This window comes from Pseudomonas sp. TAE6080, assembly GCF_018732265.1.
GTDB classification, from domain to species: Bacteria; Pseudomonadota; Gammaproteobacteria; order Pseudomonadales; family Pseudomonadaceae; genus Aquipseudomonas; species Aquipseudomonas brenneri.
On the sequence record NZ_JAHIDY010000012.1, the window covers coordinates 109,196 to 158,040 of the forward strand.

At 60.4% G+C, this 48,845-nt stretch carries 40 protein-coding genes, 1 tRNA gene and 1 pseudogene (1 of these 42 cut by a window edge); 21 read left to right on the forward strand and 21 right to left on the reverse strand.

The features are described 5' to 3' along the window. Both KL786_RS11675 and KL786_RS11680 read right to left on the reverse strand, forming a co-directional pair. Positions 1-667 carry the 5' portion of an ABC transporter substrate-binding protein gene (locus KL786_RS11675; RefSeq protein WP_032862321.1) on the reverse strand. 86 nt of this gene lie to the left of the window's left edge, so 667 of the gene's 753 nt are visible here — the first part of the coding sequence; the start codon lies at positions 665-667; the stop codon falls past the left edge of the window. A 13-nt stretch (positions 668-680) separates the two neighbouring features. Then, on the reverse strand, positions 681-1,454 hold the full coding sequence (locus KL786_RS11680; RefSeq protein WP_032862319.1) for an ABC transporter ATP-binding protein: 774 nt from the start codon (positions 1,452-1,454) through the stop codon (positions 681-683). A gap of 552 nt (positions 1,455-2,006) precedes the next feature. Between KL786_RS11680 and gabP the strand changes: the two genes are divergently transcribed. After that, positions 2,007-3,386 carry a GABA permease gene (gene gabP, locus KL786_RS11685; RefSeq protein WP_215517686.1) on the forward strand — a complete coding sequence of 460 codons (1,380 nt, stop codon included), beginning with the start codon at positions 2,007-2,009 and terminating at the stop codon, positions 3,384-3,386. Between the two features lie 146 nt (positions 3,387-3,532). On the opposite strand, the gene KL786_RS11690 is transcribed toward gabP, so the two are convergent. Both KL786_RS11690 and KL786_RS11695 read right to left on the reverse strand, forming a co-directional pair. Then, entirely contained in the window at positions 3,533-3,946 is a 414-nt protein-coding gene (locus tag KL786_RS11690; RefSeq protein WP_215517687.1) for a hypothetical protein, read from the reverse strand. 70 nt (positions 3,947-4,016) lie between these two features. Beyond that, complete coding sequence (locus KL786_RS11695) at positions 4,017-4,925, reverse strand: alpha/beta hydrolase family protein (protein WP_215517688.1); 909 nt, start codon at positions 4,923-4,925, stop codon at positions 4,017-4,019. Between the two features lie 206 nt (positions 4,926-5,131). Between KL786_RS11695 and KL786_RS11700 the strand changes: the two genes are divergently transcribed. Continuing rightward, entirely contained in the window at positions 5,132-6,772 is a 1,641-nt protein-coding gene (locus KL786_RS11700; protein WP_215517689.1) for an ArnT family glycosyltransferase, read from the forward strand. Positions 6,773-6,797: 25 nt separating this feature from the next. Here the strand turns inward: KL786_RS11700 and KL786_RS11705 are convergent, their stop codons facing one another. The 3 genes from KL786_RS11705 to KL786_RS11715 all read right to left on the reverse strand — a co-directional run bounded on the left by KL786_RS11705 (position 6,798) and on the right by KL786_RS11715 (position 11,007). Beyond that, a complete protein-coding gene (locus tag KL786_RS11705; protein WP_215517690.1) occupies positions 6,798-8,873 on the reverse strand; it encodes a TonB-dependent siderophore receptor in 2,076 nt (691 codons plus the stop codon). A 240-nt stretch (positions 8,874-9,113) separates the two neighbouring features. Next, entirely contained in the window at positions 9,114-9,785 is a 672-nt protein-coding gene (locus tag KL786_RS11710; RefSeq protein WP_215517691.1) for a YajG family lipoprotein, read from the reverse strand. A gap of 283 nt (positions 9,786-10,068) precedes the next feature. Beyond that, positions 10,069-11,007 carry a LysR family transcriptional regulator gene (locus KL786_RS11715; RefSeq protein WP_215517692.1) on the reverse strand — a complete coding sequence of 313 codons (939 nt, stop codon included), beginning with the start codon at positions 11,005-11,007 and terminating at the stop codon, positions 10,069-10,071. Between the two features lie 167 nt (positions 11,008-11,174). On the opposite strand from KL786_RS11715, the gene KL786_RS11720 reads away from it, so the two are divergent. Next, on the forward strand, positions 11,175-12,020 hold the full coding sequence (locus KL786_RS11720; RefSeq protein ID WP_215517693.1) for an SDR family NAD(P)-dependent oxidoreductase: 846 nt from the start codon (positions 11,175-11,177) through the stop codon (positions 12,018-12,020). Between the two features lie 2 nt (positions 12,021-12,022). After that, the gene (locus tag KL786_RS11725) at positions 12,023-12,907 is read left to right on the forward strand and encodes an SMP-30/gluconolactonase/LRE family protein (protein ID WP_215517694.1); all 885 of its coding nucleotides are present in this window, start codon (positions 12,023-12,025) and stop codon (positions 12,905-12,907) included. 369 nt (positions 12,908-13,276) lie between these two features. Here the strand turns inward: KL786_RS11725 and KL786_RS11730 are convergent. The 4 genes from KL786_RS11730 to KL786_RS11745 form a co-directional block, all read right to left on the reverse strand. Beyond that, positions 13,277-13,352 (reverse strand) — tRNA-Phe (locus KL786_RS11730). 103 nt (positions 13,353-13,455) lie between these two features. Beyond that, on the reverse strand, positions 13,456-13,728 hold the full coding sequence (locus KL786_RS11735; protein ID WP_032862296.1) for an oxidative damage protection protein: 273 nt from the start codon (positions 13,726-13,728) through the stop codon (positions 13,456-13,458). Further along, entirely contained in the window at positions 13,725-14,792 is a 1,068-nt protein-coding gene (gene mutY / locus KL786_RS11740; protein ID WP_215517695.1) for an A/G-specific adenine glycosylase, read from the reverse strand. The genes KL786_RS11735 and mutY overlap by 4 nt, the downstream gene beginning before the upstream one ends. Further along, positions 14,789-17,008, reverse strand: coding sequence for an AsmA family protein (locus KL786_RS11745; RefSeq protein ID WP_215517696.1), 2,220 nt, complete (start codon positions 17,006-17,008; stop codon positions 14,789-14,791). The genes mutY and KL786_RS11745 overlap by 4 nt, the downstream gene beginning before the upstream one ends. A 296-nt stretch (positions 17,009-17,304) precedes the next feature. Here KL786_RS11745 and KL786_RS11750 point away from each other — a divergent pair. The 7 genes and pseudogenes from KL786_RS11750 to KL786_RS11780 all read left to right on the forward strand — a co-directional run bounded on the left by KL786_RS11750 (position 17,305) and on the right by KL786_RS11780 (position 23,073). Continuing rightward, positions 17,305-18,967, forward strand: a pseudogene (locus KL786_RS11750) (OFA family MFS transporter). A gap of 238 nt (positions 18,968-19,205) precedes the next feature. Further along, a complete protein-coding gene (hisB, locus tag KL786_RS11755) occupies positions 19,206-19,799 on the forward strand; it encodes an imidazoleglycerol-phosphate dehydratase HisB (protein WP_003218037.1) in 594 nt (197 codons plus the stop codon). Then, positions 19,799-20,437 (forward strand): imidazole glycerol phosphate synthase subunit HisH, encoded by a 639-nt coding sequence (gene hisH / locus KL786_RS11760; RefSeq protein WP_215517697.1) that lies wholly within the window; start codon positions 19,799-19,801, stop codon positions 20,435-20,437. The genes hisB and hisH overlap by 1 nt, the downstream gene beginning before the upstream one ends. Then, positions 20,437-20,694 carry a DUF2164 domain-containing protein gene (locus KL786_RS11765; protein WP_029295898.1) on the forward strand — a complete coding sequence of 86 codons (258 nt, stop codon included), beginning with the start codon at positions 20,437-20,439 and terminating at the stop codon, positions 20,692-20,694. Before hisH ends, KL786_RS11765 begins: the two co-directional genes overlap by 1 nt. 39 nt (positions 20,695-20,733) lie before the next feature. After that, positions 20,734-21,471 (forward strand): 1-(5-phosphoribosyl)-5-[(5-phosphoribosylamino)methylideneamino]imidazole-4-carboxamide isomerase, encoded by a 738-nt coding sequence (hisA, locus tag KL786_RS11770; protein ID WP_003187784.1) that lies wholly within the window; start codon positions 20,734-20,736, stop codon positions 21,469-21,471. A 9-nt stretch (positions 21,472-21,480) separates the two neighbouring features. Continuing rightward, a complete protein-coding gene (gene hisF, locus KL786_RS11775; protein WP_003171107.1) occupies positions 21,481-22,251 on the forward strand; it encodes an imidazole glycerol phosphate synthase subunit HisF in 771 nt (256 codons plus the stop codon). Between the two features lie 66 nt (positions 22,252-22,317). Continuing rightward, positions 22,318-23,073: a substrate-binding periplasmic protein gene (locus KL786_RS11780; protein ID WP_154843450.1), complete on the forward strand. Its 756-nt coding sequence runs from the start codon at positions 22,318-22,320 to the stop codon at positions 23,071-23,073. Between the two features lie 27 nt (positions 23,074-23,100). Here the strand turns inward: KL786_RS11780 and KL786_RS11785 are convergent, their stop codons facing one another. The 4 genes from KL786_RS11785 to gpmI all read right to left on the reverse strand — a co-directional run bounded on the left by KL786_RS11785 (position 23,101) and on the right by gpmI (position 28,285). Further along, entirely contained in the window at positions 23,101-23,874 is a 774-nt protein-coding gene (locus tag KL786_RS11785; protein WP_032862288.1) for a divergent polysaccharide deacetylase family protein, read from the reverse strand. 1 nt (position 23,875) lies between these two features. Further along, on the reverse strand, positions 23,876-25,183 hold the full coding sequence (locus tag KL786_RS11790) for a S41 family peptidase (protein WP_215517698.1): 1,308 nt from the start codon (positions 25,181-25,183) through the stop codon (positions 23,876-23,878). Between the two features lie 30 nt (positions 25,184-25,213). Continuing rightward, positions 25,214-26,500, reverse strand: a complete 1,287-nt coding sequence (locus tag KL786_RS11795; RefSeq protein ID WP_215517699.1) for a murein hydrolase activator EnvC family protein — start codon at positions 26,498-26,500, stop codon at positions 25,214-25,216. A 258-nt stretch (positions 26,501-26,758) separates the two neighbouring features. Then, a complete protein-coding gene (gene gpmI / locus KL786_RS11800) occupies positions 26,759-28,285 on the reverse strand; it encodes a 2,3-bisphosphoglycerate-independent phosphoglycerate mutase (protein ID WP_215517700.1) in 1,527 nt (508 codons plus the stop codon). A 151-nt stretch (positions 28,286-28,436) separates the two neighbouring features. Here gpmI and KL786_RS11805 point away from each other — a divergent pair, with 151 nt between their 5' ends. From KL786_RS11805 to secB, 3 genes are all read left to right on the forward strand, one after another. Then, positions 28,437-28,850, forward strand: coding sequence for a rhodanese-like domain-containing protein (locus KL786_RS11805; RefSeq protein ID WP_032862282.1), 414 nt, complete (start codon positions 28,437-28,439; stop codon positions 28,848-28,850). A gap of 1 nt (position 28,851) precedes the next feature. Beyond that, positions 28,852-29,106 carry a glutaredoxin 3 gene (grxC, locus tag KL786_RS11810; protein WP_215517701.1) on the forward strand — a complete coding sequence of 85 codons (255 nt, stop codon included), beginning with the start codon at positions 28,852-28,854 and terminating at the stop codon, positions 29,104-29,106. Between the two features lie 63 nt (positions 29,107-29,169). After that, a complete protein-coding gene (gene secB, locus KL786_RS11815) occupies positions 29,170-29,658 on the forward strand; it encodes a protein-export chaperone SecB (RefSeq protein WP_215517702.1) in 489 nt (162 codons plus the stop codon). A 172-nt stretch (positions 29,659-29,830) separates the two neighbouring features. Here the strand turns inward: secB and KL786_RS11820 are convergent, their stop codons facing one another. Further along, a complete protein-coding gene (locus KL786_RS11820; RefSeq protein ID WP_032862277.1) occupies positions 29,831-30,286 on the reverse strand; it encodes a tRNA (cytidine(34)-2'-O)-methyltransferase in 456 nt (151 codons plus the stop codon). Here KL786_RS11820 and KL786_RS11825 point away from each other — a divergent pair. Continuing rightward, positions 30,285-30,725 carry a hypothetical protein gene (locus KL786_RS11825; RefSeq protein WP_032862276.1) on the forward strand — a complete coding sequence of 147 codons (441 nt, stop codon included), beginning with the start codon at positions 30,285-30,287 and terminating at the stop codon, positions 30,723-30,725. The genes KL786_RS11820 and KL786_RS11825 overlap by 2 nt on opposite strands. A 432-nt stretch (positions 30,726-31,157) precedes the next feature. On the opposite strand, the gene ntrC is transcribed toward KL786_RS11825, so the two are convergent. The 3 genes from ntrC to glnA form a co-directional block, all read right to left on the reverse strand. Next, complete coding sequence (ntrC, locus tag KL786_RS11830; RefSeq protein WP_215517703.1) at positions 31,158-32,594, reverse strand: nitrogen regulation protein NR(I); 1,437 nt, start codon at positions 32,592-32,594, stop codon at positions 31,158-31,160. Continuing rightward, positions 32,591-33,676 carry a nitrogen regulation protein NR(II) gene (glnL, locus tag KL786_RS11835; RefSeq protein ID WP_215517704.1) on the reverse strand — a complete coding sequence of 362 codons (1,086 nt, stop codon included), beginning with the start codon at positions 33,674-33,676 and terminating at the stop codon, positions 32,591-32,593. Before glnL ends, ntrC begins: the two co-directional genes overlap by 4 nt. Before the next feature lie 460 nt (positions 33,677-34,136). Next, positions 34,137-35,543, reverse strand: a complete 1,407-nt coding sequence (glnA, locus tag KL786_RS11840) for a glutamate--ammonia ligase (protein WP_215517705.1) — start codon at positions 35,541-35,543, stop codon at positions 34,137-34,139. Between the two features lie 333 nt (positions 35,544-35,876). Between glnA and thiI the strand changes: the two genes are divergently transcribed. Further along, complete coding sequence (gene thiI, locus KL786_RS11845) at positions 35,877-37,331, forward strand: tRNA uracil 4-sulfurtransferase ThiI (protein WP_215517706.1); 1,455 nt, start codon at positions 35,877-35,879, stop codon at positions 37,329-37,331. Between the two features lie 139 nt (positions 37,332-37,470). Beyond that, positions 37,471-39,291 carry a translational GTPase TypA gene (typA, locus tag KL786_RS11850; protein WP_024072901.1) on the forward strand — a complete coding sequence of 607 codons (1,821 nt, stop codon included), beginning with the start codon at positions 37,471-37,473 and terminating at the stop codon, positions 39,289-39,291. A 199-nt stretch (positions 39,292-39,490) separates the two neighbouring features. Here the strand turns inward: typA and KL786_RS11855 are convergent, their stop codons facing one another. Next, a complete protein-coding gene (locus KL786_RS11855) occupies positions 39,491-39,925 on the reverse strand; it encodes a YkgJ family cysteine cluster protein (protein ID WP_032862271.1) in 435 nt (144 codons plus the stop codon). A 241-nt stretch (positions 39,926-40,166) separates the two neighbouring features. Here KL786_RS11855 and KL786_RS11860 point away from each other — a divergent pair, with 241 nt between their 5' ends. From KL786_RS11860 to KL786_RS11875, 4 genes are all read left to right on the forward strand, one after another. Then, a complete protein-coding gene (locus KL786_RS11860) occupies positions 40,167-42,617 on the forward strand; it encodes a glycogen/starch/alpha-glucan phosphorylase (RefSeq protein ID WP_215517707.1) in 2,451 nt (816 codons plus the stop codon). Positions 42,618-42,796: 179 nt separating this feature from the next. Continuing rightward, positions 42,797-45,871, forward strand: coding sequence for a DUF2339 domain-containing protein (locus tag KL786_RS11865; protein WP_215517708.1), 3,075 nt, complete (start codon positions 42,797-42,799; stop codon positions 45,869-45,871). Continuing rightward, entirely contained in the window at positions 45,871-47,208 is a 1,338-nt protein-coding gene (locus KL786_RS11870) for a DUF3999 domain-containing protein (protein WP_215517713.1), read from the forward strand. The genes KL786_RS11865 and KL786_RS11870 overlap by 1 nt, the downstream gene beginning before the upstream one ends. A 112-nt stretch (positions 47,209-47,320) precedes the next feature. Then, positions 47,321-48,334, forward strand: coding sequence for a class 1 fructose-bisphosphatase (locus tag KL786_RS11875; protein ID WP_032862268.1), 1,014 nt, complete (start codon positions 47,321-47,323; stop codon positions 48,332-48,334). Between the two features lie 146 nt (positions 48,335-48,480). Here the strand turns inward: KL786_RS11875 and KL786_RS11880 are convergent, their stop codons facing one another. Next, positions 48,481-48,810, reverse strand: coding sequence for a type II toxin-antitoxin system RelE/ParE family toxin (locus tag KL786_RS11880; protein WP_215517714.1), 330 nt, complete (start codon positions 48,808-48,810; stop codon positions 48,481-48,483). Between the last annotated feature and the right edge of the window lie 35 nt (positions 48,811-48,845).

A 48,845-nucleotide genomic window follows, 5' to 3' on the forward strand; every position in this document is an offset into this window, starting at 1 on the left:
GCTCGCGCAGCGGGTCGCCCTTGCGCACGGCGATGCCGATCTTGTCGCTTTCTACAACTGGATCGCCTTTGAACTCATAGGCCGAACCGTCTTTGCTCTTGAGCCACTCGTATTGCACGTACTTGTCAGCGAGCATCCCGTCCAGGCGGCCGGAAGTCAGGTCGAGGTAGGCGTTTTCCTGGGTGTCGTAGAGTTTGGCGGTGGTGTCTGGCAGTTTGTCTTCCAGGTAGGTACCGGCCAATGTCGCGCGCTGTGCACCGATGATCTTGCCTTTGAGGTAACCAGCGTCGGTCTTGAAGTCCTTGATGGATTTTGCCGCGATGAATTGCAGCTTGTTGGAGTAGTACGGGTCGGTGAAGTCAACGGCTTGCTTGCGCTCGTCGGTGATCGACAGCGACGACACCAGGAAGTCGAACTTCTTGGCGTTCAGGGCCGGGATGATGCCGTCCCAGTCCGATACATACACTTCACACTTCTCGACTTTCATCTTGGCGCACAGGGCGTCGCCGATGTCTTTGTCGAAGCCGACAACGTTGCCGCTGGCGTCTTTATTGTTGAAGGGCGGGTAGGCCGCTTCGATCCCCATTTTCAACGTCTCGGCCATGGCCGTGGCGCTGAATGCCATGGAAACGGCGGCGGCCAGGAGGAATTTTTTATAGTTCTGCATGCATGTTGCTCCGTTAGCGGTTGCTGGACATGAATTGTTTGCAGCGCGCCGAAAGCGGGTTCTCAAACACCTGCTGTGGCGATCCTTGCTCTTCGACCAGCCCCTGGTGGAGGAACACCACTTCGCTGGACACTTGGCGGGCAAAGCCCATTTCGTGGGTGACCAGCAGCATGGTGCGGCCTTCTTCGGCCAGCGCGCGGATCACATTAAGTACTTCCTGAACCATTTCCGGGTCAAGTGCCGAAGTGGGCTCATCGAACAGAATGACTTTAGGTTGCATCGCCAGGGTACGGGCAATCGCGGCGCGTTGTTGCTGGCCGCCGGACAATTGCGCCGGGTAGGCGTGGCGCTTGTCGCTGATGCCGACCTTGGCCAGCAGCGCCTCGGCCACTTCGATGGCTTCTGCCTTGCTTTGGCCGAGCACGCGGCGTGGGGCCTCGATGATGTTGTCGAGGATGCTCATATGTGGCCAGAGGTTGAAGTTCTGGAAGACAAAACCGATTTCGCTGCGCAGGCGATTGATCTGCTTGCCGTCGGCGGCCATCAGTTCGCCGTTTTTCGCGGCCTTGAGCTTGAGCTCTTCGCCGGCCACCAGGATCTGGCCCTGGTGCGGGTTTTCCAAGAGGTTGATGCAGCGCAGGAACGTGGACTTGCCGGAACCGGAGGAGCCCAGGATCGAGATCACATCGCCGTCGCGAGCGGTCAGCGAGATGCCTTTAAGCACCTCCAGCTCACCATAGCGTTTATGCAAGTTGCGGATTTCAAGCGCGGGCGCGGCCAAAGCCATGAGCGGTCCTCATTGTGTTCATTGCGTTCCTGCTGTTGGGTCGCCTTCCTGGCGTGGCGCCAAGCTAGCATAGCGTCCGGATGACAGCCAACAGCGCTACGGGCGTTAAACAGACGGTGTGTGACAGGTTGTCGCATCGGCACAGCAGCGTGTCGCGCCATCAACAACCGAACAGCCGTTTTAACCGATAAACCCGTGGCAGTCGCGTAAAAAAGGGCGCGATGGTGCCAGCTTTGGCCGGGTGTTGGAAGGGTTAAACGGGTAAACGGTGCCTATCAGCCCTTTAATTGGGCGTCACTTACTTTTTGTGTGTGTTTTTGGTGCGCTGATTCGTTCTTGAAGTGAGTCGGCGGGTAACGCTGTGGCGGATTGCCAGCAATCTCAATGACTTGCGATCAGTTAGGAATTTCCCTACAGCCCGCATCAACCTTGAGTTTGTTACATTTTGGCGCAAATCTTGCGTAAGAAATAAAGAACGCCCCGTTTGTTTATTTTCACGAAACACGGCAGGCCGGGCGGACCGTATTCGCAATTCCTCGCAAAGGTGTGTCAATGAGTCGTACGCAAAGCTCCAATGACCTCGAACAGGGGCTCAAACCGCGACATGTCACCATGTTGTCGATTGCCGGCGTGATCGACGCCGGTCTGTTTGTCGGCTCCGGCCACGCGATTGCGGCAGCCGGGCCCGCCGTGCTGCTGGCCTATGCGGCGGCTGGTACGCTGGTGGTGCTGGTGATGCGCATGCTGGCCGAAATGGCCGTCGCGTCTCCCGACACCGGTTCTTTTTCCACCTACGCCGACCGGGCGATCGGGCATTGGGCCGGCTTCACCATCGGCTGGCTGTACTGGTGGTTCTGGGTGCTGGTGATTCCCCTGGAAGCCAACGCCGCCGCGACCATCCTGCATGCCTGGTTCCCCGACGTGGCGATCTGGGCTTTTACCCTGGTCATTACCTTGCTGCTGACCGCTACCAACCTGTTCAGCGTGAAGAACTACGGCGAGTTCGAGTTCTGGTTTGCGCTGATTAAAGTGGTGGCGATCATCGGCTTTGTGATTCTTGGCGTGCTGGCAATCTTCGGCTTCTTGCCGGGCAGCCAGGTCAGCGGCGTCTCGCACCTGTTCGACACCCAGGGCTTTTTGCCCAACGGCATGGGCGCGGTGTTGGCGGCAATCCTGACCACCATGTTCTCGTTCATGGGGACCGAGATCGTGACCATTGCGGCCGCAGAATCGAAAAACCCGGGCCAGCAGATCACCAAGGCCACCAACTCGGTGATCTGGCGGATCGGCTTGTTCTACCTGGTGTCGATCTTCATCGTCGTGGCCTTGGTGCCATGGAACGATCCTACGCTCGCGGCCGTCGGTTCCTATCAGACCGTGCTGGAGCGCATGGGTATCCCGAATGCCAAGCTGATCGTCGACCTGGTGGTCTTGGTCGCTGTGACCAGTTGCCTGAACTCGGCGCTGTACACCGCGTCGCGCATGCTGTTCTCCCTGGGGCGTCGTGGTGATGCTCCGGCGGTGGCCAAGCGCACCAACAAGAGCGGCACGCCTTACTGGGCGGTGATGTTGTCCACAGGCGCGGCATTCCTCGCGGTGTTTGCCAACTACGTGGCACCGGCAGCGGTGTTTGAGTTCTTGCTGGCCAGCTCCGGCGCCATCGCGTTGCTGGTGTACTTGGTGATTGCCGTGTCGCAACTGCGCATGCGTCAGAAACGTACGGCAGCGGGCGAGAAAATTGCCTTCAAGATGTGGCTGTTCCCGGGCCTGACCTACGCGGTGATCGTGTTTATCGTCGGTGCGTTGACCATCATGCTGTTCCAGGAAGCGCACCGGGTGGAGATCATCGCGACCGGTGTCTTGAGTTTGCTGGTGGTGGTGGCGGGGTTGCTGGTGGCGAGCCGGCGCCTCGGGGCTGCGGTGCTTAACTGATCAGTTGAAGCCTTGCTGCTAACGCCACGAAACACTGTAGGAGCGAGCTTGCTCGCGAAAAACGTCAACGATAACGCGTGCAGCCTGAATAAACGCGTTGTTCTTGAGTTCTTCGCGAGCAAGCTCGCTCCTACATGGGTTTTGTATCAATCTTGCGAATTGGTCAGCGCTTGCGACGCCGCCACGTAGTCGGCCTGGAACGCTGGCGATTCAATCCACGCCAACGCTGCTGCTTCATCATCGCTATGGGTGGACCACTGCCGATACTCGATCAGCGCCGCCAGGATAAAGTCAGTGGCGTTTTCTTCGCCTTCTTGCTCCAGCACCAGCGCCAGCAACGGGTGCGCCAGGAAGGCCGCACACAGCGCCTGCTGGCTGGTCTCGCCGGCCTCGCGCATCTCCACGAACAGTTCGGTCAAGTCCACCGATTCAAGGTCAATACGCTCGTCGTCGTCGGCAAACGCATCCTGCTTGGGTGCATTGGCGCGCTGGGTGCGGTTCTGCTTGGCCTTGGCTTTTGCCCGTTGGGCACGTTTTTGCTGCTTGTCTGGCGAAGCCATGGGCTCACGTCCTTGGTTCAGGATCTGGGTGGCGTATTGAAGCGCAGGTCTGGCGAAATCCCAAGGGTTTCTACAGCCGCGCACCCGGTGTGTCGGCCGCGAGCTGGCCGTGCTGCAGCCAGGACAGTGCAATCGGCCATAAGCGATCCTGATATTCACTGCGGAAAAATGCGAAATGCCCGACGGCTTCTTCGCCAATATCCGTCGGCGCAATCCGCAAGTGCAGGCGCTCGCTGGCGTGGAAGTAGCCCAGCAGACGCTCAATGGCTGGCACCGTGCCAAACGGGTCGTCGGTAATGCTGATCGCCAGGATCTGTGCCTTCACCCGGGCAAAGGGCAGTTCGCCCAAGGCGCGCCCGCTGGGCCGTGTCTGGTAGGTGGGCGTGGAGCTGCTCCAGTCACGCACCACCCCGGCTGGCGTGTCTTCCAGCCAACCCAGGCGCTTGCCTGGGAAATACCCGCAGACGGCAGTTACCAGCGGCATCACCAAGTGCCACTTGGCCAACATCCGCCAGCGGCCATTCGCCTGGTAGTCACGCCAGTACGCAAACTGCGCGCCCACCGTGACCAGCCGCCTGATGGCTGCACCCGATGCGCCAAGCCCGGCCGCGCAACCGCCAAAGCTGTGGCCGACCACATCAATGGGCTGCCCGACAAACTCCCGCTGCGCGCGCTGCATGATCGCCTCGAAATCCAGCCGGCCCCAGTCTGACCACGAGGCCTTGAACCCGCGCAATGAGCCGCTGCGTGATTCGCCGATGCCGCGATAGTCGTAGGTGATCACGTCCAGGCCGTTGGCAAACAGGTAGTCGGCGAAGCGCGAATAGTGACGACAGCGCACGGACGTGGCGGCGTTGATGATCACCACCGGGCGCTTGATATCGGTGCGTATATGCCGCCAGGTAAAGCCTCCGATGGGGTAGTTGTCGGCGGCGGGCTCGCGGAATGCCTCGGGGTGAAGGCGGGTGGGCAGGTTCATGACTGGCCTCGGTCCATGCGCTTTCGATGGGGTTTGGTGACCCGTGCGCAGTTTTTATTGGAAGTTGACGCTAACAAAATCGACGGGCAAAGGCTCGTGATCTTTAAATGCAACCGGGTGCGGGGAATGTTGCATTTGGTTCAGGCGTGATTCAGGCGTGCTGTCGGCAATATACGCCAGCATTCCCCGGCCTGGCAGGTTGAACCATGGAACACCGCACGCGTTTTCGTCTGGAGGCCCTGGGTGTTTTCCTGGTGGCCCTACTGCTGTTTACAGCAGGTATTTGGGACCAGCAACCGCAAGGGTTTGACGGGCGTTGGGCGGTGTTCCTGCAGGAAATGTTTCGCCACGGCGCCAGCCTCTTCCCCACCACCTACGGTGAGCCTTACCCGGATTACCCAGGCACCGCGACCTATTTCAGCCTGCTCTTCGCTCGGCTGTTCGGCGCGCCTAACGACCTGGCTAACGTCATGCCCACCGCCCTGGCTTCGGCTGGGGTGATGGCGCTGGTCTACCGTTTGCTGGTGCCTTGCGGGCGAGCATGGGCGTTGCTGACAGTGTTACTGACGGCATTGACTGCCCAGTTGCTGGAGAAATCGCGCTCGGTCTGCCTGGATCAAATGGTCTCTTTGCTGTGCCTGGGCTGTTTCTACCTGCTGCATACCGGTGAGCGCCTGGGGTCGCGGCTGCGCCAATACGCAATCTTTCCCCTGTTCGTGGCGGCGTTTGCCATTCGTGGCCCTTTGGGGCTGATCGAGGTCTGTGGGGTTGCTTGTGTGTACTGGGCGCTGGGGCCTGCACGCTCGCGAAAAGAGAAGATTGGCCTGCTGAAAAAGGTGATTGCCCACGGGGTGATCGGACTGATCCTGCTGGCTGCCTGTTGGTGGGTGCTCTTGAAGCTGGCGCGGATCAGCGGGGGCGATGGGTTTGCCGATGAGGTGCAGAAGATGCAGGTGGCCGGTCGTCTTGATGAAAGTGGCGAGCCGTTTTACTTCTACTTCAAGCTGAGCCTGTATCGCTATTTCCCGGTGATACCGTTGGCGCTGGCGACGTTGATTGCCCTGCGTCATTCATGGTCGGCGCGTCATGATGAGGCGGATGTGCGGTTGATGCTGCGCCTGGGCGGTTGTGGCTTGATGATCCTGTTGGGGCTGTCGGTGCCGAACTTCAAGCGCGCGTACTACATCGTGCCCATGGTCCCGATGTTTGCCGCTGTGGCGGCCTATGGGCTGCTTCAGGCCCGAGGCTGGTTGCTTGGCGTGCGGCGGGGTTATGAGTGGCTGGTGGCGATCCTGCCGCTGCTGGGAGTTGTCGTGGTATTGGTCTGCCGGCAACTGTGGAACAAACACGGCTACTGGCCCGATGTCTCGGTGCCGGGATTGATTGCCCTGCTGATCGCCCTGCAACTGGCGGCGGTCGTTGCCTGGCGTCGTCTGCGTGGTTGTGTCGCGCAGCGATTGGTGGTGCTCAGCCTGATCGCGCTGGCCACCCAATGGCTGGTGCTGGTGAGGGTCGTGGAGCCGGCCAAGGACCTGCAATTTGACACGAAAAACTTCGTGGGCGCCGTGGAAACCCTGCGGGCCGAGAACCCCGGGCCGTTGGTGTTTCTCAACCTCGGCAAGGACACCTGGGCCATTCGCTACATCATGAACCTGGACCACGACGAACAGCCGCTGTTTATCGGGCGCGACGACCTTGCGCAACTGAACGCGCTGCCGCGCTCGTCCTGGGTCATCGTCGCGCGCAAGGAAACCCAACTGCTACACGGCACGCCGCTGGAGCACCTGGCTCCAGCGTTCAATGGGCGGCTCAATGACAACCCGCTGCTGGTGTTCCGTGTGCCGTGACCCGTTGTTCTGGCTTACCGCGTAATCAAAAGTTGTAGGCCAACGTACCAACGATCGTACGACGGTTGCCGATGAAGCAATCGCCTCGCGCCAGGCATGTCGTGTAGTAGGTCTTGTCTTCAAGGTTGGTTGCGTTGAGGGTCATGTTCCAGTTCTGGTAGCGGTACCCCAGCATCGCATCCAGCAAGGTTGAAGACGGCGTCTTCACGCGGTCAGCGCCATCCCAACTGGTCCCCACATAGCGAACACCCGCACCGACACTAAACCCGGGAATGTCACCGATGCTGAATCGATGCTGGCTCCATACCGAGGCCATGTTTTCGGGGACACTGGCCAGGCGTTTGCCTTGTTCTGCCGGGGAGCCGCTGAGGACGGTGGTGTCGGTGTAGCTGTAGGTGCCAATCAGGTCCCAGTCGGGTGTGACGGCTACCAGTGCTTCAAGCTCCAGGCCACGGGCGCGGGTTTCACCACTTTGCAGGGTGTTCATCGGATCCACGGGGTCGGGCATGCGGCGGTTCTGCTCGCGGATGTCGTACACCGCTGCCGTGTAGAGGCTGCTGCTGCCAACCGGCTGATATTTCACTCCCAGTTCCCACTGTTTGCCCTTGAGCGGTACGTAGGGTTCAAGCGTGCGCTGGTTGAGGCCGATTTGCGGCTGGAATGATTCGCTGTAGCTCAAGTAGGGCGCAATGCCGTTGTCGAACAGGTAGGTCAGGCCCGCGCGGCCGGTCACCTTGTCGTCCTTTTGCCGGGTTTTGCCTTGGGTCTGGCTGGCGGCCCAATCCTTGCGCAGGCCCAGGGTCAGCAACCACTGTTCGTATTTGATCTGGTCCTGGGCATAGAGCCCTTGTTGCATGACCCGTTGTTCCGGGTCTGCGGTGAGGCGAATGATGGATGGATCAAAGGTGCCATACACCGGGTCGTACACGTTCAGTGGGGTTGCCGCGCCGCTGGCGCCGTCCCGGTTGGTGACCGCATGCTGGTAGTCGCCCCCCAGCAGCAGGGTGTGTTGCAGTGGGCCGGTGTCAAACCGGGCCTCGACGTTCTGGTCGGCGACCCAGACTTTGACCTCTGGCTTGGACACGTAATAGACGCGGTCGAGGGTCTGGTTATCGGGTTTAAAGAGTGGTTTTGCTGCAAATTTTGCGTAGATCGACTGGTAGCTGACTTTGCTCTTCTGCCAGCGCAGGTTTTGGCGCAGGGTCCACGTGTCGTTCAGGTGCCACGAGAATTGCGAGGTCAGGGCTGTCTGGTCACTGTCGTACTCGTCAAACCCCGGCTCGCTGGCGAAGCGGTTGCTGTGGAACCGACCGTACGGCGCGTTCCAGAGGGTGCCCTTGTGTGGGAAAAACTGTGTGGTGGAGCCGCTGTCATCGCGCTGGATGTTAGCCATCACGGTCCAGTCGATATCCTCGTTGGGGCGCCAGGTCAGCGATGGCATCAGGACCTGACGGTTATCTTTGACGTGGTCAACCTGAGTGTCGCTGTCGCGTTGAATAGCCACCAGCCGATACAGCAAGGTACCTTCTGAGTTGAGGGCGCCCGTGGTGTCCACCGCGACTTGCTTGCGGTTGTAATTGCCGTATTGCAGTTGCAACTCGGTGTGTTGCTCGGCTTTGGGGCGTTTGCTGACCTGGTTGATCAGGCCGCCCACCGGGCTCTGCCCATACAGCATCGACGCGGGGCCCTTGAGGACTTCAAGGCGTTCGAGGGTGAAGGGGTCGGTGCGGATGTTGGTGTAACTGCCGAAGCTCTGCTGTAAACCATCAAGGAACAGGGCAGGCGCGCTGCCTCGCACTTTCGACCAGTCTCCCCGGCTATCGAGCCCAAAGGGCTCGGCCCGCACCCCGGAAACATAACGCAGCGCGTCCTGCACGGTCAGTGCGCCCTGGTCGCGCATGCGGTCGGCGCTGATCACGGAAATCGACTGGGGGATTTCGGTGATCGGGGTGTCGGTCTTGGCGCCTGTTGTACTGCGCTTGGCGACATAGCCTTGGACCGGGCCGTTTGCCGTTTCTTCGGAAGCCGTCGCCGTAATACTTTGGCTGGGCAGTTCGAGTTGACCTTTCTCCTCGGCCGCGACGGCGACGGGGACAAGCATCGAAACGAATCCGAAGGGGGCAAGGCTGAGTGCCTTCAACCATGAACCTGGCTCGCGTGCAAAGGGCATCGCAACTCCTTGATTATTTTTAGTGGTGCGGGAGGGAGGACATTTTGCGCGCAGCTTAAATGATAATAATTGCTATTAGCAATATTGGTGTGCAGTCGATCCTGGCCTGGGGCCGCAACGGTTGACTGCGAAGTGACCTTCACCCTGAGCTGCCTGTAGCTCATCGACGAACTATTTGCAGCGGTACCCTTCAGGCATCGTAACGGTGTAATTGCGTTGCACACGGTCCTGGAAGTTCAGGTTCTGCAAGCCTTGCTGCACCACAAAGGCCTCGACCTTGGCGGCCTGGCAGTCGTCGTTGTAGGACGTCACGCGCAGCAGGTACACCGCACGCTTGCTCGCTTCATCCCGCGCCGTGGCGGTGAAGGTGGTGAGGGTGGTGTAGCCGGTTCGTTCCGAACTGCCTACCGGGCCATAGGTGGTGTTCGGCGTGCTGGTGCAGACCATTCGGTCGTCTTTTTTCTTGCTGTTCTTGCACACGGTGGACGTGCTGGTCGGCACTTGCCCGTAGTCGGTGGCGACATAGCGGTAAGTCTTCTCGCGGCTGCCAATGTCCAGGGTGACGGTCATTTTGATCGGCGCGTGATTCTTGGGTTTGTTGGTGTCGGTAAACACCTCGCGAAAACCCTGGTCCTTCAACGCGCTGACCATGTCGCGCAGGTAGTAGCGGGCATTGAGTGCGTTTTCGTCGCTGCCGTTTGCCGATGTCACCAGCACGGGGGCTTGCCGGTCAAAGTGATAGTCCGGGTCCGGGGTTGCGTTGATCGCGACGTCCATCGTCGTGGCGCATCCACTGAGCAGCGCTGTCAGCATTAACAGCGTGCAGAACAAGTACCGGGTCATGAAATAACTACCTTGCTGGAGATTGGGTAAAGGCTAGACGGTTGAGCTGCGCGATAAATAACCCTCAGGTGTTTACCGGGCCTGGCGCAGCATGCATGAAAGTATCCAGTTTTGGCTGCGGCGGCGTAAAGCCTGCGGGTATTAAATCGCAGGTAAAAAAACGCACTAGCTGTTAGGCGGTGTTTCGCGACCCGATGAGTCATTTCAACTCTCAACTCAAGCGCAAGAATCTGGAAACGGCCCAGTCCCTTGCGGCGTGGCTGAAGGATTACAAGCTGGCGCTTTAACTGGGCTGGGTGGCCAGTGTCTTTTCAACCTGGGGGGCGGCGCCGAAATCGAGCATGGATATGAAACTGTCCATCAAGGGTGATTCGTTGTGGGTGTTCCACGTCATGTAAAGGCCGATTGCCGGGTTGGGGGACGCGGTGACTGGGTAGATCCGGCGAAACAACACTTTGTCGCGCATGATCGAGTTGGCAATCGACTCGGGCACCAGGGCCACGCCGAAGCCACAGGCCACGAGGCCGATCAAGGTATGGATCTGCGCGGCCTCCTGGACCACCTTGGGATAAAAGCCGGCGGCTTCACACAAGGCAATGAGCTGGCTGTGATAGCCGGTGCCCAGGGCTTGCGGAGTGAACACGAAGTCTTCCCCGGCGAAATCCCTCAGGTCGATCTGGCCATCTCGCGCCTTGGGATGATGAGTGGGCATTGCCATCACGATCTCTTCATCCAGCAGCAGGCGCGACTCGACGTTTTCCGCCGAGATTGGCAACTTGCGCATGAACGCGATATCCGCTTCCCCCGAAAGGATTGCCTTGGCCTGGCTGGAGGACGGCATCTCCTTGATGATCAGTTGGACCTTGGGAAAGGTTTCTCGGAACTGGCGCAGGGTACTGAGCAGTGGCTCGTAGTAGGCGATCGATACGGCGGTCACGGTCAGTTTGCCCGCGATGCCTTCGGACACCTGGCGCGCGTGTTCGATACCCAGCTCCAGCTCCTTGAGGGTGCTGTAGGCCGCATTCAGGAAAGCACCACCGGCTGGGGTCAGTTTTACCCCGCGTTTGTTGCGGGTGAACAGGCTAAACCCCAGTTTGTCTTCCAGGCGATTGATGGCCTGGCTCAAGGGCGGCTGGGCCATGTGCAGGCGAATAGCGGCCTTGTGAAAATGCAGCTCTTCAGCCACGGCGATGAATTGGCGCAGCAGGCGGGTTTCGATCATTTCTTCTGTTCCTTCATTTGAATTGATCAGGGGGGGCAAGTGAATATCCTTTAATAGTTCACAAGCGTTAACTTGATATATGGCAAGTATCAATTTGCGCCGTCGTTAGTATTAAACAACCCGGATATTCATTGTTAAGGTGAGGTGGCAATCAAGAGGAAGAACTAATGAACTTTACAGGTAAAACAGCGATTGTAACGGGCGCAGGTCGAGGGTTGGGTTTCATTTATGCCCAAGCGTTGGCGAAACTGGGCGCCAATGTGGTGATCAGTGATGTTGGCTCGGATAACCTGGGTGCGGGGACCGATGCCTCCATTGTCATGGACACCGCGCGAACGCTTCAGTCCAAGGGGTTTAGCGTGGTCGGCCATCATGGCGACCTTTCCACGGAACAGGGTTGCCAGCAGTTGGTAGAGACGGCCATCAAGGCATTTGGGCAACTCGATATCCTGATTCACAACGCCGGTTGGGTGGGTTATCAATCTATTGAAGAGGCGGATGCAACTTTCATCGGGCGAGCGGTGGATATCAATATCTATACGCCTGTGTGGTTATGCAAGCATGCCTGGAAATACCTCAAGGAATCTGCTGCTGCGCGGGTGGTGCTGACTTCATCGGACCGGGCGATGTACCAGCAATATGCACAAGCCGGCCTGACGGCGTATGCCGCAGGCAAGATGGCGCAACTGGGTATTATGAATGCGCTGAGTATGGAAGGTGCGGAGGCGGGCATCCTGGTCAATGCGGTGTCGCCGGTGGCCAAGACCCGTATGTGGGGCGTGAAGGGCGAGCCGGAAAACCTCAAGCCCGAATGGGTAGCCCCTGGCGTGATCTTCTTGGCGTCGCAGCAATGCCAGGACACCGGCTATATCCTGCGCGCCAGCAATGGCCAATTCACGGCCACACGGTTTGCCGAGAACCCGGGTGTCGACTATCCCGTCGATCTCGCCCGGATCAGCGCAGCCAGCGCCGAGCAAGTTGCTCAACAGTGGGACCACATCAAGGAGTGCTGAAAATGTCTGCTCAGGAAGAGCTACGTCTTTTTGCATCGTGCCAGGCCGACCTGGGCGAAAGCCCGGTCTGGGACGAAGCCCAAAACAGTTTGTTATTCGTGGATATCAGTGGCGGGCAGATCAATGCCCTGGATCAACAGGCCAACCTCACGCGACTGTATGAGTCACCTTCGCGGATCGGTGCGTTGGCGTTGACCCAGAAGGGCAATCTGATTTTTGCCCAGAATGCCGGGGTTGCTATCCTCGACCGCACCAGCCTGCGGGTTATCCATAACTCCAAACTGGCCATCACCCTCTCGTCCTATCGTTTCAACGATGGTGCTTGCGACCCCCAAGGGCGTTTTGTCACCGGCTTGATGGATGAAGGGCACAGTCAAAGCACCGGCAAGCTCTATCGCTACGATGCCGGCTTGAATGCCTCGGTGATGCTGGATCACATCAGTCTGCCCAACGGCCTGGCCTGGTCGATCGACGGCACCGAGCTTTTTTTTGTCGACTCAGTGGCCTGTACCATTTACCGCGCCCGTTACCCGGCCAGCGGCAGTTACCTGGAACAAGTGGCAGTGTTTGCCCAGACGCCTGCCGAACTGGGCCGCCCAGACGGCCTTGCGCTGGACACGGAAGGCGGCCTTTGGGTCTGCCAGTTCAACGGCGGCTGCCTGCTCAGGTACGACCGTAACGGCGTCTTGACCCAGACCTTGCCAGTGCCAGTACCGCGCCCCACAAGTTGCTGCTTTGGCGGGCCGGACATGCGCACTTTGTTCATTACCACCGCCAAGTTCGGCATGTCGGCCGCCGAGCAGGCGGACTTCCCGGAAGCGGGAAATATTTACAGTATCCGGTTGCCTGTCCCCGGTGTTCCTCGCCACCGTTTCAAAGAGCTGTGAGCCCAGTGGCATCAAGGGCGTGGCAGGCCTGTAGGAATCAGTGAGTAATCGGTCAGTGTCATGACCTTCTCTTGAATCTCCCCCACCATCGCGCCGTGCTCTGCGGCGCTTTTTGCCTTGATGGCCGACCTTGGTGGTCTCGAAAATTTCGTAGATACGCAATTGATAGGCGGCGTCTTGTTTCTTGGCCGACACGTTTGTTTCCACCGTGCTGGCGTGGTGTGAGTAGGCTTCTGGGCCGAACTGGATCTACTCACCTATGTTCGGGCTTACAAGGAAACGGTTGGGAGCCGTAGAAAGCAAAAAACCCGCACTAGGCGGGTTTCTTGTGTGTTTCAGATGACGTTTGCACCACCTGAAACTAATTAGTGGTGCCCAGAGACGGAATCGAACCGCCGACACGGGGATTTTCAATCCCCTGCTCTACCGACTGAGCTATCTGGGCAACGGGGCGCATTAAACGGGTTTTTCAGGGGGTCGTCAAGCAAGTTTTCAAAAAATATTTAATTATTACCGTCGCTTACGTGCCAACCCCGGTTTTTGATCAATTATTGAGCAGGCGGCACGTAGCCGTCAGCCTTGGCGTAATCCTCGCCGGAAAAGTACTTGTCCATCTCGCCTTGAAGATATTTGCGGTCTTCGGCGTTCATCATGTTCAGGCGTTTTTCGTTGATCAGCAGGGTCTGGTGTTTCTGCCAGTCGGCCCAGGCCTGGGCGGATACATGGTCGAAAATGTCCTGGCCCTTGGCACCCGGGAACGGGGCGCGCTCCAGGGCAGGCAGTTCTTTGTGGTATTTGCGGCACATGATGGTGCGGGTCATGACGAAACTCCTGCGTTCAATACATCGGCCGCGCGCTTCAGCAGTTTTTTTACCGGGGCGGCAAGGCCCAGGCGCGGCGGGGTGGCGAGGTTATACCAGAGCCAGTCGGCCTCGGCCACGTGATGGGCCGATTCCTCGACCCGGACCAGCCAGGGTTCGATAGCCAACTGGAAGTGGCTGAAGGTGTGGACCAGCCCAGGCAGCGCCTGCTGCTTGCCCAGCGCCAGTGAGTGCTGGTTGGCCAGGTGTTCCAGGTCGTCCAGGTCGTCCAGTTCCGGCAAGCTCCACAACCCGCCCCACAAGCCGGTGGAAGGGCGGCGGTAAAGCAGGATTGCGCCCTCATGGTTGGCCAGCAGTGGCATCAGCGTGCGTTTTTGCGGGATGGTCTTGCGTGGCTTGGGGATCGGGTAGCGGGTCTCCAGGCCCAGCATGTGCGCTTCGCAGCCCTTTTCCAGGGGGCACAGCAGGCAGCTGGGCTTGCTGCGGGTGCAGAGGGTGGCGCCCATGTCCATCATCGCCTGGGTGTAGGCGTTGACGCGATCGTGCGGGGTAAAGCGCTCTGCGGTGGCCCACAGCTGCTTGGCGACCTTGGGCTCGCCCGGATAGCCCTCCTGGGCGGTAAAGCGCGCCAGCACGCGCTTGACGTTGCCGTCGAGGATCGGCGCGCGCAGGCCCATGCTCAGGCTGGCAATGGCGCCAGCGGTGGACAGGCCGATACCGGGCAGTTCGGTGAGCTTCTCGACATCCCGGGGAAACTCGCCGCCGTGCTCGGCGACGACGATCTTCGCGGTCTTCTGCAGGTTGCGTGCGCGGGTGTAATAACCCAGCCCGGTCCACAGGTGCAGCACTTCATCTTCCGGTGCGGCCGCGAGGGCTTCGACCGTTGGCAGCGAGGCCATGAAACGGTCGAAGTAGTTGAGCACGGTGCTGACCTGGGTCTGTTGCAGCATGATTTCCGAGACCCACACCCGATAGGGGGTGATGCCCTGCTGCCAGGGCAGGTCATGGCGACCGTGCTGGTCGTACCAGTCCAGTACGGCCGCTGAAAATTGCTCGTTCCTCATCGGTTGAACAAACCTTTGAGGGCGTCTTTGAGCTTGGGGTTGACCTTGTCGAGCTTCTCTTCAATCTTCTCGCTGAGCTTGTTGCCCGCCATCTTGGCCGCAACCTGGCCCAGGCCGTCCTTGTCCAGGCGGCAGGCCTTGGCGCCCAGCTCCAGCGGGCCACGGCAGCGCAGCGGGACTTCGATGCCACGGAAGTTCGAGCCTACCTGGCAGGCCGGGTCCGGCATGTCACGCTTGTCGCCCTCGACGATGATGCCTACGCGGTAGTCCATGCCCAGCACGCGCAGGTCAATGTCGCCATTGCCGTTGACGGTCAGGCCGGGGATGCGCACTTTCAGGTCCGGGTTGCTGGCGACGCCGTTGCGCAGGGTCAGGTTGCCCTTGAGCTCCTGGAACGGTGTGTCCTTGCCACGTGGTTCGCTGGCCAGGGTCTTGCGATTGAGCAGGGCGATGCCGGTACACAGCTGTTGTTCAATGTTGGCGTTGAGCAGCACGCCATTGTTGATCACAAAGCTGGCGCTGCCGTTGAGGCTGTCGATCAGCGCCTTCTGGCTGTTGCCGCGCCCCGTCAGGTTGCTGTCGAGGGTAATCTGGCCCTTGACCGGCGGGGTTTTGCCCTGGGCTTGCAGGATACGTTCGACCGGCACTTGCTTGATTTTGGTCTGCAACGCCAGCACGGGCACATCTTCGCGGGCGTCGAGGTTGCCGTTGGCCTGGAACGTGCCGTTGTAGAGGCCACCGCTCAAGGTGTCGAGCTTGAGCTGACCACCCTGGCCAGAGGCTTTGAGGGTGGCGTTCTCGATGGGTAACTGGCCGAGGGTCAGTTGGCCGAAGGACAGGTCGGCAATCACATCCAGCGTGCGCAGGCGTGCCAGTGGCAGCAACTTGTCGGTGCTCCAGGCGCCTTTGGTCGGTGCGTCCGGCAGCGGTGTGGTACCACCGGCGGCCATGGCCCCGGCTTCGCTGCTCTGCACTTCGGCCTGGCGTGCGACGGCGGCGCTGTTGGCTGCCTCGGACTTGGCCGGCAGGTAGTTATCGGCGTTGAACGTGTCGGCCTTGAGCTGGACGCGCAGGGATTGCTTGGCAAAGTCTTCAACGGCCAGGCGCCCGGTGAAGGTACTGCCGTCGAGTTTCAGGTTCAGGTCTTCCAGCGCCATGCTCGAAGGCGTGCCTTGCAGGCGGCTGACCAGTTCGACCTTGCTCAGGCTGCCTGGGGCCATGGCCGGCAGTGGCTGGCCGACGCTGTCGAGGAACTTGGCCAGGTCAAACTGGGCAATCGACAGGGCACCGCTGACCTGCGGGGTTTTATCCAGGTCGTTGACCTTCAGTTCGCCCAGTGCCCGCAGTTGGTTGAGCGAGAGCTTGAGGCTGGTCCACTCGGCAATGTTCGCCGACAGGTCCACCAGCAACTGGCCCTGGGTGGCAAACGTCACGGTCTTGCCTTGCAGCGGCTCTCCCGTGGCTTCACCGGCGATTTTCATGTCTTCGAACTGATAGCGCTTGAGGGCACGGTCAAAACGCAGCTCGCCGTTGAGTTCGCTCTTGACCCGCATGACTGGCTGGTTGCTGCCAAAGAATGCGGTGAGCTTGACCGGAATGCTCGCGCCTTCATGCACGGCGCCGGTGCTCAGTTGGATGCTTTCGGCGCTGAACTGCTTGCCGGTCTGCTCGTCGTTGTACTCGATACGCGCGTTGTTGACCGTCAGGCTGTCGATATCCAGGCGGATCGGCTGGGCCGTTTTCTCCGGCGCTGGCGCCGTGGCTGGTGCTGGCGTCGCGGGCACCTCGGCGGTGCCTGTGGCCGCAACGGCCGGCGCCTTGCCGATATCTTCCCAGTTGCCATGGCCTTGCTTGTCACGGGTCAGGCGCAGGTTCAGGCCCTCGACGCGCACATCGCTCATCTGCACTTCGCGGCGCAGCAATGGCAGCACGCGTACCGACAGGCCAAGCATCTGCAGGTCGGCGAACGGTTGGGCAGGATTGCTCAGGGTGGCCACGCTGGCTTCATGCAGCTCCAGGCCCAGCCACGGGAACAGGCTCCAGCCGATATCGCCATTGAGCGTCAGCTCGATGTGGGCCTTGTCGCGGGCAATCTGGCGAATCTCGTCTTTGTAGTCGTTGGGATCGAAGAGGTGGGTCAGGGCAAAGCCCAGAGCCACAATGATCAGCAACAGCCCGAGAAGTACCAGACCCAGGATTTTGCCGAACGCTTTCATGGGCGAGTCCTTGTATGTCGATTTTAAAATTTAGCCGCTGAGTATAACGCCGCGAGGCCGGCGGCTGTTTACGCATCGTTACATCGTGTCAAACAAAACAGATGAGCCGAAAAAGGTAGTGTCAGTTTGGTTTTTCTGTCACCGGCAAATGCTAATCTCTGCGCGTTCGCCCGCCTTCTGCGACTAAACGTCGCGCTTACAGGGAGCTTTACTCAACAGAACGGCCACGCCTCGCGTGCAAAGGCCGAGGAGGAGAGCGCCTGGCGAACACAGACTAATAACTGGGGGAAACACCAATGAGCACTAGCACTGCGGCCGGATCTACCGCCGCGCAGCCTGCGTTCCTGTCCAAGGAGCGCATCATCGCCAAGCCCGGGTTCAACCGCTGGCTGGTTCCGCCGGCCGCCCTGGCCATCCACTTGTGCATCGGCATGGCCTACGGTTTCTCGGTGTTCTGGCTGCCGCTGTCCAAGGCGCTGGGCGTCACCGCGCCGGTCGCTTGCGCACCGGACATGAGCTTTATCGCGCAGATTTTCTCGTCGTCCTGCGACTGGCCGATCTCCATGCTGGGCTGGATCTACACCCTGTTCTTCATCTTCCTGGGCTGCTCGGCGGCAATCTGGGGCGGCTGGCTGGAGCATGCCGGGCCGCGCAAGGCGGGCGTTGTGTCGGCCTTGTGCTGGTGTGGTGGCCTGCTGATCTCGGCGCTGGGGATTTATACCCACCAGATCTGGCTGATGTGGCTCGGCTCAGGGGTGATTGGCGGTATCGGCCTGGGCCTGGGCTATATCTCGCCGGTCTCGACCCTGATCAAGTGGTTCCCGGACAAGCGCGGCATGGCCACGGGCATGGCGATCATGGGCTTTGGTGGTGGTGCGATGGTCGGTGCCCCCCCTTGCAGCGGCATTGATGGGGCATTTCGCTTCGCCGACTGGCGTGGGCGTATGGCAGAGCTTTTTGGTCATGGCTGCGATCTATTTCGTGTTCATGATCGGTGGCGCCTTGTCCTACCGCGTGCCGCCGACCGGCTGGAAGCCTGAGGGCTGGACCGCGCCGGCGAAAAAAGCCAGCAACGCGATGATCACCCACCGTCACGTCCACGTGAACGTGGCGTGGAAAACCCCGCAATTTCGCCTGGTGTGGCTGGTGTTGTGCCTGAACGTGTCGGCCGGTATCGGCATCCTCGGCATGGCGTCGCCGCTGTTGCAGGAAGTGTTTGGCGGCAAGTTGCTGGGTGTCGATGTGCCATTTGGCCAACTGGATGCTGGGCAACTGGCCTCTATCGCGGCCATCGCGGCGGGTTTCACTGGCCTGCTGAGCCTGTTCAACATTGGCGGACGGTTCTTCTGGGCGTCGTTTTCCGACTACCTGGGCCGTAAAAATACCTACTTCGTGTTCTTCGCCCTGGGCTTTGCCCTGTATGCGCTGATCCCGAACCTCGGCCACCTGGGCAACGTCTCGCTGTTCGTGGCGGCGTTCTGCATCATCCTGTCGATGTACGGCGGCGGTTTCGCGACCGTACCGGCCTACCTGGCGGACCTGTTCGGTACGCAAATGGTTGGCGCGATCCATGGTCGCCTGCTCACCGCCTGGGCTGCGGCTGGCGTGCTGGGCCCGGTGTTGGTGAACTACCTGCGTGAATATCAGTTGAGCATCGGCGTCGAACGCGCCGCAGCCTATGACATCACCTTGTACATCCTCGCCGGCCTGCTGGTGCTGGGCTTTATCTGCAACCTGCTGGTGCGCCCGGTGGCCGACAAGTACTTCATGACCGACGCTGAACTGGCGGCCGAACAGGCGCTGGGCCATGACAAGGGCGCTGATGCCAGCACTTCCCTGGAGTGGAAAGCCGCTTCCGGCACCGTGCCATTGGCCATTGCCGCGTGGCTGGTGGTGGGTATTCCGCTGGCGTGGGGCGTGTGGGTGACCTTGCAGAAGACGGCAGTGCTGTTCCACTAACACCGCTGTAGGCATGTGGGCCCGGTTCCTGTGGGAGCCGGGCTTGCCCGCGATAGAACCAGCTCGGTGTATCTGTAGTACTCAGGCGTCTGCATCGCAGGCAAGCCCGCTCCCACACTTGTACTGACATGTCTATCCCCGACACGCCGTCAGTCTTATCCCCTCCAATGTTTCTGTTTAGCGCCCGCAGCCCCTATAATGGCCACCTTTTTCGCCCAATGATTTTGCGGAGCTGGTGATGGCCGAACGTAAGGCGTCCGTCGAGCGCGACACTCTGGAAACCCAGATCAAAGCCTCGATCAACCTGGATGGCACCGGAAAGGCCCGATTTGATATCGGTGTCCCTTTTCTTGAGCACATGCTGGATCAAATCGCCCGTCATGGGCTGATCGACCTGGATATCGTCAGCAAGGGCGACCTGCATATCGACGACCACCACACCGTGGAGGATGTCGGTATCACCCTCGGCCAGGCGTTTGCCAAGGCCATCGGCGACAAAAAAGGCATCCGCCGTTATGGCCACGCCTATGTCCCGCTGGACGAGGCGCTGTCGCGGGTGGTCATCGACTTCTCCGGCCGCCCAGGCTTGCAGATGCACGTGCCGTACACCCGCGCCACCGTGGGCGGCTTCGACGTGGACCTGTTCCAGGAATTTTTCCAGGGCTTCGTCAACCATGCGCTGGTCAGCCTGCATATCGACAACCTGCGTGGCACCAACACCCACCACCAGATCGAAACCGTGTTCAAGGCTTTCGGCCGCGCCCTGCGCATGGCTGTGGAGCTCGATGACCGCATGGCCGGGCAAATGCCTTCGACCAAGGGCGTCCTGTAATGCAGACGGTCGCGGTTATCGACTATGGCATGGGCAACCTGCATTCGGTGGCCAAGGCCCTCGAACACGTAGGTGCCGGCAAAGTGCTGATCACCAGCGATGCCAAGGTGATTCGCGAAGCCGACCGGGTGGTGTTTCCCGGCGTGGGCGCGATTCGTGACTGCATGGCTGAAATCCGCCGCCTGGGCTTTGACAGCCTGGTGCGTGAAGTCAGCCAGGACCGGCCGTTCCTCGGGATCTGCGTGGGCATGCAAGCCTTGCTCGATCGCAGTGAAGAAAACGGCGGCGTCGACTGCATCGGGCTGTTCCCGGGGGACGTGAAGTTCTTCGGCAAGGACCTGCATGAAGATGGCGAGCACCTGAAAGTCCCGCACATGGGCTGGAACGAAGTGCGCCGCACCGTCGACCACCCGTTGTGGCATGACATCCCGGACATGGCGCGTTTCTACTTCGTGCACAGCTACTACATCGCCGCCGGTAACCCGCGCCAGGTGGTGGGTGGCGGGCACTATGGCGTCGACTTCGCCGCCGCGCTGGCCGAAGGCTCGCGCTTTGCCGTGCAGTTCCATCCGGAGAAGAGCCATACCCATGGCCTGCAATTGCTGCAGAACTTCGCCAGCTGGGACGGGCGTTGGTAATGGCCAAGAAGATCAAGCCGCCGATCCTCAATCTCACTCCCCAGCAGGAGAGTGAGGCGACCGACAAGATCAAGCGTTTCATGGAAGACCGCTTCGAGCTCAGGCTCGGGTCGTTCGAGGTGGCGGAGATCCTCGAACTGTTTACCACTGAAATTGCTCCGCACTATTACAACAGGGCGATTTTCGATGTGCAGACGCACCTTAAAGAAAGGTTCGAAAGCATCGAAAGCGACTTGTGGGCGCTCGAAAAACCCTGATTCTTCGAGCAATGCTGAATATCGAATAAGGTTTGCCAGATGCTGATTATCCCCGCTATCGATCTCAAGGACGGCGCTTGCGTACGCCTGCGCCAGGGCCGCATGGAAGATTCCACGGTGTTCTCCGATGACCCGGTCAGCATGGCTGCCAAGTGGGTGGAGGGTGGCTGCCGCCGTCTGCATTTGGTGGATTTGAACGGCGCCTTCGAAGGCCAGCCGGTCAATGGCGAAGTGGTTACGGCCATCGCCAAGCGCTACCCGAACCTGCCGATCCAGATCGGCGGTGGCATCCGTTCCCTGGAAACCATCGAGCACTACGTCAAGGCGGGCGTGAGCTACGTGATCATCGGCACCAAGGCCGTGAAAGACCCGGCCTTCGTCGCCGAGGCCTGCCGCGCGTTCCCGGGCAAGGTGATCGTGGGCCTGGACGCCAAGGATGGTTTTGTCGCCACCGACGGCTGGGCTGAAATCAGCACCGTGCAGGTGATCGACCTGGCCAAGCAGTTCGAAGCCGACGGCGTGTCCGCCATCGTTTATACCGATATCGCCAAAGACGGCATGATGCAGGGCTGCAACGTACCCTTCACCGCTGCGCTGGCGGCCGCCACCAAGATCCCGGTAATCGCCTCCGGTGGTATCCACAACCTGGGCGACATCAAGTCGCTGCTGGACGCCAAGGCTCCTGGGATCATCGGCGCGATCACCGGCCGTGCGATCTATGAAGGCACCCTGGACGTCGCCGAGGCCCAGGCCTACTGCGATGCCTACAACGGCTGAGGACTGACCATGGCGCTGGCCAAACGCATCATCCCTTGCCTGGACGTCGACAACGGTCGGGTGGTCAAGGGCGTCAAGTTCGAGAACATCCGTGACGCCGGCGACCCGGTGGAAATTGCCCGTCGCTACGATGAGCAGGGTGCCGACGAGATTACCTTTCTCGACATCACTGCCAGCGTCGACGGCCGCGACACCACGCTGCATACCGTCGAGCGCATGGCCAGCCAGGTGTTTATCCCGCTGACCGTGGGTGGTGGCGTGCGCACCGTGCAAGACATCCGCAACCTGCTCAATGCCGGTGCGGACAAGGTCTCGATCAACACCGCCGCGGTGTTCAACCCCGAGTTTGTCGGCGAAGCCGCGCAGCACTTTGGCTCGCAATGCATCGTCGTCGCCATCGACGCCAAGAAGGTTTCCGGGCCGGGCGAAACCCCGCGCTGGGAGATCTTCACCCACGGCGGTCGCAAACCTACCGGGCTGGACGCAGTGGAGTGGGCGATGAAGATGGAAGGCCTGGGCGCTGGTGAAATCCTGCTGACCAGCATGGACCAGGACGGCATGAAAAACGGCTTCGACCTGGGCGTGACCCGCGCCATCAGCGATGCGCTGGGCATCCCGGTGATCGCTTCCGGTGGTGTCGGTAACCTGCAGCACCTGGCCGACGGCGTTATCGAAGGCCACGCCAGCGCGGTGCTGGCGGCGAGCATTTTCCACTTTGGCGAGTACACCGTGCCCGAGGCAAAGGCCTACATGGCGGCGCGCGGAATCGTCGTACGCTAAACGTCACTGGACACCATGACAGGCTCGCGGCACTCTGGGGCCTGCCATGGATTCCGGTAACCCTTGATGCTCAAAGACCTGCTTCTTGCCCTCGCCAGTTCCTCCATTTTATTGGCGGGTTCGGCCCATGCTGCCGAGCCGTCTGGTGATTCCCTGGTGTTGTTGACGGAAAACTTTCCGCCTTACAACATGGCGAAAAACGGCAAGAACTTCGCCAAAGATGAAAACATCGAAGGCATCGCCGCAGACATCGTGCGCGAAACCTGCAAGCTTGCCGGTATTTCCTACAACCTCACCCTGCGCTTCCCCTGGGAGCGAATCTACAAACTCGCCCTGGAAAAGCCCGGCTATGGGGTCTTCGTCATGGCCCGCCTGCCGGACCGTGAAGCGTTGTTCAAATGGGTCGGCCCGATTGGCCCGGATGACTGGGTATTGCTGGCCAAGGCCGACAGCCCCATTCAGTTGACCGACCTTGAGCACGCCCGTAGCTACAAGATCGGTGCCTATAAAGGCGACGCCATTGCCCAGACCCTGGAAAAACGCGGGCTCAAGCCGATTATCGTGCTGCGCGACCAGGACAATGCGCAAAAGCTCATGGAGGGGCAGATTGACCTCTGGGCCACCGGCGACCCTGCCGGGCGCTATCTGGCGCGCCAGGTCGGTGTTTCCGGGCTCAAGACGGTGCTGCGCTTCAACAGCGCCGAGCTTTATCTGGCGCTGAACAAGGAAGTGCCGGATGAGGTAGTGGCCAAGCTGCAGGCGGCGCTGGACCAGTTGCGTAAAGAGGGTGTCGTTGACGAGATCATGACGCGCTACCTGTAGGAGCGAGCAAGCTCGCTCCTACAGGTTTCAGCGGTAAATTCCGTCCTTGCCGTGCCCAGCCATGGCCCGGTTGCTGCGCACACTGATCATCAGCTTGATATCAATCCACTCGATGCCCTGTGCCTTGAGCTTGGGCAGTTCGCGCTCCAATACCGCGAGGGTCTGCGGATAAGGATGGCCGATCATCACGGCCGAGCCCTGTTTGTGGGCCAGCTTGATAGCGGTCTGCAACTGCGTGGTGATGGCCGCTTCGGTGCGTTCGTCATCGAGAAATACATCCCGCGAGACATGCGCCAGGTCAATCTTCTGCGCTTCAGCAGCGGCCACAGTCTTGGCGCTGGTGCGGCTGTCGACAAAGAACTTGTGGCGGCGTTGCAGTTCACCCATCAACCAGGCCATGGCCCCAGGCTCGGCGGTCATGCGGCTGCCCATATGATTGTTGATGCCTGCGGTGTAGGGCACAGCCTTGAACGCCGCGTCCAGGCGCTTGCCCAGTTCTTCGATGGGCAGCTCCGGGTGCCAGGCGAACGGGCCGGTAGCCGGGTCCATGGGCATGTGCAGGATCACGATCTTGCCGGCCTTGTGCGCCTCGCGGGCAAATTCGGCGGCGTGGGGGGTGTCAGGCATGATCGCTGTGGTCACCGGCCCGGGCAGGGCCAGCACGCGGCGGTCGCGGGGCAGGTTCTGCCCGAGGTCGTCGATGATCAGCGTCAGGTAAGCCTTGTGGGGCTGGTTGGCAGGGTTCGCCTGGGCGACCCCTGCCATGCAGCACAGCAAGGCGATGATCAGGGCAAAACGCATATCAACGGTTGCGCGTAATGCTCAGGCCCTTGAGCAGGCTCAGCGCCTGGGCCAGCTGGTAGTCATCGTCCTGGGGCATCGGCTTGGCTTTCGGGCCGCTGCCGGTCGGTTGGTCGGCACCGCCGTTGCCGTTGCCCAGGTGACCTTGCAGGTCGGCTTCCTTGAAGTACTCGTTGTCGGTCTCGTTGGTGATCTTGGCCCGACGAACTTCGATATCCGGGACGATGCCCTGGGCCTGGATCGAGCGACCGTTAGGCGTGTAGTACAACGCCGTGGTGATTTTCAGTGCGCGTTCGTTGTTCAGCGGCAGCACGGTCTGCACCGAGCCTTTGCCGAAGCTGGTGGTGCCCATCAGCACGCCGCGTTTCTGGTCTTGCAGGGCGCCGGCGACGATTTCCGAGGCCGAGGCGCTGCCACCGTTGATCAGCACCGCCAGTGGCACGTTTTCGCTCAGGTCCTTGCCGGTGGCCGAGAAGCGCAGTTCGGAGTTGGCGATACGACCCTTGGTGTAGACGATCAGACCCTTGGTGATGAAATGGTCGACCACTTCCACCGCCGATTGCAGTACGCCGCCCGGGTTGTTGCGCAGGTCCAGGACGATGCCGTTGAGCTTCTTGCCGTTGTCCTTGCGCAACTTGGCCAGGGCCTTGGCCACTTCGTCGCCGGTCTTGACCTGGAACTGGGTGATGCGGATGTAGCCGTAGCCGGATTCCAGCAACTGGCTCTTCACGCTCTTGACCGTGATGGTGGCGCGGGTCAGGGTCACGTCAAACGGGCTGCCGCCGTCGCGTACCAGGGTCAGGGTGATTTTCTGGCCGACCTTGCCGCGCATTTTGTCGACGGCTTCGGTCATGGTCTGGCCCCGGGTCGGCTGGCCGTTGATCTTCACGATCAAGTCGCCAGCCTGGATGCCGGCCTTGGACGCCGGGGTGTCGTCGATCGGCGACACCACCTTGATGATGCCGTCCTCGGCGCCGACTTCAATGCCCAGGCCGCCAAATTCGCCGCTGGTGCTTTCCTGCAGCTCGGCGAAATCTTCCGGGCCCAGGTAGGCAGAGTGCGGGTCAAGGTTGCTGAGCATGCCTTTGATGGCATTTTCCAGCAGAGTCTTGTCGTCGACGGGTTCGACATAGGCTGCCTTGATCCGGTCCATGACCTCGGCAAAGGTGCGCAATTCGTCCAGCGGCAGCGGCGCCTTGGTGGTCGCGGCCATGGCTGACGGAGCGGTCTGGTCGGCGAATGCCATAGGCGCGCCGATTATCAGGGCGATCGTCAGGGCCAGCGATGTGAGGCGGGACAAATGCAGCATGTCGAACGAACTCCTAATGTAGATGCGGCCCTATCCTTGGGCGCGACACCATTGTGCAGGGTCGCTTGGGCGGCCCTGCTGACGAATAGCGAAGTACAGCGCCGGGGTGTCCTGGCCGCCACTGTTACCGACAGTGGAGATGGATTCACCGGCTTTTACAACATCACCTGCGGCCTTGAGCAATGTCTGATTGTGGCCGTACAAGCTCAAATAGCCATTGCCGTGGTCAAGAATCACCAGCAAACCGGCGCCGCGCAGCCAATCGGCGAACACCACGCGCCCGCCGTGGACGGCATGTACCTGGCTGCCCGCGGAGGCGCTGATCATCACGCCGTCCCACTTGGTGCGGGTGTCATCGCCACGGGTTTCACCGAAGCGTGCCAGTAGTCGACCATCAACTGGCCATGGAAGTTTGCCTCGGGCAGTAGCAAAAGGCCCGCCAAACGATTCGCCGGCACTGGAAACCAGTGGGCCAGGTGCTGCGCGCGCGGGTTTGCGCGGGGCGTCGGTGGCGACCGCCTCGGCTTCACGCTGGCGCTTTTTTTCTGCTTCCTGCTGGGCGATCAGCGCTTTTTGCCGCGCTTGCTCGGCCTCGCGGGCCTGGCGGGCCAGGGTTTCCTCGATGGTTTTCAGCACTTTGGCCAGGTCGGCCTGGTCCTGCTGGCGCGCCTGCAGCTTGGCATCCCGGGCTTTTACGTCGCTGTTGAGCTTGGCGAGTGCCTGCTGGCGCTCCTTGCGCACCTTGTCCAGTTCGTCGCGCTGGGTGTCGAGGCTGCTTTTGTGGGCCAGCAGTTGGCTTTGCTGGTCAGCGATTTCCTGCTCGACGTTGGCCAACTGGCGCAAGGTCTCGTTGAAGTTCTTGAGTTGCTCCAGGCGCGCAGTGCTCAGGTAGTCGTAGTAGGTCAGGGTGCGGGCGAATTTTTCCGGGTTCTGCTGGTTGAGCAGCAGCTTGAGGTATTCCTGGCGGCCGTTCTGGTAGGCGGCACGGGCCTGGATCGCGATCAGGCGTTGCTGTTCAACGCGCGCGCTCTGGAGTTTTTTTTTCTCAGCGTCGAGTCGCTCCAGTTCCGACTCGCTTTTCTTTAGTTCTTTTTGCAGCTCCTGGACCTGCTTCTCCAGCTTGCCCATTTCGGTTTCCGTGCCGCGCAGGTCTTTCTGCACCCCGGATTTTTCTTCCTGGAGTTTGCCGAGGAGTTTTTTCAACTCGGTAATGTCCTGACGCGTAGCGTCCAACTGTTGTTGGGTTTGCGCGCGCTCGTCGGCAAAGGCCGGTTGGAGCAGGCAGACAAGAGCAAGGGTAATCAAGGCGCGAAGCATAGAGGCGGGCGACACCAGGGAAAGGGACGGCCTAGTATGCCCGGCCCACGCGGCAAAAAAAACGTCCAATTCGGGCTGGCGGGCAAGTTAGGCGCCCAGTGGCGCGGGTGTGGCTAAAAGCCATCTTCAAAAACACCACCTACCCATGTGGGAGCGGGCTTGCCCGCGATTGCGTTGTGTCAGCCATACAAATGTCGACTGATCCGCCGCTATCGCGGGCAAGCCCGCTCCCACATTGTTTGGTGGTGGGTTTGAAAATTAGACCAGGATCGACGTACCGGTCATTTCGACAGGCTTCTCGAGCCCCATCAGCATGAGCATGGTAGGCGCCACGTCTGCCAGCACGCCGCCTTCGCGTACCTTGAAGTCGCGCTTGCCGACATAAATGAATGGCACCGGCTCGGTGGTGTGGGCGGTATGGGCCTGGCCGGTGGATTCGTCGGACATCTGTTCGCAGTTGCCATGGTCGGCGGTGATAAGCGCTTCGCCGCCAACCTTCTCCAGGGCCTCGACGATACGGCCTACGCACAGGTCCAGGCATTCCACGGCCTTGATCGCCGCTTGCAGGTTGCCGCTGTGGCCGACCATGTCGCCGTTGGCGTAGTTGACCACGATTACGTCATAACGCTGGTTCTCAATGGCGTCGACGATCTTGTCGGTGACTTCCGGCGCGCTCATCTCTGGCTGCAGGTCGTAGGTGGCGACTTTCGGCGATGGGATCAGGATGCGCTCTTCGCCCGGGAACGGTTCTTCGCGCCCGCCGGAGAAGAAGAAGGTGACGTGGGCGTATTTCTCGGTTTCGGCAATGCGCAGTTGGGTCTTGCCGTTTTTCGCGAGGTAATCGCCCAGCACGTTTTCCAGGCTGCCCGGCGCGAAGGCCGACGGGGCCGGGATGCTGGCGGCGTATTGGGTCAGCATCACGAACTCGACTTTCGGCTGGCGCGCCCGTTCGAAGTCTTTGAAACCGTCATCGACGAACACATGGCTCAGCTCGCGGGCACGGTCGGCGCGAAAGTTCATGAACACCACGGCGTCGCCATCTTCGACTTTCACCGGCTCGCCGATGGTGGTGGCCTTGACGAACTCATCGCTCTCGCCACGGGCGTAGGCCGCTTCCAGGCCTTGCTGGGCGGTGGCGGCGTTGAATTCGGCGTTGCCGTCGACGATCAGGTTGTAGGCCTGGGCCACGCGGTCCCAGCGGTTGTCGCGGTCCATGGCGAAGTAGCGGCCGACCAGGCTGGCGATACGGCCCTTGCCGAGGGCGGCGAATGCGGCGTCCAGCAACTCGATGGACGATTGCGCGCTTTTGGGCGGAGTGTCGCGGCCATCGAGGAAGGCGTGCAGGTAGATTTTCTCGGCGCCGCGCTTGAAGGCCAGTTCGGCCATGGCTACCAGGTGGTCCTGGTGGCTGTGTACGCCACCGTCAGACAGCAGGCCCATGAAGTGCACGGCTTTGCCGGCGGCAACGGCTTTATCCACCGCAGCGCAGATGGTCGGGTTCTCGAAGAACTCGCCGTCGCGGATGGCTTTGGTCACGCGGGTGAAGTCCTGATACACCACTCGTCCGGCGCCCAGGTTCATATGGCCGACTTCGGAGTTGCCCATCTGCCCGTCCGGCAAGCCGACATCCATGCCGGAACCGGAGATCAATCCATTGGGCACCGTGGCGCACAGGCGGTCTAGAACGGGCTTGTTCGCCGCGAATACCGCGTTGTCGTGGGGGTTTTCACTGTGACCGAAGCCATCGAGAATCATCAGGACCAAAGGTTTAGGCGTGGTAGTCATAGATCCTCTCGCGGCGGTATTAAAGGAAGGCGATTGAAAAGTGAGTGGCAGTTTAAAGCGAAGTTCCGATGCCGTCACCGCTTTACGGGGGTTGGCCCCCCATGACGGCTGTGTATACTTACCGCCATTTTAACGCCCTGGAACCTCCTTGATGGTTGATCACCTGATTGCATTTGCTACCTCTCACTATCTGCTGGTCGGTGCCTTCGTCGTACTGCTGGCACTGCTGATTGCTCATGAAGTGAGCCGTGGCGGCCGTAGCCTCAGCACGGGCGAGCTGACCGCACTGGTCAACAAGGACCAGGCCGTAGTGGTTGACCTTCGCCCGGTTAAGGATTTTGCCGCCGGTCATATCGTTGGCGCGCTGAATATTCCCCAGGACAAGCTGATCGCCCGCATCGCCGAGCTGGAAAAGCACAAGGCCAAGACCATTATCCTGGTCGACGCCCAGGGCCAGCACTCCGGTGGGCATGCCCGCGAACTGATGAAAAGCGGTTTCACTGCCGCCAAGCTGTCCGGTGGTATCTCCAGCTGGCGTGCCGATAACCTGCCGTTGGTGAAGTGATATGAGCCAGGTTGTCGTTTATTCCAGCGATTATTGCCCCTATTGCATGCGAGCCAAGCAGTTGCTCCAGAGCAAACAGGTTGCCTTCGACGAGATCAAGGTCGATGGCAAGCCCCAGGTGCGTGCCGAGATGGCCCAGAAGGCGGGGCGCACTTCCGTGCCGCAGATCTGGATCGGCAGCAGGCATATCGGTGGATGCGACGACCTGTTCGCCCTGGAGCGCGCCGGTAAACTGGATGCGCTGCTTCACGTCTGACTCCAAAAACCTAGTCTGACTCCAAAAACCTAAAAGACCCCAAGATCAAGAAGGATCTGCGAGATGACTGACCAACCGAACACCGAAGCGGCAGCAGCAGAAGAGGCTCAAGGCCCACAGTTTTCCCTGCAGCGTATCTACGTGCGTGACTTGTCGTTCGAGGCCCCTAAAAGCCCGGCGATCTTCCGCCAGGAGTGGACTCCAAGCGTTGGCCTGGACCTGAACACCCGTCAAAAGCAACTGGAAGGCGACTTCCACGAAGTCGTGCTGACCCTGTCGGTCACCGTGAAGAACGGTGAAGAAGTGGCGTTCATCGCTGAAGTGCAACAGGCCGGTATCTTCCTGATCCAGGGCCTGGACGATGCGTCCATGAGCCACACCCTGGGCGCGTTCTGCCCGAACATCCTGTTCCCGTATGCCCGCGAGACCCTGGACAGCCTGGTCACCCGTGGTTCGTTCCCGGCGCTGATGCTGGCCCCGGTGAACTTCGATGCCCTGTACGCGCAAGAGCTGCAGCGCATGCAACAGGAAGGCGCGCCGACGGTTCAGTAAGCCTTCGATGCATAAAAAAGCGCCATCACAGGCGCTTTTTTTATGCACTGCTAACGCCTGTAGGCGCGAGCTTGCTCGCGAAAAGCGTCAACGATGACGCAGCGCTATCAGGTAGCCCGCGTCGCCTGTTGGTTTTTCGCGAGCAAGCTCGCTCCTACAGGGAGAAGGGGTGTTACTTGAAACCGAGCTGGCGCCAGCCTTCGTAGACGGCAACGGCCACGGTGTTGGACAGGTTCAGGCTGCGGCAGCCCTCGCGCATCGGCAAACGCAGGCGCTGGCCGTCGGGCAGGGCGTCGAGTACCTCTGCCGGCAAGCCACGGCTTTCCGGGCCGAACAGGAAGGCGTCCCCCTCGGCAAAGCTGGCATCATGAAACGGCCGCGAACCTTTGGTGGTGAACGCAAACAGCCGTGGATGGCCCAGGCTTTCCAGGCAACTGGCAAGGTCGGCGTGGCGTTGCAGGGTGGCGTATTCGTGATAGTCCAGGCCCGCGCGACGCAGGCGCTTGTCGTCCATCTCGAAGCCCAGCGGCTCGATCAAATGCAGGTGGCAGCCACTGTTGGCGCACAGCCTGATAACGTTGCCGGTATTCGGCGGAATTTCTGGTTGAAAAAGGATGACGTGAAACATGCACGGCTCCGAAGGTAAAGATGCAGCGCATTCTACCCCTGAAGATGATCCCAGGCCGCAGCTATTGCCCAGAGTCTTGGGCTCACTGGCGATTGTCGGCCTGATGGTGGGCCTGATGATCGGTCGCCTGACCACCCCGGACCCGGTTGAGCTGCTCCAGGTGGAGCCTGCAACCGATGGCCTGGTGGTGTGGTTCAACAGCGAGCCCAAGCTGCACGGCGAACATATCGACGGCACCGTAGCGCTGCTGTTCGACGCGCTGGGTACGGCCCAGGCGGGACAATTGAAGGTCAATGACAAGGATGTGAACTGGCGGGTGCGCAAGGCTGACAAAGGGTTGCTGCTGAACCTGGTGGCGGCGCGGCCGTTGCGCGGGGAATGGTCGGGCAAGGCGGTCGATGACCGCTGGCGGCTGGAGATCCATCTCCTGGAGCAATAAAAGAGGGAGTTCCCGGCCTGCCTGTACCAGGGCTCCCAAAACGGTGTGACGCTCGAATTAAAGAGGGGATTCTCGGCCTGCCTGTACCAAGGTCCCCGAAACTGGGTAGTACAAGGGTTATTGCAGGGTGCGTGCCAGAGTTGGCTGAGGGTGCAAAAAATCTTATCCAGAAAGCGAAAAGCCCCGGTTTACGGGGCTTTTGTGTTTTCGGCGATCAGGATTTTTTTGAAAACGACCCTGGGTTTGTGCGCGATGCCGGTTCGCGGTGCGTTGAAGCGGTGCACGATCCCGCGACAGGATGAAGATCAAAATGTGGGAGCGGGCTTGCTCGCGAATGCGGTGGATCAGTTGGAAATGTATCAACTGACACTCCGCATTCGCGAGCAAGCCCGCTCCCACAGGGGGGATCTTCAGTGGCCTGGAGGGCTGTGCTCAGCCCTCTTCACCCTCGTCATCATCCCCGCCATCAACCTTCATCCCCAACTCCTTGATCTTGCGGGTCAAGGTGTTGCGGCCCCAGCCCAGCAGCACGGCGGCGTCACGCCGGCGGCCAGCAGTGTGCTTGAGGGCGGTCTCGATCATGATCCGCTCAAAGGTCGGCACGGCGCTGTCCAGCAGGCTCGACTGGCCGCGAGCCAAAGCCTGGTCGGCCCATTGGCGCAGGGCTTGCTCCCAGTTGGTCACGGGCGCCGAATCCTGTGGCAGGCTCAACAACTCGGGTGGCAGGTCGCTGATATGCACTTCGCGCCCGGACGCCATCACCGTGATCCAGCGGCAGGTGTTTTCCAGCTGGCGCACGTTGCCTGGCCACGGCAGGTTTTTCAGGTATTCCTCGGTTTCCGCCTTCAACAGCTTGGGTTCCACCGCCAGCTCCTGGGCGGCGCGGCTGAGGAAGTGGCGGGCCAGGGTCGGGATGTCTTCGCGGCGGTCCGACATCCGTGGAATATGGATGCGGATCACGTTGAGGCGGTGGAACAAGTCTTCCCGGAACTTCCCGGCGTGTACCAGGGTTTCCAGGTTCTGGTGGGTCGCGGCGATGATCCGCACATCGACCTTGACCGGCGTGTGGCCGCCCACGCGGTAGAACTCACCGTCGGCCAGCACCCGCAGCAGCCGGGTCTGGGTATCGGCCGGCATATCGCCGATTTCATCCAGAAACAGTGTGCCGCCATCTGCCTGTTCAAAACGGCCGCGACGCAGGTTGGCCGCGCCGGTAAACGCGCCTTTTTCATGGCCGAACAGCTCGGACTCCATCAGGTCCTTGGGAATTGCCGCCATGTTCAGCGCGATGAACGGCGAGGCGGCCCGTGGGCTGTGACGGTGCAGGGCATGGGCGACCAGCTCTTTACCGGTGCCGGACTCACCGTTGATCAGCACGGTGATGTTGGAGTGGCTCAAGCGCCCGATGGCGCGAAACACTTCCTGCATTGCCGGCGCTTCGCCGATGATCTCCGGGGTGCGGGTCAGTGTGGGCACTACGGCCTGGCCCTGCTGTTCCTGGGCGTGCTGGTTGGCGCGCTTGACCAGCGCCACCGCTTCATCGACATCGAATGGCTTGGGCAGGTATTCGAAGGCGCCCCCCTGATAGGACGCGACAGCGCTATCGAGGTCCGAGTGCGCGGTCATGATAATCACCGGCAAGCGCGGATGCTGCTCGCGGATCCGCGCCAGCAAGTCCAGGCCACTGGCGCCGGGCATGCGGATATCGGAGATGATCACATCGGGCTGCTGGCGTGCCAGGCGGCTCATCACCCCGTCAGCGCTGTCGAAGCTCTGGGTGGTCATGCCTTCCTGTTGCAAGGCTTTCTCCAGGACCCAGCGGATGGAACGGTCGTCATCGACGATCCAGACAGTTTCACTACGGCTCATGTCGATGGGGCTCCTTGTTCCAGTGGCAGAAAGATCGAAAAGGTCGTGTGGCCGGGATGGCTGTCACATTCGATCAAGCCCTGGTGCTGGCTGATGATGTTCTGGGTAATGGCCAGGCCTAGCCCGGTACCGTCCGGGCGGCCGCTGACCATCGGGAAGAAAATGGTTTCCTGCAGTTCGGCCGGGATGCCCGGGCCGTTGTCGATGATCTCGACCTTGGTCACCAGGCGATGGCGCACGTGGCCGATGGTGAACTGGCGCAGGGCGCGGGTGCGCAGGCTGATGCGGCCCAGGCGCAGCTCGTTCTGGCTGCTGATGGCCTGCATGGCGTTGCGCACGATATTGAGTACCGCCTGGATCATCTGCTCGCGGTCGATCAACACGTCGGGAATGCTCGGGTCATAGTCGCGCACCAGGGTGATGCAGCCCTGGCTTTCGGCCTCCACCAACTGGCAGACGCGCTCCAGCACTTCATGCACATTGGTCATCGCCAGCGACGGCAGCTTGTTGGAGCCGAGCATGCGGTCCACCAGGTTACGCAGGCGGTCGGCTTCCTCGATGATGACGTTGGTGTAGTCCTTGAGGTTCTCGTCCGGCAGCTCGCGGGCCAGCAACTGTGCGGCTCCACGAATCCCGCCCAGCGGGTTCTTGATCTCGTGGGCCAGGCCGCGTACCAGCATCTTGCTGGTTTCTTGCTTGGACAGTTGCGCCTCTTCCTTGGTGATCCGCAGCAGGCGATCACGGGGGTGGACTTCCAACAGCAGCAGGGTCGCACCTTTGCTCAGGATCGGCGTGACCGCGTAATCAACGGTCAGGGTCTGGCCGGTGAGGGCGGTGAGCATCGCTTCGCGCTTGGTGAACGGGTGGGCTTGCTCCACGGCCTGGCGCAGCGAACTCAAGGCCTCGGCGGACTCGGTGAACAGCTCGCTGATAAATTGTCCATGGCTGCGCTGACCGCTGATGGCCAGCAGCATCTCTGCCGCGGGGTTCATGTACTCAAGGCGCAATTGGTCATTGAGCAGGATGGTCGCGGTGGTCAGGTTGTCGAGTAGCAAGCGGTGCAGTGCGTCGCTGATGGTCATTAGGACCTCTTTTGGAGCAAGGCGCGGGCTTGAGGCTCACGCTGATACCAGGAAAATGCAAAAACCAAACCAAGGCTCCGAAAAGAAGCGTAAATCCCCTGAAATAAGGGCTTGGGGCGCGAAACTATGGCGCTTTGCCAGCCTGATCGGGAGATTTCGACCCAAAATGGGTTGACCAGTGGGCGTGGGTGCAACCTATCGCACCAATATAGTGCGAATCACTGCATTCTGTTCATCGATCAAATATTTCCTGAAAGCACCCAATCAAACTGTAGGCGCTGGCTTGCCTGCGATAGCGGTGTATCTGTCACATCACGACTGACTGAACCACCGCTATCGCAGGTAGCCAGCTCCCACAGTTTTGATGGGGTGTGCAAAGGTGGATCGTCATTATTCCAGGCAAAAAAAGACCTCCCGAAGGAGGCCTTTTTTTCACGCCACGTTGAGCAGCGCTACCGGATCAGCAGCTGTAGTACAGCTCGTATTCCAGTGGGTGTACGAAGGTGCGGACCTTGATTTCTTCTTCGCTTTTCAGGGCGATGTAGGCATCGATAAAGTCGTCGCTGAACACGCCGCCTTTGGTCAGGAACGCACGGCCCTTGTCCAGCTCTTCCAGGGCTTCTTTCAGGCTGCCGCACACTTGTGGGATTTCCTTGGCCTCTTCAGGCGGCAGGTCGTACAAGTTCTTGTCGGCGGCGTCGCCTGGGTGGATCTTGTTCTGGATGCCGTCCAGGCCAGCCATCAGCAGTGCAGCGAAGCCCAGGTACGGGTTGGCTGCTGGATCCGGGAAGCGGGCTTCGATACGGCGAGCACGCGGGCTGGACACGTAAGGAATACGGATCGAAGCGGAACGGTTACGAGCCGAGTAGGCCAGCATTACCGGTGCTTCGAAACCTGGGACCAGACGCTTGTAGGAGTTGGTCGACGGGTTGGTGAAGCCGTTCAGGGCCTTACCGTGCTTGATGATACCGCCGATGAAGTACAGGGCGGTGTCCGACAGGCCGGCATAACCTTCGCCAGCGAAGGTGTTCTTGCCATCTTTGGCGATGGACAAGTGAACGTGCATACCCGAACCGTTATCGCCGTACAGAGGCTTAGGCATGAAGGTAGCGGTACGGCCGTAGGCAACGGCAGTGTTGTGTACGCAGTACTTCAGGGTCTGGACTTCGTCAGCCTTGGCTACCAGGGTGTTGAACTTCACACCGATTTCGTTCTGGCCGGCAGTGGCCACTTCGTGGTGGTGCACTTCGATGACCAGGCCCATGTCTTCCATGGCGTTGCACATGGAGGTACGGATTTCGTGGTCGTGGTCGAATGGCGGAACTGGGAAGTAGCCACCTTTGATGCCTGGACGGTGGCCATGGTTGCCGCCTTCCACGTCCTGGTCGGACATCCACGAACCTTGTTCGGAGTAGATCTTGAACATGGAGCCGGAGATGTCGGACTTGAATTTAACCTGGTCGAAGATGAAGAACTCTGGCTCCGGGCCCACGAATACAGTGTCACCGATACCGGTCGACTTCAGGTACTCCTCGGCACGCTTGGCGATCGCACGTGGGTCGCGGTCGTAGCCTTGCATGGTCGAAGGCTCGATCACGTCGCAGACGATGATCAGGGTCGCCTCTTCGGTGAACGGGTCGAGGACAGCAGTGGAGTCGTCCGGCATCAGGATCATGTCGGAGGCTTCGATGCCTTTCCAGCCAGCAATGGAGGAGCCGTCGAACATTTTGCCTTCTTCGAAGAAGGCGTCATCCAGCGCGTCGCGAGCCGGCATGGTCACGTGGTGCTGAGTGCCTTTGGTGTCCGTGAAGCGCAGATCAATCCATTTAACGTCATGATCTTTGATGAGTTGAACCGACTTCGACATAGTGTCCTCCGGGTGGCTTCGGGCTTGGGTAGTGGAGTAGCCCTTAGAATGTGGGTGATGCCGGCGCGGATAGTCCGCCATGGCAACCTGCCTCACAAGAGAGCAAATTGCATGCCAGTGCCCCGACATGGGTTTTTTGCCTCAAAATCGCCCCTATAAAGGTGCAAACCGTCAAAACGGCAAAAATAGCGCACTGCAATGTAGCGCAATCCCCCGCAAATGCACCTGTTTGGTGCGCTGCATGCCGTTTGTATATTAACTGGTTAAACCTTGAGCTATTTCCGCTATAATCCGCGCCCCCCTTTTTCGGCTGGCCCTGTGCGCGCTGTTTCCATGAAATTAATCGTTAAAGTCTTCCCCGAGATCACCATCAAGAGCCGACCGGTACGGATGCGTTTCATCCGTCAATTGGCCAAGAATATCCGCGCCGTGCTCCGTGACCTGGACCCGGCTGTGGTGGTGAATGGTGTGTGGGACAATCTCGAACTGGAAACCCGCGTTACCGACCCTAAAGCCTTGAAAGATATGACCGAGCGCCTGAGCTGCATGCCGGGCATCGCGCATTTCCTGCAGATTGACGAGTACCCGCTGGGCGATTTCGACGACATCACCGAGAAGTGCAAGCAGCACTACGGCGCCCAGCTGGCAGGCAAGATCTTTTCCGTGCGTTGCAAGCGTGGCGGCAAGCACCCGTTCAGCTCCATGGACGTCGAAAAATACGTCGGCAGCAAGCTGCGTCGTGAGTGCGGCGCCGCTGGAATTTCGCTCAAAGAGCCGCAAATCGAAGTTCGCATCGAAATTCGCGACCAACGGTTGTATGTGATCCACAGCCAGCACAACAGCATCGGCGGCTACCCGCTGGGCGCGCTGGAGCAGACCCTAGTATTGATGTCCGGTGGTTTCGACTCCACCGTGGCGGCCTACCAGATCATGCGCCGCGGCCTGATGAGCCACTTCTGCTTCTTTAACCTGGGCGGGCGTGCACATGAATTGGGCGTGATGGAAGTCGCGCACTATATCTGGAAGAAGTACGGCAGCTCCCAACGTGTGCTGTTTGTCAGCGTACCGTTCGAGGAAGTCCTGGGAGAAATTCTCGGAAAAGTCGATAACGGTCATATGGGCGTCGTATTGAAGCGTATGATGTTGCGCGCAGCGTCGAAAATCGCCGACCGCCTGCAAATCGAAGCGCTGGTGACCGGCGAGGCGATTTCCCAGGTCTCCAGCCAGACCCTGCCGAACCTGTCCGTGATCGACTGCGTGACCGACAAGCTGGTATTGCGCCCGCTGATCGCCAGCCACAAGCAGGACATCATCGACCTGGCCAACGAAATCGGCACCGCAGATTTCGCCAAGCACATGCCAGAGTACTGCGGGGTCATCTCGGTGAACCCCAAGACCCATGCCAAGCGCTACCGCGTGGAGCATGAAGAGAAAGAATTCGACATGGCGATTCTGGAGCGAGCGCTCGAGAACGCCAAACTGGTGCCGATTGATCGTGTAATCGATGAACTGGGCCAGGATGTGCAGATCGAAGAAGTCAGCGAGGCCCTGGCCGGCCAGATCGTCATCGACATCCGTCACCCGGATGCCGCTGAGGATGAGCCGCTGGAAATCGCTGGCATCGACGTGCAAACGCTGCCGTTCTATGCACTGAACGCGCGTTTCAAGGAACTGGATAACAGCCGTCAGTACCTGCTGTATTGCGACAAAGGCGTGATGAGTCGCCTGCATGCCCACCATTTGCTCAGTGAGGGGCATGCCAATGTGCGCGTTTATCGACCGAGCTAAGAGCCCGGGGCTGTTTGCCTGTGGCCTGCGTCACCGGCCCCCCGACTCTGCCGTCAAGCTGTAACGGCAAGGCCTGACTCTACTGTTAATCGCTGCCACGACCTGTCAGCACACCGAATCCTCTGATCGAGATACACAAGTGATCGAAAATCTACGTAACATCGCCATCATTGCCCACGTTGACCATGGTAAAACCACCCTGGTAGACAAACTCCTGCGTCAATCCGGCACCCTGGAGCGCAACGAGCTCAACGACGAGCGCGTGATGGACTCCAACGACCAGGAAAAAGAGCGCGGTATTACCATCCTGGCGAAAAACACCGCCATCAACTGGAACGGCTACCACATCAACATCGTGGACACCCCGGGCCACGCCGACTTCGGCGGCGAAGTTGAACGTGTGATGTCGATGGTTGACTCCGTTCTGCTGCTGGTTGACGCTCAAGACGGCCCTATGCCGCAAACCCGTTTCGTGACCAAGAAGGCTTTCGAAGCCGGCCTGCGTCCGATCGTGTGCATCAACAAGGTTGACCGTCCAGGCGCGCGTCCGGACTGGGTTCTGGACCAGATCTTCGACCTGTTCGACAACCTGGGTGCTACCGAAGAACAACTTGATTTCCAAGTGATCTACGCTTCGGCCCTGAACGGTATTGCCGGTCTGGAACACACCGCCATGGCGGAAGACATGACCCCGCTGTACCAGGCGATCGTTGACCACGTGCCACCACCGAAAGTTGACCGTGACGGTCCGTTCCAGATGCAAATCTCGGCACTGGACTACAACAGCTTCCTGGGTGTTATCGGCGTTGGCCGTATCGCTCGTGGTAGCGTCAAGCCGAACACCCCGGTTGTGGCTATCGGCGCCGACGGCAAGAAGCGCAACGGTCGTATCCTCAAGCTGATGGGTCACCACGGCCTGCACCGTATCGACGTTGAAGAAGCTTTCGCCGGCGACATCGTTTGCGTGAGCGGTATGGACTCGCTGTTCATCTCCGACACCCTGTGCCAGCCGGACACTGTCGAGGCGATGAAGCCTCTGACCGTTGACGAGCCAACCGTTTCCATGACCTTCCAGGTAAACGACTCGCCATTCTGCGGTAAAGAAGGCAAGTTCGTGACTTCCCGTAACATCAAGGAACGTCTGGACAAAGAGCTGCTGTACAACGTTGCACTGCGCGTTGAAGAAGGCGACTCGGCTGACAAGTTCAAGGTTTCCGGCCGTGGTGAGCTGCACCTCTCGGTACTGATCGAAACCATGCGTCGCGAAGGCTTCGAAATGGGCGTTGGTCGTCCAGAAGTGATCATCCGTACCGTTGACGGCGTGAAGCAGGAACCGTTCGAGAACGTCACCATCGACACCCCGGAAGAATCCCAGGGCAAGGTCATGGAAGAGATGGGCCTGCGTAAGGGCGACCTGACCAACATGGTGCCGGATGGCAAAGGCCGTGTGCGTCTGGAATACAACATCCCTGCTCGTGGTCTGATCGGTTTCCGTAACCAGTTCCTGACCCTGACCAACGGTGCTGGCATCCTGACCTCGATCTTCGATCGCTACGACACCATGAAGTCCGGCGACATGTCCGGCCGTCAGAACGGTGTTCTGGTATCGGTAGAAACCGGCAAGGCACTGACCTACTCCCTGGAAACCCTCCAGGCGCGTGGCAAGCTGTTCGTTGAACACGGTCAAGAGATCTACAACGGCCAGATCGTTGGTTTGAACAGCCGTGACAACGACATGGGCGTCAACCCAACCAAAGGCAAGAAGCTCGACAACATGCGTGCTTCGGGTAAAGACGAAACCATCGCCCTGGTTCCACCTGTTCGCTTCACCCTGGAACAGGCCCTGGAATTCATCCAGGACGACGAGCTGTGCGAAGTGACGCCGAAGTCCATCCGTCTTCGTAAGAAGATCCTGGACGAAGGCGAGCGTACCCGCGCTGCCAAAAAGGCCAAGAACTGATACTTAGTTCTAGCTGAATAAAAACGCCCCCGGTCGAAAGGCCGGGGGCGTTTTTTTATGCCTGCAGTTTTTGTGGTGTCTGGCCTGGCCTCATCGCGGGCAAGCCCGGCTCCCACATTGACCGAGTTTATTCAGGATGAACGCGATCAACTGTGGGAGCTGGCTTGCCTGCGATGGCGATCTGTCAGGCAACAAACATTTAGAACTTGTCGAGCGTACGCAACTTAGTCTCGCGCACCACTTCCTTGGGCTTGTACGCGCAATACCCCGGCCGTGGCCCGATCTTCGGGTGGTTACGGCAGGTATCCGGGCGCTTGTCATAAATAGTGCAGAAGCGCGTCTTACGATCCAGGTACAGGCAGTCGTTGTTGCTCATGCGCTGCAGGGTAAAGATCTCGGATTTGGAGTTGAAACGCTCGACGATGCCTTCCTTCTGCAAACGCTTGGCGATGTTCTTCGGCGGGTCACCGCGCTCGAATTCGTCGACGATGCCAATGCGGATCAAATCCTTGATCTTCACCTCAACCGGCAGGGTGCAGCAGTTGGACGTGCAGCCGCCGCACATGTGGCTGGAGTATTTCTGCCACGTTTCGAGACGGTCGAGTTCCGCGGCGGCGATTAGTTGAGGCTTCATCAGGTTTCCAAGAGGGGCTTTGTCCGGGCGCGCGATCATACCGGGATTGGTGATTTTTTGAACAATATTTTGCGGGTTTCGGCTCAAAGGCTGATTCGCTGCCTGAGTTGGGCACGGCCCCTGCATCTAATTCCTGCGCCAGGCAATCAGTGAAAAAACTGCCGAACCGTCAGCCATGCCGTTTGTCAGACCGTCTAGGCTCTAGGATTTCCCTTCTTCTATCTCGCCCGAGGTCGCACCGATGTCTCAGGAACCGCTTGTACGAGAAGCAGAGGTAGCCGCATTTCGCGATGCCGTCTTGACCAAACTCACTTACGCGGTGGGCAAGGATCCCGATCACGCCTTCGACCACGACTGGTTCGAAGCCATCGCCCTGGCGGCGCGCGACCATATGGTCGATCACTGGATGGACCATACCCGGCATATCTACCGGCGCGGGCAGAAGCGGGTGTATTACCTGTCCCTGGAGTTCCTGATTGGCCGTCTGCTGTTTGACAGCCTGAGCAACCTCGGCCTGCTGGAGGTGGCGCGCGAAGCTCTAGGCGAGTTGGGCGTGGACTTGGAGCGCATTCGCCTGCTGGAGCCCGATGCGGCCCTGGGCAACGGTGGCCTGGGACGCCTGGCCGCGTGCTTTATGGAAAGCATGTCGACCCTGGGCATCGCCGGCCATGGCTATGGCATTCGCTACGAGCACGGTCTGTTTCGCCAGGCGATTGTCGATGGCTGGCAGCAGGAACAGACCGAACGCTGGCTGGATTTCGGCAACCCCTGGGAGTTCGAGCGCGCCGAGGTGATCTACCCGATCGGCTTTGGCGGCAGCGTCGAGACCGTGCTGGATGCGTCCGGCAAATCAATCCAGGTCTGGACGCCCAGCGAGACCGTGCGCGCAGTGGCCTACGACACCCCGGTGGTCGGCTGGCGCGGTGCCAGCGTCAACACCTTGCGCCTGTGGCGTGCGCGGGCTGTGGAAGACCTGCACCTGGAGCGCTTCAATGCCGGCGACCATTTGGGCGCCGTGGCCGAAGTGGCCCGTGCCGAAAGCATCTCCAGGGTGCTTTACCCGGCCGACAGCACCGAAGCAGGGCAGGAATTGCGCCTGCGCCAGGAATACTTCTTCGTCGCCGCCTCTTTGCAAGACTTGTTGCGCCGCCACAAAAACATGCACGGCTCGGTATTGAGCCTGGGCGAACACGCGGCGATCCAGCTCAACGACACTCACCCCTCGATTGCCGTGGCCGAATTGATGCGCCAGTTGGTCGATTTGCACGATATCGCCTGGGATGCGGCCTGGCAGGTCACCGTCGAGACGCTGTCCTACACCAACCACACCTTGCTGCCCGAAGCCCTGGAAACCTGGCCGGTGGGCCTGATGGAGCGCATGTTGCCCCGGCACATGCAGATCATCTACCTGATCAACGCCCAGCACATCGACTCGCTGCGGGCCAAGGGCATTCACGATTTCGACGTATTGCGCGCCGTGTCGCTGATCGAGGAAGACAACGGCCGCCGCGTACGCATGGGCAACCTGGCGTTTCTCGGTTCCCATAGCGTCAACGGCGTTTCCGGCCTGCACACCCAATTGATGCGCAGCACGGTGTTTTCCGAACTGCACAAGCTCTACCCCGAGCGGATCAACAACAAGACCAACGGCATTACCTTCCGCCGCTGGCTGTTCCAGGCCAACCCCAAGCTCACTGCGATGCTGGTGGAGGCCCTCGGGCCGGACATTCTCGACAACATGGAACAGCGCCTGGTAGAGCTGGAAACCTTCGCCGAGAAAGACGCCTTTCGCAAAGCCTTCGCCGAGCAGCGCCTGCACAGCAAGCGGGTGCTGGCGGACATCATCCACGAGCGCCTGGGGATTTCGGTCAACCCGGCGGCGATGTTCGATGTGCAGGTCAAGCGCATCCACGAATACAAGCGCCAGTTGCTCAACCTGCTGCACACCGTCGCCCTGTACCAGGCGATTCGCGCCGAGCCCGAAGTGGACTGGGTGCCACGGGTGAAGATCTTCGCCGGCAAGGCAGCGGCCAGTTATCACCAGGCCAAGCTGATCATCAAGCTGACCAACGACATCGCCCGCACCGTGAACAACGACCCGACCGTGCGTGGCTTGCTCAAAGTGGTGTTCCTGCCCAACTACAACGTCAGCCTGGCAGAAAACATCATTCCGGCGGCCGACCTGTCGGAGCAGATCTCCACCGCAGGCTTCGAGGCCTCAGGCACCAGCAACATGAAGTTCGGCCTCAATGGTGCGCTGACCATCGGCACCATGGATGGTGCCAATGTCGAGATGCATGAGCGTATCGGCGGCGAGCACATGTTTATCTTCGGCCTGAGTGCCGAGCAGGTAGAGGCGCGCAAACAGGCCGGAGAATTTAATGCCAGCCCTGATATTGCCGCCTCCCACCGCCTGAACGACGTGCTGCAAGCGATCCGTGGCGGGGTGTTCTCGCCGGACGATCCGGGCCGTTATGTGGGGCTGATCGACTCGTTGATCTACTACGACCGTTTCCTGGTGTGTGCCGACTTTGATTCCTACTGGGACGCCCAGGCGCGGGTCGAAGCCCATTGGCATGATTCCAAGGAATGGTGGCGTTCGGCGGTGCTCAATACCGCACGCACGGGTTGGTTTTCGTCAGACCGCACCATCCGGGAATATGCGACCGAGATCTGGAAAGCCTTGGACTAGACGGCGCAAAGCGAGGTGTGACGGGCTTGTGTGGGAGCTGGCTTGCCTGCGATAGCATCCCCTCGGTGTCACTGATACACCGAGGCGTCTGCATCGCAGGCAAGCCAGCTCCCACACAAGCCTCCCACATTGGGATTGCATCGATATACTAGGCCTCGGTTTGCTTAGGGATCTCGACCATGCAATGGATGTTCATGCTGATTGGCCTGGTGCTCGGCTGGGCGCTGGATGAATCGTTCAGTGACGCAGGCTTCGGTGCGCTACTGGGTTTGGGGATTGGCCAAGCCATTCGTCTGTCGAACCTGGGCAGCGCCTTGAAGGCTCTGGAGCAACGCCTCGCGGTGCTGGAAAAGCCGCCTCAAGTCGAACCGCCCATTGCTGAACCCGTGGCTGCGCCCGAGCTGGTCTGGGAACTGCCCGCCGAACTGCAACCGACCTATCCCCCCGAACCCAGTCAGCCACTACCGGACGACCTGTGGAAACCTGCCGCTGCTGCGCGCGTCGCTGAACCCGAAGTCCCCCGCGGCCCCAACCTGATCGAACGTGCCATTTTGGGGGCGCGCAACTGGCTGCTGGGCGGCAATACCGTGTTGCGCGTGGGCGTGGTGCTGCTGTTCCTTGGCCTGGCCTTTTTGCTGCGTTATGCCACTGAAGGCGTCGATGTGCCCATCGAACTGCGTTACGCCGGGGTTGCTGCCTGCGCCCTGGGCTTGCTGGGCTTGGGCTGGTGGCTGCGCCTGCGCAACGGCAATTACGCGCTGATCCTGCAAGGCACCGGCATCGCCGTGTTGTACCTGACGGTATTCGCCGCCATGCGTCTGCACCCTTTGCTCGACCCCGGCGCGGCACTCGGCCTGCTGGTGGCGGTGACGCTGTTTTCGGCGATCCTCGCGATTACCCAGGACGCCATCGGCCTGGCCTGCGCCGCCGCCCTGGGCGGTTTCGCCGCGCCGATCCTGGCGTCCACCGGCGAGGGCAGCCATGTGGCGCTGTTCAGTTACTTCACCTTGCTCAACGTTGGCATCCTCGCCATTGCCTGGTTCAAGGCCTGGCGCTTGCTCAATGTGATTGGCTTTGCCGGCACCTTCGGCATTGGCTTTGCCTGGGGGATCCGCTCCTACACGCCGGAGCTGCTGTGGAGTACCGAGCCGTTCCTGATTGTGTTTTTCCTGATGTACCTGGCCATCGGCCTGCTGTTTGCGCGGCGCAAACTCCTGGAAATGAGCGATGCCCCGGAAGATGACAGCCGTGGCGCACTGCTGCGCTGGTCGGCGGCCAAGGGCGATTATGTCGATGGCGGCCTGTTGTTCGGCCCGCCGATTGTGGCGTTCGGCTTGCAGTTCACCCTGGTGCAACACCTGGCGTTCGCGCCGGCATTCAGCGCGTTGGCGTTGGGCATCATCTATATGCTCCTGGCGCGTGTGCTCAGTGGCGGGCGTACGGTGTTGCTCGCAGAAACCTGCCTGGCCCTGGGCGTGATCTTTGCCAGCCTGGCGATCCCGCTGGGCCTGGATGCGCGCTGGACGGCCGCGGCCTGGGCGGTGGAAGGCGCGGGGATCTTCTGGCTGGGCCTGCGCCAGCAGCGCTTGCTGGCGCGCGGGTTTGGCCTGCTGCTGCAACTGGGGGCGGCACTGGCGTTTCTCAGTGAGTTGGAGGCGGGCGAACACACACTGCTTGAGGGTGCACCGTTGGGCGCGTTGCTGCTTGGCGTAGCAATGCTGTTCAGCTTCTGGCAACTGCGCAAGGCGGGCGATGAGCAGGTGTCTGGCTGGGAGCGCTACGGCTTGCCGGTGTTGGCCGGCTTGGGGCTGGGCTGCTTGTACTTGCTGGCGCCGTTGCTGTTGTCGATCAACGGTACGGCGATCAGTTGGGCGCTGGCGGGCGCGGTGACGCTGTTTGCCGGCCTGCGCATCGCTTCGCGTACCTTCCTGTTTGCGGGACTTGCGGTGCAAGTGCTGGGCGGCGCATTGCTGTTGTGGTGGGCGCCATGGATCGATGAAGAGTGGCCGGCGTTCCGGCACCTCGCATTCTGGGCACCGATGCTCGTGGGCCTGGCGGCATTTGTGGGCGCCTGGCGTTTGCAGGGCACGGGTCAATCGTCGGTGTTTGACGGGCTCAAGTTGCCGCGTATCGCGGATGGGCTGCTGGCCTGGGGCGTGATCTGGTGGGCGTCGGCGTTGAGCAACGAAGTGCTGCGCTTCACGCCACCGGAGTTGCAAGCCACGTTCCTGTTGGTGGCCGCGGCGGCCAGTGTGGCGCTCTGGACCCTGTTGGCCGTGCGCCTGCGCTGGGCATCGCTGGGCGCCTTGAGCCTATTGCTGATGCCGGCGGCGGCGATGGTGCTGCTGGTCTCGGCGCATCGCTATTACCACCCGGCGGCCGAATTTGGCTGGCTGGCCTGGATCAGTGTGTTCGCCGTGCATTTCATTGCGTTGCGCCGGTTGAGCAACGTGGCGCCGGCCAAAGTCCTGAGCATCGCCCATGTGCTGGGCTGCTGGATGCTGATCGGCATGCTGGCCCTGGAGTTGCGCTATGGCTTGCTGGTGCTGTCGGTGCAATACAACGCCTGGCGTTGGCTGGGCTGGGCGATTTTCCCAAGCCTGTACCTGATCGCCGTCGCTGCGCCGCGTCAGTGGCCGTGGCCGATATCTGCCTATTCGCGTGAATACCGCCTGCTGGCGGCGCTGCCGCTGGCCGCGCTGATGCTGGTGTGGTTCTGGTTGGCCAATATCTTCAGCGACGGTACCGCCAAGCCGTTGCCCTATGTGCCGTTGCTCAGCCCCTTGGACCTTGGCCTGCTGTTCGCGCTGTTGGGCGTGTACTTGTGGGCGCGCAGCGCGGCGCCGCAATTGGGCGGGCGCACGCCATGGATTGCGCAGGGTGTGGCCGGGGTTTCGCTGTTTGCCTTCTTCACCGCCTTGGTGATGCGTGCGGCGCACCATTGGGGTGGCGTACCGTTTCATCTGGATGCGTTGCTGGAGTCAATGCTGGTCCAGGCCGGGCTGTCGATTGTCTGGACCCTGATTGCCCTGGGCCTGATGATCGGCGGTCACCTGCGCAATCGCCGGGAAGTGTGGCTGGTCGGCGCGGTGCTGATTGGCGTGGTGGTCGCCAAGCTGTTCCTCGTCGAGCTGAGCAACCGTGGCGGCCTGGAGCGGATCGTGTCGTTTATCGGCGTGGGCGGACTGTTGCTGGTGGTGGGGTATTTCGCTCCGCTGCCGCCCAAGCGTGAAACCCAAGGAGCAACCTCTTGATCGGCAAACTGAGCATCACACTGCTGGGCCTGTGTACCGCGTTCACGGCAGGTGCCGGGGAAGCACCTGCTGATTTCAGCAGCCAGGCGCTACTGGCGATCAGCGGCGAAGGCCCCTGGTACACGCTGGAGCTGCCGTTGGCGGTGCAATTGAGCGCCCGTCAGGCCAATCTCAGTGATGTGCGGGTGTTCAACGCGGCCGGTGAACCCCAGGCGTATGCGTTGGTGCGCCAGTCGGCCGAAAACGCAGACAGCCTGGCCCGCCTGAAGGGGTTCCCGTTGTACGCCGTCGACAACACTGGCGAGACCGTACCGGGCGTGCGCGTGCAATCCAGCGCCACCGGAACCTTGGTCCAGGTGCAACCGATGGGTGAATTGCCGACCAGCGTGCAGGTGCGTCGCGGTTGGTTGCTGGATGCCAGTGCAATCAAGGCGCCGCTGCAAAAGCTGATCCTCGACTGGAGCAGTGAGCATGACGGTTTCCAGCGTTTGAGCATCGAAGCCAGCGACGATTTGCAGCACTGGCGATCCTGGGGTGAAGGGCAGGTGGCGCGCCTGGCATTTGCCGACGAACGGGTTGAGCAGCGTGAAGTGGTTTTGCCCGGACAGTCCGCCCGCTACTTGCGGTTGTTATGGAAAGGCCAGGCCGCGCCGGAGCTGACGTCGATCCAGGTGCAGAGCACTCACAGCCAGCCATTGCCGCTGGTGTGGTCGCAGCCACTGGCCGGTAGCGTCATCCAGCCTGGGCAATACAGCTGGCAGTTGCCCACCGCGCTGAACATCGAGCGGGTCCGCATCGAGTTGCGCCAACCCAACAGCCTGGCTCCGGTTGGCCTGCTGGGGCGCCAGGACAGCAAGCAGGTGTGGCAACCGTTGAGTCGTGGCTTGCTCTACCGCTTGACGCAGGGCGGGCAAGAAGTCACCCAGGATCAATTGCAGTTGCCGGGTTACCCGGTCCAGCAACTCAAGCTGGATGTCGATGAGCGCGGCGGTGGCTTGGGGGCCCAGGCCCCGGCGTTGAGTTTTGCCGTGCGGGCCACGCAATTGGTGTTTCTGGCACGGGGCGAACCGCCGTTTACCCTGGCGGTGGGCAATCCGTCGGCCAAGGCGGCGAACCTGTCGCTGACGACGCTGATTCCCGACTACAGCCCCCAGCGTCTGGCAGGTTTGGGCCAGGCCAGGCTCGATGGCGAGTGGCAGCTCAATCCGCCTGTCGCACCCAAGGCCGCAGGCATCAACTGGCAGGCAGTCGGCCTGTGGGCCGTGCTGTTGCTGGGCGTGGCGGCACTCGGGGCGATGGCCTACAGTCTGTTGCGCAAGCCGCCTACCAAGCCCTGAGCCGGGGCCTACATGAACTCTGTCAGGGTTATCTCGTCTGATAGGAGGAAATGCGCCCCGACTCGCGCTAAACTGCGCGGGTTTTTAGCCCCCCCATTCTCCGGAGCCGTCCATGTCCCGCGTTACCCTGAGTCGCTATTTGATTGAGCAGACCCGCAGCAACAACACCCCTGCCGATCTGCGCTTTTTGATCGAAGTGGTGGCGCGTGCTTGCAAGGAAATCAGCCACGCCGTGTCCAAGGGCGCGCTGGGCGGCGTCCTGGGCAGCATGGGCACTGAAAACGTGCAAGGCGAAGTGCAGAAGAAACTCGACGTGATTTCCAACGAAATCCTGCTCGAAGCCAACGAATGGGGCGGTCACCTGGCCGGCATGGCGTCCGAAGAAATGGACAATGCCTACCAGATCCCGGGCAAATACCCCAAGGGTGCCTACCTGCTGGTATTCGACCCGCTGGACGGTTCGTCGAACATCGACATCAACGCCCCGGTCGGCACCATCTTCTCGGTACTGCGTTGCCCGAACGAATACCTGAGCCAGAACGAAGCCCTGAACGAAAAGGCCTTCCTGCAGCCAGGCACCGAGCAGGTTGCTGCCGGTTATGCGATCTACGGCCCACAGACCATGCTGGTGCTGACCCTGGGCGATGGCGTCAAGGGCTTCACCCTGGACCGTGAAATGGGCAGCTTCGTGCTGACCCACGAAGACATCTCGATTCCTGCCTCGACCCAGGAATTCGCGATCAACATGTCCAACCAGCGCCACTGGGAAGAGCCGGTCAAGCGCTACGTCAACGAGTTGATGGAAGGCGAAGAAGGCCCGTTGAAGAAGAACTTCAACATGCGCTGGGTGGCCGCGATGGTCGCTGACGTGCACCGCATCCTGACCCGTGGTGGCTTGTTCATGTACCCACGCGACAGCCGCGAGCCGTCCAAGCCGGGCAAACTGCGCTTGATGTACGAAGCCAACCCGATGTCGTTCCTGGTCGAACAAGCCGGCGGTGCTTCCACCGACGGCCACCAGCGTATCCTCGACATCCAGCCTGAAGGCCTGCACCAGCGTGTAGCGGTGTTCCTGGGCTCCAAGGAAGAAGTGGCGCGTGTGACCGGTTACCACAAGAAGGCGTAACGCCTTCTGTAGGAGCGAGCTTGCTCGCGAAAGTATTCCAGGCGCATTGTTGCGTTGGCTGTACTTTTTTCGCGAGCAAGCTCGCTCCTACAGTGAACCTTGCGCGTCAGATAGAGCCCCGAAACGTTTCAGCGTTGCGGGGCTTTTTATTGGATAAGGTTTTTGAGTAGCAGTGCCTGCAGGTTTCTACGTGTGTCGGCAATGATGTGGATGTAGAGGGTCTTGTCTCGGACTTCGTAGATGATCCGGTTCATTGCGCAGATAACTTGTCGGTACTGGGTCAGGTTCAGCTTTTCGATTTCTTCCGGCATCGAGCCTGCATACGGTTGGGTTTCCAGGCGGCGTAAAGCCTGTTTGAGCAACTCGTAAGTCTGTTGCCAGGTTGATGTAGAGAACTGTCGCGTGAGGTAGGACTTGAGTTCTTTCAGATCGTTTTTTGCAGATTGAAGAATAACATGTAGAAGTCTCGACTTAATCTGACACCCCTCTTGAAAAAGAGCGGGGCTACCGG

Excerpts from the sequence above, each read along its gene's own strand:
- KL786_RS11820 (WP_032862277.1), bottom strand. The coding sequence starts at position 30,286 with ATGTTTCACGTCATCCTTTTTCAACCAGAAATTCCGCCGAATACCGGC.
- KL786_RS11700 (WP_215517689.1), top strand. The coding sequence starts at position 5,132 with ATGGAACACCGCACGCGTTTTCGTCTGGAGGCCCTGGGTGTTTTCCTG.
- KL786_RS11690 (WP_215517687.1), bottom strand. The coding sequence starts at position 3,946 with ATGGCTTCGCCAGACAAGCAGCAAAAACGTGCCCAACGGGCAAAAGCC.
- KL786_RS11855 (WP_032862271.1), bottom strand. The coding sequence starts at position 39,925 with ATGAAGCCTCAACTAATCGCCGCCGCGGAACTCGACCGTCTCGAAACG.
- mutY (WP_215517695.1), bottom strand. The coding sequence starts at position 14,792 with ATGAGGAACGAGCAATTTTCAGCGGCCGTACTGGACTGGTACGACCAG.
- KL786_RS11825 (WP_032862276.1), top strand. The coding sequence starts at position 30,285 with ATGCACGGCTCCGAAGGTAAAGATGCAGCGCATTCTACCCCTGAAGAT.
- KL786_RS11780 (WP_154843450.1), top strand. The coding sequence starts at position 22,318 with ATGCTCAAAGACCTGCTTCTTGCCCTCGCCAGTTCCTCCATTTTATTG.
- KL786_RS11805 (WP_032862282.1), top strand. The coding sequence starts at position 28,437 with ATGGTTGATCACCTGATTGCATTTGCTACCTCTCACTATCTGCTGGTC.
- KL786_RS11725 (WP_215517694.1), top strand. The coding sequence starts at position 12,023 with ATGTCTGCTCAGGAAGAGCTACGTCTTTTTGCATCGTGCCAGGCCGAC.
- KL786_RS11790 (WP_215517698.1), bottom strand. The coding sequence starts at position 25,183 with ATGCTGCATTTGTCCCGCCTCACATCGCTGGCCCTGACGATCGCCCTG.
- gabP (WP_215517686.1), top strand. The coding sequence starts at position 2,007 with ATGAGTCGTACGCAAAGCTCCAATGACCTCGAACAGGGGCTCAAACCG.
- secB (WP_215517702.1), top strand. The coding sequence starts at position 29,170 with ATGACTGACCAACCGAACACCGAAGCGGCAGCAGCAGAAGAGGCTCAA.
- hisF (WP_003171107.1), top strand. The coding sequence starts at position 21,481 with ATGGCGCTGGCCAAACGCATCATCCCTTGCCTGGACGTCGACAACGGT.
- KL786_RS11695 (WP_215517688.1), bottom strand. The coding sequence starts at position 4,925 with ATGAACCTGCCCACCCGCCTTCACCCCGAGGCATTCCGCGAGCCCGCC.
- KL786_RS11785 (WP_032862288.1), bottom strand. The coding sequence starts at position 23,874 with ATGCGTTTTGCCCTGATCATCGCCTTGCTGTGCTGCATGGCAGGGGTC.
- KL786_RS11720 (WP_215517693.1), top strand. The coding sequence starts at position 11,175 with ATGAACTTTACAGGTAAAACAGCGATTGTAACGGGCGCAGGTCGAGGG.
- KL786_RS11715 (WP_215517692.1), bottom strand. The coding sequence starts at position 11,007 with ATGATCGAAACCCGCCTGCTGCGCCAATTCATCGCCGTGGCTGAAGAG.
- KL786_RS11860 (WP_215517707.1), top strand. The coding sequence starts at position 40,167 with ATGTCTCAGGAACCGCTTGTACGAGAAGCAGAGGTAGCCGCATTTCGC.
- KL786_RS11765 (WP_029295898.1), top strand. The coding sequence starts at position 20,437 with ATGGCCAAGAAGATCAAGCCGCCGATCCTCAATCTCACTCCCCAGCAG.
- grxC (WP_215517701.1), top strand. The coding sequence starts at position 28,852 with ATGAGCCAGGTTGTCGTTTATTCCAGCGATTATTGCCCCTATTGCATG.
- glnL (WP_215517704.1), bottom strand. The coding sequence starts at position 33,676 with ATGACCATCAGCGACGCACTGCACCGCTTGCTACTCGACAACCTGACC.
- glnA (WP_215517705.1), bottom strand. The coding sequence starts at position 35,543 with ATGTCGAAGTCGGTTCAACTCATCAAAGATCATGACGTTAAATGGATT.
- thiI (WP_215517706.1), top strand. The coding sequence starts at position 35,877 with ATGAAATTAATCGTTAAAGTCTTCCCCGAGATCACCATCAAGAGCCGA.
- KL786_RS11710 (WP_215517691.1), bottom strand. The coding sequence starts at position 9,785 with ATGACCCGGTACTTGTTCTGCACGCTGTTAATGCTGACAGCGCTGCTC.
- hisB (WP_003218037.1), top strand. The coding sequence starts at position 19,206 with ATGGCCGAACGTAAGGCGTCCGTCGAGCGCGACACTCTGGAAACCCAG.
- hisA (WP_003187784.1), top strand. The coding sequence starts at position 20,734 with ATGCTGATTATCCCCGCTATCGATCTCAAGGACGGCGCTTGCGTACGC.
- ntrC (WP_215517703.1), bottom strand. The coding sequence starts at position 32,594 with ATGAGCCGTAGTGAAACTGTCTGGATCGTCGATGACGACCGTTCCATC.
- hisH (WP_215517697.1), top strand. The coding sequence starts at position 19,799 with ATGCAGACGGTCGCGGTTATCGACTATGGCATGGGCAACCTGCATTCG.
- KL786_RS11865 (WP_215517708.1), top strand. The coding sequence starts at position 42,797 with ATGCAATGGATGTTCATGCTGATTGGCCTGGTGCTCGGCTGGGCGCTG.
- KL786_RS11680 (WP_032862319.1), bottom strand. The coding sequence starts at position 1,454 with ATGGCTTTGGCCGCGCCCGCGCTTGAAATCCGCAACTTGCATAAACGC.
- KL786_RS11745 (WP_215517696.1), bottom strand. The coding sequence starts at position 17,008 with ATGAAAGCGTTCGGCAAAATCCTGGGTCTGGTACTTCTCGGGCTGTTG.
- KL786_RS11875 (WP_032862268.1), top strand. The coding sequence starts at position 47,321 with ATGTCCCGCGTTACCCTGAGTCGCTATTTGATTGAGCAGACCCGCAGC.
- gpmI (WP_215517700.1), bottom strand. The coding sequence starts at position 28,285 with ATGACTACCACGCCTAAACCTTTGGTCCTGATGATTCTCGATGGCTTC.
- KL786_RS11705 (WP_215517690.1), bottom strand. The coding sequence starts at position 8,873 with ATGCTTGTCCCCGTCGCCGTCGCGGCCGAGGAGAAAGGTCAACTCGAA.
- KL786_RS11795 (WP_215517699.1), bottom strand. The coding sequence starts at position 26,500 with ATGCTTCGCGCCTTGATTACCCTTGCTCTTGTCTGCCTGCTCCAACCG.
- KL786_RS11735 (WP_032862296.1), bottom strand. The coding sequence starts at position 13,728 with ATGACCCGCACCATCATGTGCCGCAAATACCACAAAGAACTGCCTGCC.